General features: G+C 32.0%; 39 protein-coding genes and 3 pseudogenes (1 of these 42 cut by a window edge). 30 read left to right on the top strand and 12 right to left on the bottom strand.

Annotation, left to right across the window (positions count from 1 at the left end):
- A pseudogene (locus BB045_RS08460) lies at positions 1 to 238 on the bottom strand (ISL3 family transposase); the annotation flags it as partial.
- A 206-nt stretch (positions 239 to 444) separates the two neighbouring features.
- On the bottom strand, positions 445 to 1,359 hold the full coding sequence (locus BB045_RS08455; RefSeq protein WP_075140668.1) for a biosynthetic peptidoglycan transglycosylase: 915 nt from the start codon (positions 1,357 to 1,359) through the stop codon (positions 445 to 447).
- A gap of 383 nt (positions 1,360 to 1,742) precedes the next feature.
- Between BB045_RS08455 and tyrS the strand changes: the two genes are divergently transcribed.
- From tyrS to BB045_RS08440, 3 genes and pseudogenes are all read left to right on the top strand, one after another.
- The gene (gene tyrS / locus BB045_RS08450) at positions 1,743 to 3,005 is read left to right on the top strand and encodes a tyrosine--tRNA ligase (protein WP_011275493.1); all 1,263 of its coding nucleotides are present in this window, start codon (positions 1,743 to 1,745) and stop codon (positions 3,003 to 3,005) included.
- Positions 3,006 to 3,128: 123 nt separating this feature from the next.
- Positions 3,129 to 3,600 (top strand): annotated as a pseudogene (locus tag BB045_RS08445) (MarR family winged helix-turn-helix transcriptional regulator).
- Between the two features lie 198 nt (positions 3,601 to 3,798).
- Positions 3,799 to 5,126 (top strand): annotated as a pseudogene (locus BB045_RS08440) (DHA2 family efflux MFS transporter permease subunit).
- Between the two features lie 79 nt (positions 5,127 to 5,205).
- Here the strand turns inward: BB045_RS08440 and BB045_RS08435 are convergent.
- Positions 5,206 to 6,483 carry a S1C family serine protease gene (locus tag BB045_RS08435; RefSeq protein WP_075140667.1) on the bottom strand — a complete coding sequence of 426 codons (1,278 nt, stop codon included), beginning with the start codon at positions 6,481 to 6,483 and terminating at the stop codon, positions 5,206 to 5,208.
- Positions 6,484 to 6,650: 167 nt separating this feature from the next.
- Between BB045_RS08435 and BB045_RS08430 the strand changes: the two genes are divergently transcribed.
- The 3 genes from BB045_RS08430 to BB045_RS08420 all read left to right on the top strand — a co-directional run bounded on the left by BB045_RS08430 (position 6,651) and on the right by BB045_RS08420 (position 10,421).
- The gene (locus BB045_RS08430; RefSeq protein WP_053024789.1) at positions 6,651 to 7,274 is read left to right on the top strand and encodes a lysophospholipid acyltransferase family protein; all 624 of its coding nucleotides are present in this window, start codon (positions 6,651 to 6,653) and stop codon (positions 7,272 to 7,274) included.
- 334 nt (positions 7,275 to 7,608) lie between these two features.
- Positions 7,609 to 9,072, top strand: coding sequence for an N-acetylglucosamine-specific PTS transporter subunit IIBC (nagE, locus tag BB045_RS08425; protein ID WP_053024786.1), 1,464 nt, complete (start codon positions 7,609 to 7,611; stop codon positions 9,070 to 9,072).
- Positions 9,073 to 9,296: 224 nt separating this feature from the next.
- Complete coding sequence (locus BB045_RS08420) at positions 9,297 to 10,421, top strand: HAD family hydrolase (RefSeq protein ID WP_070580915.1); 1,125 nt, start codon at positions 9,297 to 9,299, stop codon at positions 10,419 to 10,421.
- Between the two features lie 128 nt (positions 10,422 to 10,549).
- On the opposite strand, the gene serA is transcribed toward BB045_RS08420, so the two are convergent.
- The 3 genes from serA to BB045_RS08405 all read right to left on the bottom strand — a co-directional run bounded on the left by serA (position 10,550) and on the right by BB045_RS08405 (position 13,854).
- Positions 10,550 to 12,148 carry a phosphoglycerate dehydrogenase gene (gene serA / locus BB045_RS08415; protein WP_070580913.1) on the bottom strand — a complete coding sequence of 533 codons (1,599 nt, stop codon included), beginning with the start codon at positions 12,146 to 12,148 and terminating at the stop codon, positions 10,550 to 10,552.
- Positions 12,138 to 13,298, bottom strand: coding sequence for a pyridoxal-phosphate-dependent aminotransferase family protein (locus BB045_RS08410; protein ID WP_053024781.1), 1,161 nt, complete (start codon positions 13,296 to 13,298; stop codon positions 12,138 to 12,140). Before BB045_RS08410 ends, serA begins: the two co-directional genes overlap by 11 nt.
- A gap of 115 nt (positions 13,299 to 13,413) precedes the next feature.
- Positions 13,414 to 13,854, bottom strand: coding sequence for an OsmC family protein (locus BB045_RS08405; RefSeq protein ID WP_053024777.1), 441 nt, complete (start codon positions 13,852 to 13,854; stop codon positions 13,414 to 13,416).
- 78 nt (positions 13,855 to 13,932) lie between these two features.
- Between BB045_RS08405 and BB045_RS08400 the strand changes: the two genes are divergently transcribed.
- Entirely contained in the window at positions 13,933 to 14,679 is a 747-nt protein-coding gene (locus BB045_RS08400) for a glycerophosphodiester phosphodiesterase (RefSeq protein ID WP_053024775.1), read from the top strand.
- Between the two features lie 73 nt (positions 14,680 to 14,752).
- Here the strand turns inward: BB045_RS08400 and rpsD are convergent, their stop codons facing one another.
- Positions 14,753 to 15,355 carry a 30S ribosomal protein S4 gene (rpsD, locus tag BB045_RS08395; RefSeq protein WP_011275505.1) on the bottom strand — a complete coding sequence of 201 codons (603 nt, stop codon included), beginning with the start codon at positions 15,353 to 15,355 and terminating at the stop codon, positions 14,753 to 14,755.
- Positions 15,356 to 15,579: 224 nt separating this feature from the next.
- On the bottom strand, positions 15,580 to 16,047 hold the full coding sequence (locus BB045_RS08390) for a GAF domain-containing protein (protein ID WP_053024774.1): 468 nt from the start codon (positions 16,045 to 16,047) through the stop codon (positions 15,580 to 15,582).
- 129 nt (positions 16,048 to 16,176) lie between these two features.
- On the opposite strand from BB045_RS08390, the gene ezrA reads away from it, so the two are divergent.
- The 7 genes from ezrA to BB045_RS08355 all read left to right on the top strand — a co-directional run bounded on the left by ezrA (position 16,177) and on the right by BB045_RS08355 (position 24,355).
- A complete protein-coding gene (gene ezrA / locus BB045_RS08385; RefSeq protein WP_053024773.1) occupies positions 16,177 to 17,871 on the top strand; it encodes a septation ring formation regulator EzrA in 1,695 nt (564 codons plus the stop codon).
- Between the two features lie 362 nt (positions 17,872 to 18,233).
- Entirely contained in the window at positions 18,234 to 19,370 is a 1,137-nt protein-coding gene (locus BB045_RS08380; RefSeq protein WP_070580909.1) for a cysteine desulfurase family protein, read from the top strand.
- Positions 19,371 to 20,594 (top strand): tRNA uracil 4-sulfurtransferase ThiI, encoded by a 1,224-nt coding sequence (gene thiI, locus BB045_RS08375; RefSeq protein ID WP_070580907.1) that lies wholly within the window; start codon positions 19,371 to 19,373, stop codon positions 20,592 to 20,594. It begins immediately after the preceding gene.
- 41 nt (positions 20,595 to 20,635) lie between these two features.
- A complete protein-coding gene (locus tag BB045_RS08370; RefSeq protein ID WP_070580905.1) occupies positions 20,636 to 21,406 on the top strand; it encodes a sulfite exporter TauE/SafE family protein in 771 nt (256 codons plus the stop codon).
- 96 nt (positions 21,407 to 21,502) lie between these two features.
- Entirely contained in the window at positions 21,503 to 21,997 is a 495-nt protein-coding gene (tpx, locus tag BB045_RS08365) for a thiol peroxidase (protein WP_053024767.1), read from the top strand.
- A gap of 132 nt (positions 21,998 to 22,129) precedes the next feature.
- Complete coding sequence (locus BB045_RS08360) at positions 22,130 to 23,077, top strand: class I SAM-dependent methyltransferase (protein ID WP_070580903.1); 948 nt, start codon at positions 22,130 to 22,132, stop codon at positions 23,075 to 23,077.
- 81 nt (positions 23,078 to 23,158) lie between these two features.
- On the top strand, positions 23,159 to 24,355 hold the full coding sequence (locus BB045_RS08355) for an acetate kinase (RefSeq protein ID WP_070839210.1): 1,197 nt from the start codon (positions 23,159 to 23,161) through the stop codon (positions 24,353 to 24,355).
- Positions 24,356 to 24,503: 148 nt separating this feature from the next.
- On the opposite strand, the gene BB045_RS08350 is transcribed toward BB045_RS08355, so the two are convergent.
- Positions 24,504 to 25,001 carry a universal stress protein gene (locus BB045_RS08350; protein WP_037551041.1) on the bottom strand — a complete coding sequence of 166 codons (498 nt, stop codon included), beginning with the start codon at positions 24,999 to 25,001 and terminating at the stop codon, positions 24,504 to 24,506.
- A 143-nt stretch (positions 25,002 to 25,144) separates the two neighbouring features.
- On the opposite strand from BB045_RS08350, the gene ald reads away from it, so the two are divergent.
- On the top strand, positions 25,145 to 26,266 hold the full coding sequence (ald, locus tag BB045_RS08345) for an alanine dehydrogenase (protein WP_075140666.1): 1,122 nt from the start codon (positions 25,145 to 25,147) through the stop codon (positions 26,264 to 26,266).
- Positions 26,267 to 26,338: 72 nt separating this feature from the next.
- On the opposite strand, the gene BB045_RS08340 is transcribed toward ald, so the two are convergent.
- Positions 26,339 to 27,394: a M24 family metallopeptidase gene (locus BB045_RS08340; protein WP_070580897.1), complete on the bottom strand. Its 1,056-nt coding sequence runs from the start codon at positions 27,392 to 27,394 to the stop codon at positions 26,339 to 26,341.
- 154 nt (positions 27,395 to 27,548) lie between these two features.
- Here BB045_RS08340 and BB045_RS08335 point away from each other — a divergent pair, with 154 nt between their 5' ends.
- Complete coding sequence (locus BB045_RS08335) at positions 27,549 to 28,238, top strand: metal-dependent hydrolase (RefSeq protein ID WP_070580894.1); 690 nt, start codon at positions 27,549 to 27,551, stop codon at positions 28,236 to 28,238.
- Positions 28,239 to 28,359: 121 nt separating this feature from the next.
- Here BB045_RS08335 and BB045_RS08330 read toward each other — a convergent pair whose 3' ends face one another.
- Positions 28,360 to 28,773: a universal stress protein gene (locus BB045_RS08330; protein WP_037551038.1), complete on the bottom strand. Its 414-nt coding sequence runs from the start codon at positions 28,771 to 28,773 to the stop codon at positions 28,360 to 28,362.
- Positions 28,774 to 29,001: 228 nt separating this feature from the next.
- Here BB045_RS08330 and BB045_RS08325 point away from each other — a divergent pair, with 228 nt between their 5' ends.
- The 9 genes from BB045_RS08325 (at position 29,002) to BB045_RS08285 (ending at position 42,121) form a co-directional block, all read left to right on the top strand.
- Positions 29,002 to 30,306, top strand: a complete 1,305-nt coding sequence (locus tag BB045_RS08325; RefSeq protein WP_070580892.1) for a DRTGG domain-containing protein — start codon at positions 29,002 to 29,004, stop codon at positions 30,304 to 30,306.
- Positions 30,307 to 30,343: 37 nt separating this feature from the next.
- Positions 30,344 to 31,282, top strand: a complete 939-nt coding sequence (locus BB045_RS08320) for a DHH family phosphoesterase (protein ID WP_070580890.1) — start codon at positions 30,344 to 30,346, stop codon at positions 31,280 to 31,282.
- 21 nt (positions 31,283 to 31,303) lie between these two features.
- A complete protein-coding gene (locus tag BB045_RS08315) occupies positions 31,304 to 34,507 on the top strand; it encodes a DNA polymerase III subunit alpha (protein WP_070580888.1) in 3,204 nt (1,067 codons plus the stop codon).
- 156 nt (positions 34,508 to 34,663) lie between these two features.
- Positions 34,664 to 35,893 (top strand): NADP-dependent malic enzyme, encoded by a 1,230-nt coding sequence (ystJ, locus tag BB045_RS08310; RefSeq protein ID WP_070580886.1) that lies wholly within the window; start codon positions 34,664 to 34,666, stop codon positions 35,891 to 35,893.
- Between the two features lie 128 nt (positions 35,894 to 36,021).
- On the top strand, positions 36,022 to 36,888 hold the full coding sequence (accD, locus tag BB045_RS08305; RefSeq protein WP_070580884.1) for an acetyl-CoA carboxylase, carboxyltransferase subunit beta: 867 nt from the start codon (positions 36,022 to 36,024) through the stop codon (positions 36,886 to 36,888).
- Positions 36,881 to 37,828 carry an acetyl-CoA carboxylase carboxyltransferase subunit alpha gene (locus BB045_RS08300; RefSeq protein ID WP_070580882.1) on the top strand — a complete coding sequence of 316 codons (948 nt, stop codon included), beginning with the start codon at positions 36,881 to 36,883 and terminating at the stop codon, positions 37,826 to 37,828. Before accD ends, BB045_RS08300 begins: the two co-directional genes overlap by 8 nt.
- A gap of 286 nt (positions 37,829 to 38,114) precedes the next feature.
- Positions 38,115 to 39,083, top strand: a complete 969-nt coding sequence (gene pfkA / locus BB045_RS08295) for a 6-phosphofructokinase (protein ID WP_070580879.1) — start codon at positions 38,115 to 38,117, stop codon at positions 39,081 to 39,083.
- An 18-nt stretch (positions 39,084 to 39,101) separates the two neighbouring features.
- Positions 39,102 to 40,862, top strand: a complete 1,761-nt coding sequence (pyk, locus tag BB045_RS08290) for a pyruvate kinase (RefSeq protein WP_070580877.1) — start codon at positions 39,102 to 39,104, stop codon at positions 40,860 to 40,862.
- Positions 40,863 to 41,143: 281 nt separating this feature from the next.
- Positions 41,144 to 42,121 (top strand): tRNA dihydrouridine synthase, encoded by a 978-nt coding sequence (locus BB045_RS08285; protein ID WP_070441167.1) that lies wholly within the window; start codon positions 41,144 to 41,146, stop codon positions 42,119 to 42,121.
- 117 nt (positions 42,122 to 42,238) lie between these two features.
- On the opposite strand, the gene BB045_RS08280 is transcribed toward BB045_RS08285, so the two are convergent.
- Positions 42,239 to 43,600 (bottom strand): amino acid permease, encoded by a 1,362-nt coding sequence (locus BB045_RS08280; protein ID WP_037551028.1) that lies wholly within the window; start codon positions 43,598 to 43,600, stop codon positions 42,239 to 42,241.
- Between the two features lie 349 nt (positions 43,601 to 43,949).
- Between BB045_RS08280 and BB045_RS08275 the strand changes: the two genes are divergently transcribed.
- The 5 genes from BB045_RS08275 to polA form a co-directional block, all read left to right on the top strand.
- Positions 43,950 to 45,068, top strand: coding sequence for a citrate synthase (locus tag BB045_RS08275; RefSeq protein WP_070580874.1), 1,119 nt, complete (start codon positions 43,950 to 43,952; stop codon positions 45,066 to 45,068).
- 43 nt (positions 45,069 to 45,111) lie between these two features.
- The gene (gene icd, locus BB045_RS08270; RefSeq protein ID WP_070441160.1) at positions 45,112 to 46,380 is read left to right on the top strand and encodes an NADP-dependent isocitrate dehydrogenase; all 1,269 of its coding nucleotides are present in this window, start codon (positions 45,112 to 45,114) and stop codon (positions 46,378 to 46,380) included.
- 358 nt (positions 46,381 to 46,738) lie between these two features.
- The gene (locus tag BB045_RS08265; protein WP_037536805.1) at positions 46,739 to 47,449 is read left to right on the top strand and encodes a response regulator transcription factor; all 711 of its coding nucleotides are present in this window, start codon (positions 46,739 to 46,741) and stop codon (positions 47,447 to 47,449) included.
- The gene (gene pnpS, locus BB045_RS08260) at positions 47,449 to 49,146 is read left to right on the top strand and encodes a two-component system histidine kinase PnpS (RefSeq protein ID WP_070580872.1); all 1,698 of its coding nucleotides are present in this window, start codon (positions 47,449 to 47,451) and stop codon (positions 49,144 to 49,146) included. Before BB045_RS08265 ends, pnpS begins: the two co-directional genes overlap by 1 nt.
- A gap of 246 nt (positions 49,147 to 49,392) precedes the next feature.
- A protein-coding gene (gene polA / locus BB045_RS08255) for a DNA polymerase I (RefSeq protein ID WP_075140665.1) crosses the window boundary here: on the top strand, positions 49,393 to 49,543 show its 5' portion. The gene runs 2,480 nt beyond the window's last position; the window shows 151 of its 2,631 coding nt (coding positions 1–151); the start codon lies at positions 49,393 to 49,395; its stop codon lies off the right edge, out of view.

Here is a 49,543-nt window from a genome sequence, read left to right as displayed (position 1 = left end):
AATAAGCGGGCATTTCCATAATTTTAAGTAAAGTAATCGTTGAGGTTTTCTTACCATTTTTTACTATAGAGAAATTTTCATTTTTAGTTGAACAATTTTCACAATGTGTAGGTTGATAAGTGAGCTCAGCATAGTAAAATAAGCTCATTCGTCCTTTGTGCTTTTTCTCAATCACTTCATCTGAAAAATTTAGATTTTTATCTTTAATTCTTAATGTATTTAATATAGACTTACACATAGGCGCATTACCTTTCTTTTTTATTTTGTGTGGTAACTAATAATTATAGAGGTAATTGCGCCATTTTTGTATTCAAACATAAAAATTGGACTGATGGTTTTTAGTCATCAGTCCAATTTATTATAGAGCCAAACTTTGTCGCAGTTTTTTTATGAATTTGTTTTTGAAACAAAATATGAATTTAATTAAATGAGACATTTTATCAATCATGCAGATTGATTATTATTTAATTGCGGTTTTGTAAGTAAATGGTCATAGATATGATAACGTTTAGCGTGACGGTATTCCTCTTTATCGATTACACCTTCAATAAGCATTTGTTTTAATACATAGTGTTGACGATCAACACTGATTTTGACTTCTTTATAAGTTTTTAATTCACCATTTTCTTCATACGGTGTATACATATACGGGCTTTGTAATAAACCAATTAAGTAAGCAGACTGTGCAATATTTAAATCTTTCGGTGGAATACCGAATAAACTATAAGACGCAGACGCAATACCTGTAATATTGTTTCCTTCATAATCTCTACCGAAAGGTACAATATTTAAATATGTATAGATGATTTCATTTTTTGACAATAAATTTTCAAGACGCATTGCTAAAATAAGCTCATTTGCTTTTCGACTATATGTTTTTTTACTTGATAGCACTTGGTTTTTAACTAGTTGTTGAGTAATTGTACTACCACCAGTACTTTGATCAAGATTAAATACATCTTGTATCATTGCTCGTACGAGTGCTTTTGGAAGGATACCTTTATGTTTATAAAACATGGTATCCTCGGAAGAGGTAAGGGCTTTAATGACATTTGGATTGACGTGTTTAGGACCTACTATTAGAGAGTTCTCAGATTTATCATATTCACTTAAGATATCAGAATTTTCATGATTTATTAAATCGTCACCTGCAAAATGCAAGACTTTCTGTTTTAATTCACGATCGCTTATTTTAGACGATTCATGCGTTAAATGATTGAAATAAATAACTGTACCTATAAATCCTATTAAATATATAAATAACCCAACACTAAATAATCCTACAATTGCATGTTTCTTTTTTTTGTAGGACTTTTCAAATGAATTAAACTTAGTATCTCTATTAATGTTGGTTAACATCTCTTTCACCTTAAGCATCTTGAAATTTAAATATAGTATACCATAATCACTGATTTGACTTTTATATTTTTAATACTTATAATTAATTACAATTCAATATATTTTGGATAAGAGGACAAGTAATATTTTTGTGATTTCCAGAGAGTTAGTGGTAGCTGTGAACTAATAGTTGCACTTATATGAATACACCTCATTATGAATTGTCCAACGTTTATTAATGAACGTATCATTGATAGAGTGAATAGCAATATGCTATTTAAGTATGGTGGTAACGTGCTCAAGCGCCCTTACATTTAACGATGTATGGGTGCTTTTTATTTTTCATAAATAGAGTATAGATCACTAAATATTAAAAATAAAATCTTTGTTTAGGAGGAATATTGATGTCAAACGCTTTAATTGAAGAGTTACAATGGAGAGGTTTAATTTATCAACAAACAGATGAAAGTAGCATTGAAGAATTATTAAATAAGGAACAAATTTCTTTATATTGTGGTGCTGACCCTACTGCTGATAGTCTGCATATTGGTCATTTGCTTCCATTTATGACTCTAAGACGTTTCCAAGAACATGGTCATCGACCTATCGTTCTAATTGGTGGTGGAACTGGTATGATTGGTGATCCATCCGGTAAATCTGAAGAACGTATACTACAAACAGAAGACCAAGTAGAGGCTAACGTTGAGGGTATTAGTGCTCAAATGCATAAATTATTTGAATTTGGTACGGATAAAGGTGCCATTTTAGTTAATAACAAAGATTGGTTGAGTCAAATCTCATTAATTAGTTTCCTAAGAGATTATGGTAAACATGTTGGTGTGAACTACATGTTAGGTAAAGATTCTATTCAATCTCGCCTTGAGAATGGTATATCTTACACTGAATTCACTTATACTATACTTCAAGCTATCGACTTTGGTCATTTAAACCGTGAATTAAATTGTAAATTACAAGTTGGTGGTTCAGATCAATGGGGTAATATCACTAGTGGTATTGAATTAATGCGACGTATGTATGGACAAACTGAAGCATATGGTTTAACAATTCCTTTAGTTACGAAATCGGATGGTAAGAAATTTGGTAAATCAGAATCAGGTGCTGTATGGTTAGACGCTGACAAAACAAGCCCTTATGAATTTTACCAATTTTGGATTAATCAATCAGATGATGATGTCATTAAATTCTTGAAATACTTCACATTTTTAGATAAAGATGAAATTAATCGTCTCGAAGAATCTAAAAATCAAGAACCTCATTTAAGAGAAGCGCAAAAAGCCTTAGCGGAGAATGTTACAGAATTTATTCATGGTAAAGAGGCATTAGATGATGCCATTCGTATTTCTAAAGCTTTGTTTAGCGGCGATTTAAAATCATTATCAGGCAAAGAATTAAAAGAAGGTTTCAAAGATGTTCCTCAAGTTGAATTATCAACTGAAACTTCAAATATTATTGATGTCTTAATTGAAACAGGCATTGCGACGTCTAAACGCCAAGCACGTGAGGATGTTAATAACGGTGCTATTTATATTAATGGGGAAAGACAACAATCAGTAGACTATGAATTAAGCAATGAGGATAAAATAGATGATGAATTTACAATCATTCGTCGTGGTAAGAAAAAATATTTCATGGTTAACTATAAATAATAAGTTTAATTTTATTGGCAATGTAGCGAAATCTTATAGATTTTGCGCATTGCCCTTTTTATGAAAAATAAATAGAGTACGGGTATAATAAATGTGTTATAAAGATTAAAAAGAAGTGATGAAATGACTAATAATAAAGAAGAAATTTTAATGAGTAGCTTTAGAGATTTGTTTAATAAAATAGGTTGGCTAAATAAAGATAAAATGGAACAAGCACTTAAAGGGTTCAAATCATCTGAAGTTCATTGCGTTGAAGCGATTAAAGAATATCAGAATCCCAATGTACAATATTTAGCGAATAAGCTATTTATGACTAGAGGTGCAATTAGTAAATTAACAAAACGTTTGCAGCAAAAAGGTTTAATTGAAAAGTTTTAAAAGTAAAGACAATAAAAAAGAAATATATTTTAAATTAACTGCACAGGGTGAAAGCGTTTATCAAATTCACTCTGAATTACATGAATCGTTTCAAAATAGAGATCAAAGTGTTTTTGACAGCATGACAGAAGATGAATTTAATAATATGATGACCTTCATTAATAGGTATCATCAACATTTGGATCAACTAATCGAACAAGAGAAAAAATCATTATAAGAGATTAAACTTAAAAACTCGCTTACAGGTTAAGCGAGTTTATTTGTTATATATTGCTGACAAGAAAACAAAAAGAGAGTATATTTTGTTGACATGGAAACAATATATAGGAGGAACGTATGTAAAAATTAAATGATAGTCAAGTATCGAGAGATTATGATAGCTGCTTGGGCAATAGCATTAGGGGCTATAGCACCTATGTTAGATTCAACAATGATTAATATAGCAATCAAACAACTTAACAACGCATTTAATACTACTATTGAAATCACTCAGTGGGTATAACAGGATATGTCCTTGCTTTAGCGCTAGTTATTCCAATAGCAGGATGGATGGTCAATCAATTTAATGGGAAGTATATATTTATAGGAGCCTCAATTCTATTTGGAATTACATCTGTATTAGCTCGTATTAGTTGGAATGTAGAGAGTTTTATTGTGTTCAGAATTATTCAAGGATTGTCTGCGGGCATAATTACAACGTTAATGTTCACGCTATTGATTAAGACAACGGGTCAAGACGATATTGGGAAAGTCATGGCTGTCGTAAGTACACCTATGATATTCGGGCCCATCATGGGACCAGTCATTGGTGGAGTTGTAATTCATATTGTGTCTTGGCGCTGGATGTTCTTTATTAATGTCTTAGTCGTAATCATCGCCGTATTATTGCAAATAAAATATTTATCGAACTTTGACCCTTTTAATAAAAGTAAGTCTATTGACATGTTAGGAATCATATTACTAGGTCTTATCAGTATATCAACCATATACGGCTTAACAAAAGCAAGTGATTACCATAGTTTTTATAATAGAACTACTATTCTTCTTCTGATTAATGGTTGTATTATGATACTTATGTATTATATTCATAATAAAGTTAAACATGATAATACCATTATGTCGTTATCACTCTTTAGTAAAGGAAATTATACAGCATCATTTATAGACTCATTTCTCTCGAACATAGGTATCATGGGACCTATGTTCATAATTCCGTTATATTTTCAGACATTTAAGCATTACACTCCTATTGAAGCAGCTCAAGCACTTATACCACAGGGAATTGGAATGCTTATTACAAGACCATACATGGGGAAATTGATCGATCAATATGGAGAGAAATGGGTGGTTTTAGTAAGTGTTATAATATCGATGTTTAGATCAATACCTTTATTATTTATTACAGATCATACTAGTATCATTGCTCTATCTATTATCTTATTTTTAAGAGGATGTAGTGTTGGAGGCATTAATTTAGGTTTAACTACTGATGCATATATGGGCATTAAAGAAAGCGTATTAGCTGAAGCGGCTGTGGGAATTAATATGATTGAAAATATTGGTTCAAGTTTTGGAACAGCTTTTATTGCAACAATTCTTTCAGTTGTAATAAATCAATTAGGTAATTCCTTGACACACAGTATTATCGCTTATCATGCTGGATTCTTAGTATCAGTCATTACATTAATTTTAATTATTGTTCCAGCTTTATTTCTTACTAATAAGTCAAAGGCGACAATATAAGTAATAATACGGCCAGTAATTGATTTTGATTAATCATGTACTGGCCGTATTTGTGTATTATGTTCTTTTGTTAGAAAAACTATTGTATAAATTGACTGTTTCGACTATTGTCTGATTCAGAGTCAGATGATTGAGTAGGTGATATATCGGACTGGCTTTTTAGCTTAACATTAACTGTTAGCGTTTTTCCATCACGTATAACAGTTAGTTTAGCAGTCTCACCAGGCTTCTTATTTTGATACAGATAAGTTCTTAAATCAGTATCTTCTTTTACAGTTTTATCATCTATTTTAGTAATGATATCGCCTGTTTTTAATTCACTTGAGCGACTTACTTTAGCAACATAAATACCATCATCACGATCTGTGTTTAATTCTTTTTTATAAGAATCAGGAATATCACTTAAATTTAGTAAACCAATTCCTATAGAAGGGCGTTCAATTTTACCGTTTTTAACAAGTTGTTCAATAGTTACTTTAACTTCATTACTTGGAATAGCAAAACCAATACCTTCTACTTGCTCAGCGGCTATTTTCATAGAGTTGATACCAACCAAGTTACCATTAATATCTACTAATGCACCACCAGAGTTACCAGGGTTTATTGCAGCATCAGTTTGCAAGACGTTAACTTTAGTACCACCAGAAGTAGTATTTGACTCAATTGTACGCTCATTTGCTGAAATAATTCCAGAAGTAACTGAATTAGCAAATTCCAAACCTAGAGGATTACCCATAGCGAATACACTATCCCCAGTTTGCACTTTTGAAGAATTAGCAAATTTAATTGATTTGATACCCTTAGTATTATCTATTTTTAAGACAGCTATATCTGATACAGTATCCTTCCCAATTAACTTCGCTTTAACTTGTTTACCACTATGCAATTGCACTTTAATCTCGGATGCACCACTTATTACATGGGTGTTTGTCACAATGTAAGCAGAATTATTATTAATTCGATATATTACACCTGAACCAATACCTGCTTCTTCAGATTCGGATGACGATTTACCTTGTAAAAAATCTTCTAGACCATTAGCTTTTTGCATATTAATGACACCAACTATCGCAGGTGATACATCTTTAATCATTGCATTAACAGATTTATATTTATCACTTTTTCCGTCTAATACATTTCCACCTTTACTATTATTGGCTTCTTGAACTTGGGCACCACTATTATCTATACCAACTAATCCCATTATTTTACTTGCACCTAAGACAAGTAAAGCACCTATCACACCAGCAATTAATGCAACGATAATTGTTTTAAACCATGGGAATTTAGGTTTTCCAGGTTGAGGTTGCTGATAGTTGTTATAATTTGATTGATTCTCTTGATTAAATTCAGACATTTTTAACCTCCATTATAATATTAACCCTTTATTTAATTATGAAAGGTTTAATCAAATATTGCTAGTAATCCACTATCAGACTTTAGATGTATCTTTTGATAAGTTGTTCATATATAAGGATAATGATAAAATCAATAAAGTATAAAAATCAATAAGCAGGTGACATAATGTATCAATTTATAAGTAGACTATTAGATTTTATATTAGTTAAAATGGCTAAATCATTATATGTTATTGGAAAGGAGAATATTCCTAAAGATAACAAATACGTAGTAACATGTACTCATGAAAGTTATAATGAAGTGATCATGTTAGGTATGGCATTAGTTCCTAATGAAATTCATTACATGGCTAAAAAAGAATTATTTAATAATAAATGGTTTGGTCAATTTTTAACTTCATTGAATGCTTTTCCTGTTGACCGTGAAAATCCAGGACCAAGTACATTGAAAAGACCAGTTAATTTGTTAAAAGAAAATAAAACTGTTGGTATCTTCCCAACGGGACATCGTACATCAGCTGAAGGGGCTCCATTAAAAAGAGGCGCTTCAACTATTGCAATGTTAGGCAAAGCGCCAATTTTACCAGCAGCCTATGTTGGACCTAAAAAATTACTTGGTTTAATTACAGGTCAGGCACTTATTAAATTTGGTGAGCCAATTTATCAATCAGATATTCCTAAAGATTTAAAAAGAAATGAAAAAATAGATTATTTAACACATGAAATTGAAAGACGTACAGCACAATTACAAAAAGAACTACACTTAATTCAAGATAGTCTAGATAAATAAATTATAGTAACTAATTAACAATAAACACTCTATTTAATGACTCAAATAGTTATTTTAATAGGGTGTTTTTGTTTTTAAGTATACACTTAATTAATCTCAGTGAATTTAATACGAGACTTTTATTTTTATAAATTTATTTAAAATTAAAATTCTACATTTATAGGTTGAAGAGCTTTAGCGTGTTAGATACCTGTATGCTTATTATATTTTTAAAATGATTTAAAATTGACACATCAAAAGCGCTTACATTTATGGTAAATTAATTAAGGAACTATATACATATCTTAGTTATATATAAATTATTTGAATAATATGTGTTTTGGGAGTGAGTGACATGTTTAAGTTTTTTCAAAATTTAGGGAGATCCTTAATGCTACCAGTAGCTGTTTTACCCGCTGGCGCAATAATCGTTGGAATTGGTAATTTGCTTAAAGCATTAAATATATTACCAACAGTGTCATTATTCTTCAGTACGGTAGGGATTGCAATACTAGGCCAACTAGGGCTTATCTTTGCAATTGGCGTTGCGATTGGTATGGCAAAGAAAAATGATGGTGCAGTCGCATTAGCGGGTGCTTTGGGATTTGCACTGGTCGTTAAAGTATTATCTCCTGAGTTCGTAGCACCATTATTTAATATAAAAGAGAGTGCTGTAAACGACGGATTTAGTAAGATGGATAATTCAAATGTGTTTATTGGTATTATAATAGGACTAATTTCAGCATACTGTTATAACAAATTCAGTGATGTGGAATTACCTACAGCGTTATCATTCTTTAGTGGTAAACGATTAGTTCCAATTATGACAGTATTCTATTGTACTTTTTTAATTATGATTTTATTATTCGCATGGCCATTTATATATTCAGCTATAGTGGCATTTGGTGAATGGTTAGTTGGTTTTGGACCATTCGGTGCATTCCTATACGGCTTCTTTAACCGACTATTAATTCCTACTGGGCTTCACCATGCATTAAATGCTGTGTTCTGGTTTGATACAGCAGGAATTAACGATATCGGTAAATTCCAAACTGGACAAGATGCAATCAAAGGTATTACTGGTCGATATCAAGCAGGGTTCTTCCCAATTATGATGTTTGGTATGCCAGCTGCAGCGTTGGCGATGTATCACACCGCTGAATCTGCTCAGAAAAAACAAGTATATGGTTGGTTTATAGCAAGTTCCATTTCTGCATTTATGGTTGGTGTAACTGAACCGATTGAATTTGCATTTATGTTTGTTGCACCCGTATTATTTGTAATCCATGCATTATTAACCGGTTTGTCATTATTTATAGCTGCACTATTTCATTGGACAGCAGGATTCTCATTTAGTGCAGGTTTAATTGATTACGCATTATCACTAATCAATCCAGTGGCTAATCATCCGTTAATGATTTTAGTTCAAGGCATTGTATTCTTCGTTTTATATTACTTTATCTTTAGGTTTGTCATTAAAATCTTTAACCTCAACACAATTGGTCGTGGTGACAATTTATTAGCTGATCCAACTGCTAATACAACTAAGAAAGATGGGGCTGAAACTACAAGTAAAAGCAAATATCATCACACAGCAAGTCAAATCTTAGAAGGATTAGGTGGTAGTGAAAATATTACTACATTGACCAATTGTGCTACTAGATTAAGAATGGAATTAAAGGATAATTCTATTATTGACGAACAAAAAATTAGAAATGCAGGAGCGGTTGGGGTAACCAAAAATGGTCAACACTCAGCACAAGTTATAATTGGCACTCATGTACAGCAAGTCGCAGATGAAATTGAAAAGCAAATGTAAAATTTATAGTTTCATTTTTTAAAAGTATTAAGACAGACAAAATATGTCTTACTGATTTGATAAGATATAACCATATTGATAAATATGTGTTGTTCAATTAGCTGATGAATTTTAGGAGGCCACCTAGAATTCATCAGTTTTTTATTATAGTTTTATTGACATTGAGATATAAGGCGTTAAGATTATAAGTATCAGAATATTCAAAAATAATGGAGCGAAAAGTCATGAAATCAATTTTATTTGATGTAGATGGTGTATTCTTAAGTGAGGAACGTTGTTTCGATACGTCAGCTTTAACTATAGAGGCGTTACTTAAAAGTGAACATTTTTTAGGTTTAGATAAATCATTTAAATTAAATACATTAAGTGACGAAACTATAAATAATATTCGCAGTAAAGTATTTAATAATGATATAATTCTTAATCGATTAAAATCAATAGGATTAAATTCAAATTGGGATATGTTATTTGTCGTTTTTTGCATACATTTTATCCATTTAATGAAGCAATTTACCTTTCAACAAATTAAATACATTATAGAAGATAATCAATTTTCAGCTAGAAGTATTCAAGACATTCAGTCATTGATCAATAAAGATTTTAAAATCGATTATGAACTTCCTATGAATTTTATTAATCATAGTCAAGGTGGTAAAAATAATATTTATGCTGAGTTAGAACAATATGCTAAGAAAGAATTAAATGTTAATGATGCGCGTTTGTTTAAACTTAAAGGACCTCTATGGTTTGTTGCAAGAGATTTATACCAAGAATTATACTTGGGTTCTGAATTATTTGAACAAGTTGAAGAAAAGCCTTCTATTCTTGATGGCATTAATGGTTTTATTTATCACGAAACTGTTCTTAGACCTATTGAAGAGATAAAGTCATTACTTAAATCTCTTAAAGAGAGAGGTTATCATCTTGCAATAGCTACAGGTAGACCTAGAACTGAGACATTAGTTCCATTTGAATCTTTAGGTTTAAAAGCGTTCTTTTCAGATAATCACATTGTTACTGCAAGTGATGTTATGGAAGCTGAAAATGAATATCCTGAATTTATACCTCTAGGTAAGCCTAATCCTTTTTGCTACATAGCTACTCTATATGGAAATAACAAGGAGAATTATAAACAATTCATTACTCAGCAAGATCAAATTGTAAATAAAGAAGATGTAATCATTGTTGGTGACTCATTGGCTGATTTATTCAGTGCTAAACAAATAGGTGCTACTTTTATAGGTACATTAACAGGGTTAAAAGGGCAAGAGGCTCGTAAAGAATTGGAGCGTCATGAAGCGGATTATATTGTTGATCATATAGGTTTAATTAAAAATATTTTATTGTAAGGTTAATTCACCATAAATTGATATTAAATCATTAGTATTAATACGCCCCTCAATGATGAAGTAAAATTCATCATTGAGGGGCATTATTATTTCAAGTAGTTATAGTAGTGAATCTTTAAAAAGATTAGTTATTTGACTGAAAGTGTAGTTCCATATATTTTATCGAAACCACCCACATCATATAGTTCATTGATAATATCCTCAGTAACAGGTTGATCAATTGATAATACCATCATCGCTTGGCCTCCTTGTACATTTCTGCCAAGTGACATTGATGCAATATTAATATTATGTTTACCTAGTAGCTGACCAGTTAAACCGACCATACCAGGCTTGTCACCATGATAAGAAACAAGTTGGTAGGCATTAGGTTTAAAGTCTACAGAGTAATCATTAATACGTACAATACGAGCACCAAAGCCAGCTATGACAGTGGCACCAATTTTTATTTCTTCCGTATCACTAACTAAATGAACTTGAATATAATTACTAAAAGTACCTTGTGATGCCCTTTTTTCAACGTTACGTGTTACACCTTGTTCATTTAAAAGTGCAAAAGCATTAATGATATTAACACGATCTCCTAAATCCTGTTGCAAAATTTGTTTTACAATTGAGCGTGTAATTAAGTCAGTTTCCTGTTTAGCGACATCACCATTAAAAGTCACCTTGATTTCTCTCGGTGCACCTTCAATTAATTGAATTGCTAATTCACCAGATAACTCACCTATTTCAATCCATTGTTGTGTTATTTCGTCTATATCATTGAAACTAATTTTTGGGGCATTGACTGCGTGTGTTACATTCCCGTTTTCCAGTATATCTATAATTTCTTCTGACACTGATACTGCAACTTTCTCTTGAGCCTCAATAGTTGATGCACCTAAGTGTGGCGTAACAATGATTTTATCATGCTCAATTAATGGTGAATTGGTAGGAGGTTCATGTTCAAATACGTCTAACGCAGCACGTGCGATCTGATTGTTATTTAGTGCATTTAATAAATCATCTTCATTGATGATACCGCCTCTTGCGACGTTAATAATTTGCAATGTTGGCTTTGCTTTTGAAAAGAAATCAGAATTCACAATACCTCTTGTTTTAGGTGTTAATGGCGTATGAACTGTTATAAAATCAGCTTGTCTAGCTATTTCATCTATAGTAGCAAGTTTAACGCCTAATTGCTGTGCTTTATCTTCCGTAAGATAAGGGTCATAAGCTAATACTTTCATACCGAAACTTTGAAGTCGTTGTGCTACACCAATACCTATTCGTCCTGCACCTATGACACCTAATATTTTGTGGTAAAGTTCGACACCCTTAAATGCTTTTCTATTCCATTCCTTATTTTTTAAAGATGCATGCGCTTGAGGAATATTTCTAGCCATCGCTAAAATCATAGCTACTGAATGTTCAGTTGCAGAAATAGTATTACCATCAGGTGCATTAATAACTAAAATACCTTGGAGAGTAGCAGCATCAATATCAATATTGTCAACGCCAACACCAGCACGAGCGATAACTTTCAATTTATTAGCCTTTTCAATGATTTGTTGAGTCACTTGCGTCTGACTACGAACAATTAAACCCTCGTAATTATCTATAATATCTAATAATGATTGTTCATCCAAATTAGTTTTAATATCGACGTTAAAATCAGAATGGTTTAATAAACTTTGTAATCCATCTGTTGAAATAGGGTCTGACACTAGAATATTATGCTTCACTATGAATCACCTCTGAAAATTTTGTTAAGCCTTTCCCAATATAATTCGTTTGACGGTAATCTGTAAGTATAATCTCTAAAGCACTTATAACTGAGAGCATATCGAAAGGTGAGACTTTACCCATATGTCCGATACGTAAAATCTTTCCTTTCAATTTACCTTGACCACCAGCAATTGTAATATTAAATCTTGTTTTTAAAGTTGATTTAATATGAGTTAATTCATCTTTGGATGTTGGTATAAACGATGTTACCGTTGGGGAAGCGAAATCATCTTCTACTAGAAGTTCTAAATCTAATGCATTTAAAGCTGATCTTAGACCGTCTCTAATAATATAGTGACGTTTGATGGTATTTTCAAACCCTTCAGAATGAATTAATTCGGCATAAGCGTTTACAGCTCTAAATAACCCGACATTTGGTGTAAAAGGAGTAGAATCTTGTTTAAGTGAGTCAAAGTATTTATTTAAATTTAAGTAAAAGCGTGGTGTAGTAACTTCTTTAAAACGTTTCAACGCACGATCATTAAAAGCAACGAATGCTAGTCCAGGTGGCAACATAATTGCTTTTTGACTTCCAGAAACTAACACATCTATGTTGTCACGTTCTAAATTAACATCTACAGCACCAATACAACTCACACCGTCTACAACAAAGTAGATATCTTGATCGAATGTTTTCAATGCTTTACCAAGTTCACCTACAGGATGTAGGACAGCTGTTGACGTTTCGCAGAATTGAGTAAATACAGCACTGATTTGATGATTTAAATTGTTAAGATATGTTATGAATTCTTTAACATCAAGGGGTTGTCCCCATTCCACATTATATATGTATACATTTTCATAGTATGTTTCAGCAATTTGTTTAAAGCGATTGCCAAAGGCGCCTGACACTATAACGACAAAATGATCATCAGGATTAACTATATTTAACATACTTGCTTCTAAGACACTAGTGCCACTTGATGTTAAAATCATAACTTCATTTTCTGTACCAAAAATGGGTTTTAAATTGTTAAATGCTTTTTTAGCTATAGATTCAAAATCTGGTGAACGGTGACCAACCATAGGTAAACCTAAAGCATGATTGATTTCCTTTGGAACTGGAGTAGGTCCTGGTGTTAATAAAAGTGGTTCATAATAATTCATTAAATTTCCTCCCACGGTATAAGATTTAATCATTTTACCAAATATTCTGATAATTTAAAAGAGCAATCACCATGTTTATATGAGATTCATGGTGAAACTAGCGCAATTTTAACAATTATTGAATTGACGCTTGAATTTTAATTTCTACATTATTACGTATAGAATTCGAAATCATACAATTACTATCAGCTATTTCTAATAATTTAGGAAGTCGTTTCTCAAGACTTTCTTTGTGTTCTGCAGTCACTGAAATTTTAGGATAATGTGTTATTGTTGCCATTTTAAACTTACCATTCTCGAATATGGCAGTACCCACTGAATCATTTATCAGATCGATGTCGGTAAATTTTGCTCTTTCTAATGTTGCTGCCAATGAGATGATATAACAAGACGATGCTGCTGATACTAATAATTCATCAGGATTTGTACCTACTCCATTACCACCAAGCGGTGCAGGTATAGAAATTTGTTCAGAAATAATGTCTCCATTAACAGTTCCAACTTCTTCTCTTCCACCACGCCATTTTGTTTGTACCTTAAAATCATGCTTAACCATTTATGTTTAACCTCCACTTATAATATGGTAATTTAAGTGTAGTTTAAACTGTGACATAATTAAAGAAAGGTGACTTTTATGAAAATTAATAAACCTAATCAAGCATTTCAAATAGTTGCTCATCGTGGTTTATCGAATCAATTTCCAGAAAATACTCTTGTTGGTTTTAAGGCGGCTTTAATGCAACATGTTGATATGTTAGAAATAGATGTACATTTCAGCAAAGACAATCATCTAGTTGTTATACATGATGACACTATTAATCGAACTTCAAATGGTGAAGGAAAAGTAAAAGACTATACACTTGAAGAATTGTTAACATTTGATTTTGGAGTAAAACATGATAAATCCTTTCAAAATACTAAGATTTCGACATTTGAAGAGGTGTTATCCTTAATTAAAAATTTTTCAAAAAAGTTACTTATTGAGATTAAAGTTCCACATCAATATCCCGGAATAGAAAAAGCTGTATTGAATGCTTTAGAAATATATAAAGTTCCTAAACATAAGGCAATCATTCAATCTTTTGATGAAGATTGTGTGAAACGTTTAAACTCATTGGATAGTGAGTATCAATTGGGTTTGCTTATTAGTAGAAAGAAATATTGGTATAAATCTCCAAACTTTGAAGAAATATCTGATTATGCAAATTTTATTAATCCTAATTACAAATTAGTTAATTCTAAATTTATAAAAAATGCACATAGTCAATCATTGAAGGTTATTCCATATACTGTGAATAAACCGAAAGATGTTAAAAAACTTATCAATCTTGGCGTAGATGGCATTATTTCTGATTTACCAGAGGATATCTTTAGAATATAAAATCACTTTGATCATCTATGAATAAAAAAACCACCCATTCCATAAGGAAGGGTGGTTGTTCATTATCATGAACTTATCTTGAGTAGTACTCAACGATTAATTGTTCATTAATTTCAGCTGGTAATTCGCTACGTTCAGGGAAGCGTACGAAAGTCCCTTTTAAGCTATCTGCATCAAAGTCTAAGTATTCTGGTACGAAATTATTAATTTCAACAGATTCTTTGATGATGTCTAAATTTTGTGATTTTTCACGTACAGTGATAACTTGACCAGGTTTTAATGAATATGATGGAATATCAACACGACGACCATCAACTTCAACGTGACCGTGACCAACTAATTGACGTGCTTGACGACGAGTACGAGCTAAACCTAATGAATAAACAACTGCGTCTAAACGACTAGCTAATAAAATCATGAAGTTTTCACCATGTACACCGTGTTGTTTACCAGCGATGTCAAATGTGTTACGGAATTGTCTTTCAGTCATTCCATATAAATAACGTAATTTTTGTTTTTCACGTAATTGTAAACCATATTCTGATAATTTTTTACGTTGGTTTGGACCGTGTTGTCCTGGTGCGTAAGGACGTTTTTCTAATTCTTTACCAGTACCGCTTAATGAGATACCTAAACGACGAGATTTTTTCCAGTTTGAACCTCTGAATCGAGCCATATTAAGACTCCTCCTTTTTCTTTTTTGTTGTTATGAATAAACAAAAAAGAGTGTTGCATGCCCAATAGGATATGTTGTTTTATGTGTCTTCACCTTATAGCGTCAGTTACGCGACACGTCCTCACCGGGAACAACATAGAGCTCATTGATATGCAACTGCTATTTTCGTTAATTCACACAAAGTTCATTGTAACAGTATTTTACAAAGTGTCAATACTTTTTAGTTATTTAGTTAGCTGTTTTTCAAGAACTTTGACAATAACTTCTAAACCTTCCTTGTCTTCATTAGTAAATCGATCTGTGATAGGTGCATCAATATCTAGAACCCCAATTATTTCATCATTGACATGAATTGGAATAACTATTTCTGATTTACTGTTTGCATCGCAAGCAATGTGTCCTGGGAACGCGTGTACATCTTTAACTAACTGAGTTTTATCTTCTGCAACTGCAGTACCACAGACACCTTTGCCAATTGCAATATGAACGCAAGCTGGATGACCTTGAAAGGGTCCAAGAATAAGTTCTTCATTTTCAATAAGATAAAAACCAACCCAATTAATTTGATCTAAATTATCATTTAATATAGCTGATGTATTGCTTAGAATTGCGATAAGGTTCTGTTCGTCTTCGATTAAACTTTGAAGCTGTTTAGTTAATAAATTATAATTTGTTTCTTTTATTATTGGCATATGCTTACCTCATTTTGTTATTTTTAATAAATTATAAATGGAAAAATTTATTCTATCAATTCATTCATTTACTAGTTTAATGAAAGCGGTATTTGCGTTATAATAATGATAACATAGGAGGAGAATGAGATGGTTTTATACACAATATTAGCAATAATTATCATTGTTTTAATCATTGTAGGAATCATGTTTTATTTACGTTCTAACAAACGAAAAATTGTTGAAGAAGCTGAAGAACGTAAGTTAAAAGTTCAAAGATTACCTTTTGAAGAAAATTTAAAACAACTTTCTGAATTAAATTTAAAAGGGGAAACTAGAACAAAATATGATGCCTTTAAGAGAGACACCTTAGACTATACAAATAACTATTTAGCACCCGTAGAGGAAAAAATCCACGATGCTGAAATTCAACTTGATAAGTTTCAATTTTCTGGAGCTCAAAGTGACATTGACGATGCACATGAATTAATGGATAAATATGAAACTGGGTATCAACAACAAGTTGAAGATGTTAATGAAATTGTTTCTTTACATAAGGAAAATGAACAAGTTTATGAAAAGTGCAAGACTAATTATCGAGAAATGAAGCGTGATGTGTTAGCTAACAGACATCAGTTCGGCGATGCAGCTTCACCACTTGAAAAAAGAATTGAATCATTTGAGCCAGAACTTGTACAGTATGAAGAACTAAAAGAAGAAGGTAATTACGTTCAAGCACACAACCACATTATGGGTCTAAATGAATCTATGAATGAAGTCCAAAAGTATATGGATGAAATTCCAGAATTAATTAGAGAAGCTCAAAAAGAACTACCTGGACAATTTCAAGATTTGAAATATGGATGTCGTGACTTAAAGATGAACGGTTATGATCTAGATCACGTTAAAATCGATGGTACACTACAAAGCTTAAAGACAGAGTTGAATTTTGTAGAACCTATGATCAGTCGTCTTGAGTTAGATAATGCAAACGATAAACTTGAACAAATTAATGATAAGCTTGATGAAATGTATGATTTGATTGAGCATGAAGTTAAAGCTAAAAATGAAGTGGAAGAAACTAAAGAACAAATTACTGATGAATTGTTCAAAGCACGTGAGATGAATTACACATTACGTACAGAAATTGACTATATTCGTGAAAATTATTTCATTAATGAAAGTGATGTTCATAGCATTAGACAACATGAGAACGAAATTCAAAATTTAGTAGCAGTATATGATGAAATTCTTAAAGAAATGGCTAAATCTGCTGTACGTTACAGCGAAGTTAAAGACAACTTAGAATATTTAGACGATCACGTTAAAGTAATTAATGAGAATCAAGAAAAATTACAAAATCATCTTATTCAATTGAGAGAGGATGAAGCTGAGGCAGAAGATAATCTTTTAAGAATTCAATCTAAAAAAGAAGAAGTTTATCGCCGGCTTTTAGCTTCAAATTTAACAAGTGTACCTGAAAGATTCATTATTATGAAAAATGAAATTGACCATGAAGTTCGTGAAACTAATGATCAATTTAGTGAACGTCCAATTCACGTTAAACAACTTAAAGATAAAGTTGCCAAAATTGTTATTCAAATGAACACTTTTGAAGATGAAGCAAATGATGTATTGGTGAATGCCGTATACGCAGAACGTTTAATTCAATATGGTAACCGTTATCGTAAAGATCATAATAATGTAGATAAGAGTTTAAACGAAGCAGAACGCTTGTTTAAAAATAATCGTTACAAACGATCAATTGAAATTTCAGAACAAGCACTTGAAAGTGTAGAACCTGGAATTACTAAATATATTGAAGATGAGGTAGCCAAAGGTTAATTTCGCTTGTCATATTGACAATAAACATTTATAACTTTGGTAAGTAATAAATGTTAGGTTGAAGCAAATAAATAGTAGTCTATTTTGAGGTGGGACAATGAATTTTGTCTCATCTTTTTTGATTTATTTAAATTCATATAAAGTTATTGAATTCAAGGGGGGGACTCAAATTCAGAACGCTTAATAAATAATGCTAAATAAGTTTTCAACTCAAAATCATTTAATTTGAGTCCGACGCCTTTTATTTTTATTTAAAAATAGTATAATGCTTTAGTATCTATTTTTGAATAATATGTCTATAAAAGATAAATTTACAAAGGGTAAATAAATAATTTAATAGTGAATGAAAGAGAGTGTTTTAAGTGATCTATTTTGATAATGCAGCCACTACTAAGCCTCATAAAGATGTACTCGATTCATTTAATAAAGTAAATGAAACTGTTTATTTCAATCCAAATAGTCCTCACAAGTGGGGGTTGCAAGCGGAGAAGGTGCTTCTACAAGCAAAAGAACGTATATCTTCAATGTTATCTATAGGACAAAATACAGATGTTATTTTCACAAGTGGTGCCACTGAATCGAATAATATAGCTTTAAAAGGTATTGCTTATCGTAAAAAGCAATTTGCAAATGAAATTATTACTTCCGTTTTAGAACATCCATCTGTCTTAGAAGTTATGAGAAACTTAGAAGAAGATGGGTTTGTATTAAAATATGTTGATGTTAATGCGGATGGCCGTGTTGATATTGAACATTTAGCTTCATTGATGAATGATAAGGTCGGCCTTGTTTCTTGTATGTATGTGAATAATATTATGGGACAAATTCAACCTATTAATGAAATAGTGAACATATTAAAAGAATATCCTAAAGCACATTTACATGTTGATGCAGTTCAAGCTTTGGGAAAGGTAACAATGAACCTTGAAGGTGTTAATAGTGTAAGCTTTAGTGGCCATAAATTTAATGGACTTAAAGGACAAGGTCTCCTATTAATTGACAATAAAGATAAATTAGAGCCTATTGTTCATGGCGGAGGACAAGAATACGGCGTAAGAAGTGGAACAGTGAACTTGCCAATGAATGTGTCACTAGTGAAAGCAATAACTTTAGCAATGGATAGTTTAAATGAACGTAATCAACGATTAAGTGATTATAACCATGAATTACGTGAATTTTTAAAAGAGTTTAGAGGGGTATATATCAATTCTCCTATGGATTGTGCACCGCAAATATTAAATATTGCGTTTCCAGGTGTGAAAGGTGAGGTCTTAGTTAATGCATTTTCTAAATTGGATATCATGGTTTCAACTACAAGCGCTTGCTCATCTAAAAGAGGGAAACTAAATGAAGTTTTAATGTCAATGGGACTTCCGGATAATAAAATTGAAGGAAGTATTAGGTTATCCTTAGGAGATATGACTACTCAAGAAGATATCGATCAATTTAAAGTGAAATTTGGAACAATATACAAAGAAATTAAGGAGTTGTTAAAGTAAATGGAGTTTGATCATTTATTAGTTAGATATGGTGAACTGACTTTAAAAGGAGCAAATCGGAAAAAGTTTGTAAATGCTTTGAAAGATAACGTTATTAAGTCTTTACAAACTATAGAAGGAACCCATGTTAAAGGAAAGAGAGATAGAATGTATATCTCGTTATCTGAAGAAGCGGATGCACAAGAGGTAATCAATCGCTTAACTAAAATATTTGGTATTAAATCTATTAGTCCTGTTCATAAAACATCTCAAGAATTAGATGAAATAAAAAAATTATGTGTTGATTTAGCTCAAGATTTTAAACCGGGAGAGACATTCAAAATTGATGTTAAACGTGTAGATAAGTCATTTCCAATGGACACATATGCTTTACAACGTGAACTTGGAGGTGCGATTTTACAAGCAACTGAAGATATATCGGTTGATGTGAAACAACCGGATCATAACGTAAGAGTTGAAGTAAGAATGGATGGTGTGTATGTATTCACACAGATTTATGAAGGTGCTGGTGGTTTACCAGTTGGCACTGGCGGTAAAACACTCTTAATGTTGTCAGGAGGCATAGACTCTCCAGTAGCTGGAATGGAGATTATGAAACGTGGTGTTTATATAGAAGCGATTCATTTCCATAGTCCACCTTTCACTAGTGAAAAAGCTAAAGACAAAGTGATTGAACTTACACGTATCCTCTCTGAAAGAGTGGGGCCAATAAAATTGCATATAGTGCCATTTACAGAATTACAAAAACAAATAAATAAAGTAGTTCATCCTAGATACACAATGACATCTACACGTCGCATGATGTTACGTGTAGCGGATATTGTATTAGAAAAAGTTGGGGCTAATGCGATTGTTAACGGTGAAAATTTAGGACAAGTGGCAAGTCAAACATTAAAGAGCATGTACGCAATTAATGATGTGACTTCTACTCCGATTTTAAGACCACTTGTTTCGCTTGATAAGGAAGATATTGTCAAGAAAGCACGAGAGATTGGTACATTTGATGTTTCGATTCAACCTTATGAAGACTGTTGTACTATTTTTACTCCTAAAAATCCTGTAACTGAACCAGATTTTGATAAAGTAATTAAATATGAAAGTGTATTTAACTTCGATGAAATGGTTCAACGTGCAGCAGATAATATTGAAACATTAACGATTAACAAAGATTATAAAAGCGAAAAAGACCAAAACACTGATGCATTAATTGATGAGTTATTTTAAAATAGAGTAATCAAGTATTAAAAACAAAGGGGATATGCATCATGGAGATAACGCTAAATATTATATTGATTATTATAGCATTTGGATTTTTAGCTGCTTTTATCGATGCAGTAGTAGGTGGTGGGGGCCTAATTTCAACACCAGCTCTATTAGCTATAGGAATGCCACCTTCATTGGCCCTTGGTACTAACAAATTAGCCAGTTCATTTGGATCGCTTACAAGTGCAATTAAGTTTATACGTTCAGGCAAAGTAGATTTAAATATTGTACTTAAGTTATTTCCATTTGTGTTTATATATGCAGCAGGCGGTGCTAGTTTAGCTACTATGTTGCCTGCACAAGTTTTAATGCCTTTGATTATCATTATATTGAGCCTTGTACTGATATATACAATTACGAAAAAAGATTGGGGAAATGTGCGCACATTTTCTAAGCTAACAATTGGTAAAGCTGTCATTTTTGTATCTTTAATGTTAATGATTGGCTTTTATGATGGTTTCTTAGGTGGAGGCACTGGCTCTTTTATGTTATTTGTTTTGCTTATGTTTGGATTTGATTTTTTAAGTGCAGCAGGTAATGCGAAAGTCTTAAACTTTGCTTCTAATTTAGGTGCATTAGTTCTGTTTATTATCTTAGGTCAGGTTGATTTTGTGTATGGCTTAATTATGGCTGTAAGTATGATAATTGGTTCATATGTAGGTGCACAATTTGCCATAAGTAATGGTGTTGGTTATGTAAAGATACTTTTTATCATCGTTACAACAGTTCTAATATTGAAAAACACATATGACTACATTTTACAACTACTTTAACATTAGATATGATTTAGTTTTAAATGATTGATTTAAGTTTTACGACTGTCGTATGATAGCAATATAATGATAAATACTATAGGAGGTCATTTCATCATGACACAAATTACTTTTAAAAATAATCCAATTCATTTAGCTGGTTCTGAAGTATCAGAAGGGCAACATGCTCCTGACTTTAAAGTATTAGATAACGATTTAAATGAAGTTAGTTTAGAAAATTATAAAGGTCAAAAGAAATTAATCAGCGTTGTACCTTCTATTGATACAGGTGTGTGTGACCAACAAACTCGTAAATTTAATGAAGAAGCGGCGCAAGAAGACGGTGTTGTTTTAACGATTTCTGCAGATTTACCATTTGCTCAAAAAAGATGGTGTGCATCTAATGGTTTAGATAACGTTATTACTTTAAGTGACCATAAAGACTTATCATTTGGTCAACAATATGGTGTCGTTATGGAAGAGTTAAGATTATTAGCTCGTTCTGTTTTTGTATTAGATAGTAATGACAAAGTTGTATATAAAGAATTAGTTAGTGAAGGTACTGATTTCCCTAAATTTGATGCTGCATTAGAAGCATATCGCAACATTTAATATCAATTTTTAGAAGATAGATATAACGTAAAAGTGTCCATATTTATTTCAGAAATGCTACTTTAAATTAGCGTTGATTATTTTTAAGAAATAAACCGAATGGACACTTTTTTAATGGAGAGGATTAAGTTTATGAGTGAAGAACAAACAATCATGGAAAAGCTTTTCAAAACATTAGATGAAAAAGCTAAAGCTTTAAATGAACAAAACGGTCAAAGTTTTATTGAGAATTTAGGATTAGCGATGGAAGATGTTTATAGTAATAAACGTGAATTATTGGAACAAGCCACATTACAAGATCGTAGAAAAGCATTTCAGTTCGCTTATTTAAGTTTAATGCAAGAAGAAACGATTCAAGCCAATCACCAAATAACACCTGATTCTATTGGTTTAATTCTCGGATTTTTAGTTCAAAAATTTACTGAAAAGAACGAAGAATTACATGTTGTAGATATCGCTAGTGGTGCAGGCCATTTAAGTGCATCTGTTAATGAAGTGCTTAAGGATACTACAATTATGCATCATCTTATTGAAGTTGATCCGGTACTTTCAAGAGTTAGTGTACATTTAGCAAATTTCTTGGAGATACCGTTTGATGTTTATCCTCAGGATGCAATTATGCCGTTACCATTAGAAGAAGCGGATATTGTTATTGGTGATTTACCGATAGGATATTATCCTCTAGATGAACGAAGTCATGAAATGCAATTAGGTTTTAAAGAAGGGCATAGCTATTCTCACTATTTACTAATTGAACAAGCAATTACTGCCTTGAAACAATCTGGTTTCGCATTTTTAGTAGTTCCAAGTAATATTTTTGAAGATGACAATGTAAAACAGTTGGAAAATTTCATTGCTACAGAAACAGAAATGCAAGCATTTCTAAATTTACCTAAGACGTTATTTAAGAACGAAAATGCGCGTAAATCAATATTGATTTTACAAAAGAAAAAATCGAATGAGACTAAGCCAGTTGAAGTGTTATTAGCAAATATTCCTGATTTTAAAAATCCTAATCAATTCCAAGGATTTATTGGTGAATTAAATACTTGGATGAAAGACAATCATCCTCAAAAATAAACTGTGATATTCTTGAATTATGGCTGTATTAATGGTTAAATAAATATGGATATTAATTAATAAATTGGAGGACAATAATATATGTCTAGTTTAGTTTTAGCGATTAACGCGGGTAGTTCTTCTTTAAAATTCCAACTAATAAGAATGCCTGAAGAAACTCTAGTAACAAAAGGTTTAATCGAACGTATCGGTATTAAAGATTCAATCTTCACAATTGAAGTGAATGGTGAAAAAATTAAAGATGTTAAAGATATCAAGGATCATGAGGAAGCAATTAACATCATGTTAGACAGTTTCAAACAACATGGCATCATTGATGACATTAATGATATTGCTGGTACAGGACATCGTGTCGTGCACGGTGGTGAGTTATTCCCAACGTCTGCATTAGTTACAGATAAAGTGGAAGAACAAATTGAGTCATTAAGTGAATTAGCACCATTACATAACCCTGCTAACTTAATGGGTATCCGTGCATTCAGAAAATTATTACCAAACATTCCTCATGTAGCAGTGTTTGATACTTCATTCCACCAATCAATGCCAGAACAATCATATTTATATAGCTTACCTTACCAATACTATAAAGATTATGGTATTCGCAAATATGGTTTCCACGGTACAAGTCACAAATATGTATCACAACGTGCTGCTGAAATCATGAATAAACCAATTGAAGAGTTACGTATTATCTCTTGTCATATTGGTAATGGTGCATCAATTGCTGCCATCGATAGTGGTGAATCAATCGATACATCAATGGGATTCACTCCATTAGCGGGTGTTACAATGGGTACACGTTCAGGTAATATCGACCCTGCATTAATTCCTTTCATTATGCAAAAGACTGGTCAAAACGCCGAAGAAGTTCTTAATGTATTAAACAAAGAATCAGGTCTACTTGGTATTTCAGGTACATCAAGTGACTTACGTGACCTTGAAAGTGATGCAGAAGAAGGTAAAGAACGTGCACAATTAGCACTAGACGTATTTGCTTCAAGAATTCATAAATATATTGGTTCTTATGCTACAAGAATGCATGGCGTGGATGTCATTGTATTTACAGCTGGTGTAGGAGAAAACTCTTCAACAGTTCGTGCTAAAGTATTAGAAGGCTTAGAATTCATGGGCATCTATTGGGATCCTAAGAAAAATGAAGCAATGCGTGGTGAAGAAGGATTTATCAATTACCCACACTCACCAGTTAAAGTTATTGTTATTCCAACAAATGAAGAAGTTATGATTGCTAGAGATACAGTTAAATTTGGCGAATTATAATTTATTAATACTGATAACATGCATTGTCATTAGACAATGTATGTTATTTTTTTTAATAAAATTGTGACAAATAAATAATGACGATAAAGTCAAAGACCTTATCGCCATATTAAACTCACTTTGTAAATGAATAGATTAGATATAACTTTTATGAATATTGTTTTCTAAATTCTGGAGTTGCAACTTCAGGTTGGAAATCTTCAGGGATTTCTTCTGTACGTACTACTAATACATCACATGGTGCGTGACGTACAATTGCTTCAGATACAGAACCGACAATAAATCTTTCAACGGCATTTAAACCTGAAGTACCACACATAATTAAATCTACACCTAATTCACTTGCTAACCTTTTAGGGATAATTGCTTTAGGAGAACCAAATTCTAAACGAGTTTCAACGTTAGTAACTCCAGCACGTGTTGCAACTTCTTGATAACCTTTTAACAATTCTTCAGAGAAACTTCTAGACTTCTCAGTAAATTGTGCATCATATACTTCATAAGAAGAATACGTTCTTGAATCGATAATGTTCACTATAGTTAATTTAGCGTCATTACGTTTAGCTACGTCTACTGCTTTGTTGAAAGCCCACTCAGCTTCGTGTGAACCATCAACTGCGATTAAAATGTTTTTGTATGTTAACATCTTAATAACCCCCTTAGCTTTTCTTACTTATATATTACCACAAATTTCAGAATTTTTACTCTTTATATTTTAACAATAATGTGTACTTTTTCTGATTGCGCTTTCATTGGTTTAGCGTTACGATAGTAATGGAGGTGGATGGAATGAAAATTGGTATTCCAAAAGAGATAAAAAATAACGAAAACAGAGTTGGTTTATCACCAAGTGGTGTACATGCATTAGTTGAGCAAGGACATACAGTACTTGTTGAGAAAGATGCTGGTTTAGGTTCATTCTTTGAAGATAAAGATTACAAAGATGCAGGTGCTGACATTGTATCTGAACAGTCATCTGTATGGGATGTAGAAATGGTTATTAAAGTTAAAGAACCATTGGAAGAAGAGTATAAATATTTCAAAGAAGGACTCATCTTATTTACATACCTACATCTTGCAAATGAAGAAAAATTAACTCAAGCGTTAGTTGAAAATAAAGTCGTAGGTATTGCCTATGAAACGGTTCAATTACCTGACCGTTCATTACCATTATTAACACCAATGAGTGAAGTTGCAGGACGCATGTCTGCTCAAGTTGGCTCACAATTCCTACAAAAATTCAACGGTGGAATGGGTATTTTACTTGGAGCCGTTCCTGGAGTACCAAAAGGTAAAGTATCTATCATCGGTGGCGGTCAAGCTGGTACAAATGCGGCTAAAATCGCACTAGGTTTAGGTGCTAATGTTACAATCTTAGATGTAAACCCTAAACGATTAGCTGAATTAGATGATTTATTTGATGGCCGTGTGAACACAATTATGTCTAACCCATTAAATATTGAAAATGCAGTAAAAGAAAGTGATTTAGTTATTGGTGCCGTATTAATCCCTGGTGCAAAAGCACCTAGCTTGGTAACTGAAGATATGATTAAACAAATGGAAGATGGTTCAGTGATTGTTGATATTGCTATTGACCAAGGTGGTATTTTTGAGACTACAGATAAAATTACGACACACGATGATCCAACATATGTAAAACATGGTGTTGTTCACTATGCAGTTGCGAATATGCCAGGTGCAGTACCTCGTACATCTACAATTGCATTAAATAATGCAACATTACCTTATGCGCAATTATTAGCTAGTAAGGGTTACCGTGAAGCATTTAAAGCTAACCACGCATTATCTTTAGGTTTAAATACGTACAAAGGTCATGTAACTCACAAAGGAGTAGCTGAAGCGTTCGGTTTAGAATATACGTCTGTTGAAGATGCATTAAAAGAAGATTAATAATTGATTTAATATAAATAATCCAGTTGAGTACATAGTTTTTTACTATTAACTCAACTGGATTTTTAATTTTTATTTATCATAGTTTGTTAGTATTTCATAACCATTTTCAGTTACTAAAATATCATCTTCAATACGTACGCCAGCAACATTAGGTACATATATACCAGGTTCTATCGTAATAACCATTCCTGCTTCAAGTAGGTTTGAATTTGTACTTGAAACATCTTGATATTCATGCTCTTCTAAACCAAGACCATGTCCTAATCTGTGAGGGAAATAATCACCATATCCAGCATCACTTATAATGTCTCTAGCGATTTTATCAATATCTTGTAAAGGAACGCCCGCTTTAATTGCCTCAATAGCATTGGTTTCTGCTTCTAAAACAATATTATAAATTGTTTGAGCTTCTTCAGAAGGTGTTCCGAATTTTACTGTACGTGTCATATCGCTACAATAATGATTATATATAACCCCTAAATCAAATAATACATATTCATCTTTAACAAGTTTTCTTTCTCCTGGAGTTCCGTGAGGTGATGCAGCGTGATCTCCAAATAATACCATTGTGTCAAAACTCATCTCACTAACACCAAATTTTTTGATTTCATTTTCAATATGATTGACTACTTCACGTTCTGTTACACCGACTTTAAGGAATTCGGTACCAATTTCGATGCATTTGTCAGCGAGCTTTGCCGCTTCGCGAATATTTTCAATTTCGGATTCATTTTTAATATTACGTAATTCTTTAATTGTTTGATCAATATCGCCATAGTGTTGAACACCAAAGTTTTGAGTTAACTCGCGTTGACGTTTTACTGTTAAGTGTTCGCTTTCAATCAATAACTTATTAAAAGATGAAGGGTCAATTTCAAATGGATTCTCAGTATCTAAGTAACCAATGATTTTTCCTTCAAATGGAGAATTCTTAACTTCTTCAACTTCCATCTTTGGACAATATAAGGTTTGATCTCCATTTGCTGTAATTAATAGTGCAAATAATCTCTCGTGAGGTTCGCTTCTATACCCAGTGAAGTAGAATACATTGAGAGGAGTTGTTATCCATGCAGCGTCAGCTTGTTCATGTTGTAATTGTTTAGTTATTTTTTCGATTTTACTCATTCAATCATCTCCATTAAGTATTTATGTTAATTTTACGTCTAATCAGCTTAAAATTCAAAATTATTTAATACGATAAGCGATTATTTTAGTTTCATGTTATATCTTTTATGGCTAGGGTATAATTATAGTAATCAAGCAATAGGAGGCTATAATTATGAAACTTTCTTTTCATGGGCAATCAACGATTTATTTTGAGGGTAATGGTAAAAAAGTAATTGTAGATCCATTTATTTCCGGTAATGACAAATGTGATTTAGATGAACAAACATTAGATGTAGATTATATTATTTTAACTCATGGTCATGCCGATCACTTTGGCGATGTAGTTGAGTTAGCAAATCGTAATCACGCAACTGTTATAGGTTCTGCTGAATTACAAGGGTATTTAAGTACTTATCACGGTGTAGAAGATGTTCATGGTATGAATATCGGTGGCAAAGCTAAATTTGATTTTGGTAGCGTTAAATATGTTCAAGCTTTCCATAGTTCAAGTTTCACACATGAAGATGGTATCCCTATTTACTTAGGCATGCCAATGGGACTTATATTAGAAGTTGAAGGTAAAACGATTTATCACATGGGTGATACAGGATTGTTTAGTGATATGAAATTAATTGCTGAAAGACACCCTGTTGATGTATGTTTTGTTCCAATTGGTGATAACTTTACTATGGGTATTGATGATGCAAGTTATGCAATTAATGAATTTGTTAAACCTAAGATTTCTGTTCCAGTTCATTACAATACTTTCCCTTTAATTGAACAAGATCCACAACAATTTAAGAATGCAGTGCATGAAGGTGAAGTACAAATATTAGAACCTGGTGAGTCTGTATCATTTTAATAAATGTAAATATAAATGGAGTAATTGATTAGTTTAATGAAATTAATAAGCACAAAGGTGATTTATACATGAACAATCATCTTTGTGCTTATATTTTGACGCATCTTTTGAATTTTACTAACTATTTTACAATCAATACAGGGATGGTAGCACGTTTAGCTACTTTGTGACTTACGCTACCTAATACGAATTTTTTCTGAGATTCAGCTTTACGGTTACTTAATACGACGATTTCATATTTACCACTATTAGCGTGTTTCACTAATTCGTCCTTAGGGTTACCACGCACAATGATTTGATCATAATCAATTCCGTAGTCTTCTAGAGTAGTTCGTGTTTTTTCTAGCAAATGACTACGTTTTTCAGTTAATTCATTAATATGCGTACCAGCTTTAATTGATGCTTGTGCATCCTGTTCACCAATCGCATTTAAAATAGTTACTACGGTATCTGGACCTGCTAATTTTGATACTTCCTTCAACGCTTTCTCATTTTTCAATTGAGTATCTACACCTAATAAAATATTTTTATACATAGGTCATCCCTCCTCATAAACAATTATATATAAAATATTTTAATTTTACCAATGTATATAATTAAAATAATTAAAGATTTAATTAACATAACTTGATTTATTAATTAATAAAAAATCAAACTGATGAAGCGTTTTTAAAACTAATTGGTTTACATTTTCTAAATCGATTTTTTATGATTAAAAAGTTATAATAAATAAAACACTGTACATTATAAAGAGGTATTATCAATGACTAAACATGAACAAATCATAGCATACATAGAATCGTTAAATGTTGGCCAAAAAATTTCTGTTAGGAAAGTTGCCAAAGTAATGAAAGTATCTGAGGGGACGGCATATAGAGCTATAAAAGATGCCGGACAACTTGGGTTAGTAACTACCATTGATAGAGTAGGTACAGTACGTATTGATAAAAAGAATCGTGAGGAGATTGAGAACCTTACGTTTAAAGAAATTTTAAAAATCATTGATGGAGATATCATTGGTGGCAAAAATGGATTAACAAAAAGTGTTTCAAAATTTGCGATAGGTGCAATGGAACTAAAAGATGTGGTTAAATATTTAAGTCATCATACATTGTTAATCGTAGGTAATAGGCCTGATGTTCAGTTAGAAGCGCTAAAAAGAGGTAGTGGCGTACTTATTACTGGGGGTTTTAAAACAACACAAAAAATTATTGATTATGCTAATAATCATGAATTACCAATCCTGTCTTCAAATTATGATACATTTCTTGTAGCCAATATTATTAATAGAGCAATGTATAATCAAATGATTAGAAAAGAAATTTTAATAGTTGAAGATATAGTGAAACCAATTAATGATATGACGGTTATTTTTGATGAAATGGGTATTGAAGATTATAAATCACGTGCCAAAGTTACAGGTCATTCGAGGTTTCCAGTCGTAGATAAAGATTGGCGATTAGTTGGAATAGTTACGAGTAAGGAAGTCATTCAAATGAACTCGGATGATACCATTGCTAAAGTAATGACGAAACGTCCTATCAATGTTGAATTAAATACAACGGTAGCGAGTTGTGCTCACATTATGATTTGGGAAGGAATTGAGATATTACCCGTAACTCAGAATAAAAGAGCAATAGGTGTAATAACGAGAGATGACGTATTAAAAGCGATGCAACTTATTGGCAGACAACCTCAAATAGGTGAGACGATTAATGATCAAATAGCGAAACACATTACGATTTCACAAAGTGATATTTCGGTTGAGGTTTCTCCGTTATTAACCAATCAATATGGCACATTAAGTAAGGCTGTATTTGTCGCTATTATTGAAGAAACAATAAAGCATGAATTGCGAAAATATAAAAAGGTAGATGTTATGATTGAAAGTTTAAATATCATCTATATTAAAACTGTGCCAATTGAAGCATCAATTAGAGTTCAATATGACATGCTCGATGTTGGAAGGAACTTTGCTAAATTGGAAGTCGCGATGGTAAGTGGTAATGAAAAAGTCGCAAATGCAATGATAATTTGTCAGATGTTTGAGGATATACAAAGTATTTAATTTTAAAGTAATAAATCTAATTTAAGGAGATATAACAATGGTAGAAATTTTTAATGAAATCATGCAAAGAGTTAAAGAGGCAGAAACAATTATTATTCATAGACATGTGAGACCTGATCCAGATGCTTATGGCTCACAACTTGGATTAAAGTTATATCTTGAACGAAAATTCCCTAAAAAAAATGTCTATGCTGCAGGTGAAGCTGAACCATCATTATCATTTATAGGAGACTTAGATGAAATTGATGACAGTGTATATGGTGATGCACTTGTAATTGTATGTGATACTGCAAATGCACCACGTATTGATGATCAAAGATATCTAAATGGACAGTCATTAATTAAAATAGATCATCATCCTGCTACTGATCAATACGGTGATGTAAATTTTGTTAATACTGAAGCATCTTCTACAAGTGAAATTATATTTGATTTCATCGCACATTTTAATGATCTAAGTATAATTGATGAACATGTAGCTCGAGTATTGTACTTAGGTATTGTTGGAGACACAGGGCGATTCTTATTTAGTAATACATCACCCCATACAATGGAAGTTGCTAGTCAATTATTGGCATATCCATTCAATCATAATGTTGAATTAAATAAAATGTCCGAAAAAGATCCTAAGTTAATGCCTTTCCAAGGATATATTTTACAAAATTTTGAACTATCAGATTCACATGAATATTGTCAAATTAAAATAACTAATGATGTTTTAAAGCAGTTTGACATTCAGCCTAATGAAGCTTCTCAATTTGTAAATACAGTTGCGGATATTAGCGGTTTAAAAATATGGATGTTTGGTGTAGATGAGGGAGATCAAATTAGATGTCGTATTCGATCTAAAGGAATCACTATTAATGATGTCGCTAATCAATTTGGTGGGGGAGGCCACCCAAATGCATCAGGTGTGTCAGTCTATAGTTGGGATGAATTTGAAGAATTAGCACAAGCTTTACGTCAGAAATTATAAATTTAAGAAAGGAAGTCATTCATGGTTGCTCATTTAAATCTTCATACAGCATATGATTTATTAAATTCTAGTTTGAGAATCGATGATGTAGTTAAAAAAGCACAACATAATCATTATGATACATTAGCGATTACTGATACTAATGTCTTATATGGCTTCCCTAAATTTTATGATGCTTGTATTAAAGCCAATATTAAACCAATTTTTGGAATGACAGTTAACGTTACGGATGGTTTGTATACAATTGAGACTGTGATTTTAGCTATAAATAATGATGGCTTAAGATCACTATTTCAACTCTCTTCTGCAATTAAAATGAAGCAAAAAGACGTTATATCAGTTGAGTGGTTAAAAAAGTATTCAACAAATATTGCAATCATATTTAAGCAAGCAAATCAATCTCATTATTCTATAGTTGAACAATTTCAAAACCATCAAAATATATTTATAAATCATTCAAGCAACTTAGCATTTTATAATAATATAAAAGTGGTTTGGTTTGAAAATGCACGATACTTAAATCAAGAAGATGTTGAGACGATTCCAGCACTTGAAGCAATTAAAAATAATACTAAGATAGATTTGGTTAATGATATTGAAGATATTGGGGAACATTTTCCTAATCAAAATGAATTAGAAACATTAAATATAGACAGAGACGTATGGAATAATACGCTTGAACTAGCTAATTTATGTAGTGCAAGCATAGAATATCATCAAAATTTACTACCTAAATTCGATGCACCATCAGGTAGTTCCTCAAAAGAGTATTTATGGTCACAACTCCAATCAAGTTTAAAGAAGATGAAATTAAATCATGATGAACGCTATACAAAAAGATTAGAACATGAATATCGAGTTATAACTGAAATGGGTTTTGAAGACTACTTTTTAATTGTGAGTGATTTAATTCACTACGCTAAAACACATGATGTTATGGTTGGTCCTGGGCGGGGATCCTCAGCTGGTTCATTAGTTAGCTTCCTACTAGGCATTACTACAATAGATCCAATTAGATTTAATCTATTATTTGAACGTTTTTTAAATCCTGAACGTGTAACAATGCCAGATATAGATATTGATTTTGAAGACACGCGTAGGGAAAGAGTCATTCAATACGTTCAAGACAAATATGGAAAACATCGTGTTTCGGGTATTGTCACATTCGGACATTTATTGGCTAGGGCCGTTGCAAGAGATGTTGGTCGCATAATTGGATTTGATGATAAAACTTTAAATGAGATTTCTAAGTTAATACCTCATCAACTTGGCATAACTTTAGATAAGGCATATGAGGATGAGCGATTTAAGCAATTTGTACATAGAAATCATCGACATGAAAAGTGGTTTGAATTAAGTAAGAAATTAGAAGGCTTACCTAGACATACTTCAACACATGCAGCAGGTATTATTATTAACGATCAACCTCTATATAATTATGCACCACTAACATTGGGCGATACTGGTTTATTGACGCAATGGACGATGACAGAAGCAGAGCGAATTGGTCTACTTAAGATTGACTTTTTGGGGTTAAGAAATTTATCTATCATACATCAAATTATCACTCAAGTAAAAAAAGATTTAAATATTACTATAGAGATTGAAGAGATACCGTTTAATGATGTAGATGTATTTAAGTTATTATCTAGGGGAGATACAACTGGAATCTTCCAACTTGAATCCGAAGGTGTAAGAAAAGTATTAAAACGACTTCAGCCTGAACATTTTGAAGATATCGTTGCGGTTACGTCTTTATATAGACCAGGACCTATGGAAGAAATTCCAACTTATATTTCACGAAGACATAACGAAAGTGAAATTAAATACGTACATCCTGATTTAGAACCCATACTTAAAAATACGTATGGTGTAATAATCTATCAAGAACAAATTATGCAAATCGCTAGTCAATTTGCTAGCTTTAATTATGGACAAGCAGATATTCTACGTCGTGCCATGAGTAAAAAGAATAGAGCAGTTTTAGAAAGTGAAAGACAACATTTTGTCGAAGGTGCGATAAAAAATAAATATGATGAGAAGATAAGTAAACAAATATTTGATTTAATTCTAAAGTTTGCTGATTATGGATTTCCTAGAGCACATGCGGTAAGTTATTCAAAAATTGCATATATCATGGCATATTTGAAGGTTCACTATCCTAATTATTTTTATGCTAATATTTTAAGTAATGTCGTTGGTAATGAATCTAAAACAGCGGCCATAATTGATGAAGCTAAAAATCAAAAATTGAAAATTTTGCCTCCTAATATTAATGAAAGCCATTGGTATTATAGAGCAACTAAATCAAATATTTATTTATCCTTAGGTGCTATTAAAGGTGTTGGTTATCAGAGCGTTAAATCAATTGTTGATGAAAGGTATCAAAATGGTAAGTATAAAGATTTCTTTGATTTTACTAGACGAATATCAAATCGCGTAAAGACTAGAAAATTACTTGAATCATTAATTTTGGTAGGCGCTTTTGATACTTTTGGAAAAACACGTTCAACTTTATTAAGTTCTATTGATCAAGTTTTAGATGAAGTATCAAATGTAGAACAAAACGATTTATTAATGAATATTTTGACACCTAAACAATCTTACACTGATAAAGATGAATTTAGTGATCAAATGATTAGTAGTTACGAAATGGAATACTTGGGATTTTATGTTTCTAATCATCCAGTCGAAAAGCAATTTAATAAAAAGCAATATTTAGGTATCTATACACTAAGTAATGTTGTAAATCACAAACCTATTTTGGTTCAAGTAGATCAAATCAAACAAATAAGGACCAAGAATGGTCAAAATATGGCATTTTTAGTTCTAAATGATGGGCGACATACGATGGATGCAGTTTTATTTCCAGATAAATTCAAACGGTATGAAACTCAATTAAATGAGAGAGAAATGTATATTGTTTGGGGGAAATTTGAAAAGAGAAAACAACAATTGCAGCTCATTTTAAATCAAATGGATTCAGTTGAACATTTTGAAGTAACTAAAATGAATGGGGCATCTCAAATTATTTTAAGAAACATTCATAACTTAGATGAAATTAAACAAATTCTTAGTGATCATAAAAACAACCATATGATTAAAGTGAACATATATAATGAACAAACTGGAGAACTTGATTATTTAGGTAGTATGGATAAAACATCGAATGAAATTAAAACCTTTGTTGAGGCTTTTGATCCAAAAGATATAAGAATTTTATAACTTTTATGTATAAAAAAATTATGATATAGTAAATTGATGATTTATAAAATAAAGTCATCGGTTTATTTTATCTTAAAAAATTTTAAATGCAGAGAATATATATTCATTATACTGATGAACTTTCGATATTTTAGTAAATAAACAGGGGTTGATTTAATGTCTTTAAGAGATGATGCATTACAAATGCATAAAGAAAATCAAGGTAAGTTGGAAATTACACCTAATATCAAAGTTACTAATAAAGAAGAATTAAGTTTAGCCTATTCACCAGGCGTAGCAGAACCATGTAAAGAAATACATGAAGATCCAAGAACTGTATATGATTACACGATTAAAAGAAATACTGTGGCTGTTGTTACTGATGGCACTGCAGTTTTAGGTTTAGGTAATATTGGTGCCCCAGCTAGTATTCCTGTTATGGAAGGTAAAGCTGTTCTTTTTAAAAGTTTTGCAGGTATAAACGGTGTACCTATCGCTTTAGATACTAAAGATACAGAAGAAATTATTAGAACAGCTAAATTAATTTCACCTAATTATGGAGGAATTAATCTAGAAGATATTTCAGCACCAAGATGTTTTGAAATAGAAGATCGTCTTAAAAAAGAAACTAATATTCCAGTTTTCCATGATGATCAACATGGTACAGCGATTGTTACTATGGCTGGTTTAATCAATGCACTAAGAATTGTTGATAAAGATTTATCTGAAATTAAAGTTGTGTTAAATGGTGCAGGGGCAGCAGGTATTGCAATTGTTAAATTATTAGATTCTTACGGTGTCAGAAATATGATAATGTGCGATTCAAGAGGTGCTATTTTTGAAGGTCGACCTTATGGTATGAATGACACTAAGGATTATGTAGCTAAATTCACAAACAAAGACAAAATTGAAGGTTCATTACAAGATGTAATTAAAGATGCTGATGTATTTATAGGTGTTTCAGTTGCTAACTTACTATCAAAAGACATGGTTAAATCAATGGCGGATGATGCAATCATCTTTGCAATGGCTAACCCAGATCCAGAAATCAAGCCCAATGATGCTAAAGAAGCAGGCGCTAAAGTTGTAGGAACAGGTCGTTCAGATTTTCCGAACCAAATTAATAATGTACTTGCGTTCCCAGGTATTTTTAGAGGTGCATTAGACACTGAATCAACACATATAAATGAAGATATGAAGAAAGCGGCGGTTGAAGCGATTGCTAATCTTATAGATGAAGATGAGTTGAATCCGGATTATTGTATTCCTGGTCCTTTCGATAAAAGGGTAGCTCCTTCAGTTGCACGTGAAGTTGCAAAAGTAGCAATGGAAACTGGCGTGGCAAGAATTGAAGTGGATCCTCAAAAAGTTTATGACAAAACAATGCAATTAACAGACTTGAAATAACCTAGAATTGCAACAATTTTAATAAAAAACAAAGACATGTATTATTTCTAACTCATATTTTATGTTCGATCATATATTAAATTGAGATGTAATAAATTAAGGTTGTATGATTAGGTGGAGGTTTACGAATGTTTAAAGACTTTTTTAATCGTAGTAGTAAAAAACGAAAATATTTAACAGTTCAAGATTCAAAACAAAATGAAGTACCAGCAGGTATTATGACTAAATGTCCAAAATGCAAAAAAATAATGTATACAAAAGAATTAAATGAGAATTTAAATGTATGTTTTAATTGTGATCACCATATTGCATTACCTGCATATAAGAGAATTGAAGCAATCACTGATGAAAATAGTTTCGTTGAATTTGATAAAGGAGTGACATCAGCAAATCCTTTAGACTTTCCTGGATATCAAGAAAAAATTGAAAAAGACCAACAAAAAACTGATTTAAGCGAAGCGGTTGTAACCGGTACTGCCAAACTAGATGGTGTTCAATTTGGTGTAGCTGTTATGGATGCTAGATTTAGAATGGGAAGTATGGGTTCAGTTGTTGGTGAGAAAATATGTCGAATTATTGATTATGCAACAGAACATAGACTACCATTCATATTATTTTCTGCAAGTGGTGGTGCTAGGATGCAAGAAGGTATTATTTCATTGATGCAAATGGGTAAAACGAGTGTTTCACTGAAACGTCACTCAGATGCCGGATTATTATATATTTCTTATCTTACGCATCCAACAACTGGTGGTGTTTCTGCTAGTTTTGCATCTGTTGGGGATATCAATTTAAGTGAACCTAAAGCCTTAATTGGATTTGCTGGTCGACGTGTTATTGAGCAAACTATTAATGAGAAACTTCCAGATGATTTCCAAACTGCAGAGTTTCTTCTTGAGCATGGTCAACTTGATAAAGTTGTTCACCGTAAAGAGATGAAAGAAACACTTGCTCAATTATTAAAATTGCACCAAGAGGTGAATAAAGATGCTTGATTTTGAAAAACCACTTTTTGAAATAAAAAATAAAATTGAATCTCTTAAGCAATCTCAAGAAAAAAATGATGTAGATTTACAAGATGAAATTGATTTACTTGAAGCATCACTTGAAAGGGAAACCAAAAAAATATATACCAATCTTAAGCCTTGGGATAGAGTGCAAATTGCTCGTCTCCAAGAACGACCTACGACATTAGACTATATTCCATATATCTTCGATTCATTTATTGAATTACATGGAGATCGTAATTTTAGAGATGACCCTGCAATGATTGGTGGAATTGGGTATTTAAACGGTACCCCTGTTACAGTTATAGGCCAACAAAGAGGTAAAGATACTAAGGATAATATATATCGAAACTTTGGTATGGCGCATCCTGAAGGTTATCGTAAAGCATTGAGATTAATGAAACAAGCTGAGAAATTTAATAGACCTATTTTTACTTTCATTGATACTAAAGGTGCTTATCCAGGTAAAGCTGCTGAAGAACGCGGACAAAGTGAATCTATTGCTAGAAACTTAGTTGAGATGGCATCTCTAACAGTGCCAGTGATAGCTATCGTTATCGGCGAAGGTGGTAGTGGTGGTGCACTAGGAATTGGGATAGCCAATCGAATTATGATGCTTGAAAACAGTACGTATTCTGTCATTTCCCCAGAGGGAGCAGCGGCACTGTTATGGAAAGATAGCTCATTAGCAAAAATGGCTGCCGAAACTATGAAAATTACTGCAAAAGATTTACATCATTTAAACGTTATTGATAGTGTTATTGATGAACCTTTAGGTGGTGCACACAATAATATAGAACAACAAGCTATTGATATTAAGCAAGCATTCGTAAATCATTTAGAACAACTTCAACAACAAAGTGCTGATGAATTAGTTGAAGATAGATTTAATAAGTTTAGAAATATCGGTGCTTTTATTGAAAAATAGCTGGGCTGGTACACATACAAATTAATATTTAAAATTACTTTGAAAAACACAGTTGCAAATTAAGTTGTGAAGGAACCTTTATTATATTTTCCTAGCTGTAGTTTTCCTTATAAGGGTGAAACAATTGATTCTTGGTGAATATTGTTCACCCCTTTTTTATTGCAAAATGAAAAATTGTTTGTAAAACGTTTACATGTATTTTGTGCACCTATATTGATGGAACACTAAAAAAAATTATGGTAATTTATTATTAAAGAGAAATATAGTTAGGAAAGGGAATGTCGTCATGAAGAAAATTGCGGTTTTAACTAGTGGTGGAGATTCACCAGGAATGAATGCTGCTGTTAGAGCAGTTGTGCGTAAGGCGATTTATAACAACATTGAAGTTTATGGAATTTATCAAGGTTATCAAGGATTACTTGATGACAATATTCATAAACTTGAATTGGGTTCAGTAGGGGATACAATTCAACGTGGAGGAACTTTCCTTTACTCTGCAAGATGTCCACAATTCAAAGAGGCGAGTGTAAGACAAAAAGGTATAGAGAATTTACACAAACGTGGTATTGAGGGACTAGTAGTAGTTGGGGGAGATGGCAGTTACCGAGGTGCCCAACGTATTAGTGAAGAGACGAAAGATATTAAAACAATAGGAATTCCAGGTACTATTGATAATGATATTAATGGTACTGACTTCACTATTGGGTTTGACACAGCGTTGAACACAATTATTGATAGTGTAGACAAGATTAGAGACACTGCTTCAAGTCATGCTAGAACCTTTATTGTAGAAGTTATGGGACGTGATTGCGGTGATTTAGCATTATGGGCTGGCTTATCAGTCGGTGCTGAAACAATATTAGTTCCTGAAGTCAATACAGATATTAAAGATATTGCCGAAAAAATAGAAAAAGGTATCAAACGAGGTAAAAAACACTCAATCGTCATGGTAGCTGAGGGCAGTATGAGTGGCCAAGAATGCGCGGATCAATTAATGAAATATATTAATGTTGATGCACGTGTGTCTGTACTGGGCCATATCCAACGTGGTGGTAGCCCATCAGGTACTGACAGAGTATTAGCTTCACGCTTAGGTGGTTACGCCGTTGATTTATTAATACAAGGTCATTCTGGACATGGAGTAGGTATTATGAATAACAAATTGACTGCCACACCATTTGATGAAATTTTCAATGGTAACGACCATAAATTCAATACTGATATTTATGAATTAGCGAAAGAGTTATCTATTTAATTTAGGAGGCTTTTTAAAATGAGAAAGACTAAAATTGTATGTACAATTGGACCTGCATCAGAGTCTGAGGAAATGTTAGAAAAATTAATGAAAGCTGGTATGAACGTAGCGCGTTTGAATTTCTCTCATGGTAGTCATGAAGAGCATAAAGCACGTATTGATACGATTCGTAAAGTAGCTGATAAATTAGGTAAAACAATTGGTATCCTATTAGATACTAAAGGACCTGAAATTCGTACTCATGACATGAAAGATGGCTTAATTATGCTTGAAAAAGGCAAAGAAGTTATTGTTAGTATGTCTCAAGTTGAAGGTACACCTGAAAAATTCTCAGTAACTTATGAAGATTTAATCAACGATGTTCAAGTAGGTTCTTACATTTTACTTGATGATGGTTTAGTTGAACTACAAGTAAAAGACATCGATAAAACAAAAGGCGAAGTTAAATGTGATATCTTAAATACTGGTGAATTAAAAAATAAAAAAGGCGTAAATTTACCAGGTGTAAAAGTTAATTTACCAGGTATTACTGATAAAGATGCTGATGATATCTTATTTGGTATCAAAGAAGATGTTGATTATATCGCAGCAAGCTTTGTACGACGTCCAAGTGATGTCTTAGATATTCGTGAAATTCTTGAAAGAGAAAATAATCATAATATCACTATTTTCCCTAAAATTGAAAACCAAGAAGGTATTGATAATATAGAAGAAATATTAGAAGTGTCTGATGGTTTAATGGTAGCTCGTGGTGACATGGGTGTTGAAATTCCACCAGAATCTGTACCAATTGTACAAAAAGATTTAATCAGAAAATGTAATAAACTAGGTAAACCAGTTATCACAGCTACTCAAATGTTAGATTCAATGCAACGAAATCCTCGTGCGACAAGAGCGGAAGCTAGTGACGTTGCTAACGCAATTTATGATGGTACTGACGCAGTTATGCTTTCTGGTGAAACTGCTGCTGGTTTATATCCAGAAGAGGCTGTTAAAACAATGAGAAATATTGCGATTTCTGCTGAAGCGGCACAAGATTATAAAAAATTATTATCAGACCGTACTAAACTAGTAGAAACTTCATTAGTGAATGCTATTGGTGTTTCAGTTGCACATACTGCTTTAAATTTAAAAGTTAAAGCTATTGTTGCAGCAACTGAAAGTGGTTCAACTGCAGTAACTATTTCTAAATATCGTCCACATTCTGATATCATTGCGGTTACCCCTAGCGAGCACACTGCACGTCAACTTGCTTTAGTTTGGGGTGCATATCCTGTAATTAAAAAAGGTCGTAAAACTACTGATGACCTATTAAATAATGCAGTTGCTACAGCAGTAGAAACTGGAAGAGTTACAAATGGTGATTTAATTATTATTACTGCCGGTGTACCTACTGGTGAAAAAGGTACAACTAATATGATGAAATTACATTTAGTTGGAGATGAAATTGCAAAAGGACAAGGTGTCGGTCGTGGATCAGTAGTTGGTAAAACTGTAGTTGCTAACAGTGCTAGTGATTTAGAAGGCGTAGATTTAAGTGAATCAGTTATTGTTACTAATTCTGTAGATGAGACATTAGTGCCTTATATTGAGCAAGCAGTTGGATTAATTACAGAAGAAAATGGTATCACGTCACCAAGTGCGATTATTGGACTTGAAAAAGGTATTCCAACAATTATAGGTGTTGAAAATGCTACTAAAGAATTAAAAGATGGTATTTTAGTAACAGTAGATGCTGCTCAAGGTAAAATATTTGAAGGGTATGCTAACGTACTTTAATTCATTATTATAAATGATGGCTAACTTAATAAGATAAGAGAGCCAGAACAGATAATATTTCAAAGCGATATTGCAAATTCGCAATAGTTGATTAAACTGGGAATAAGCTCGTGAAGAGTTTTTCTCAGTTTTTTCATTTCACTAGAAAGAAATTCATTAAATGAGAATTTCAAATAGGAAAGTTAATTGAGTTATAAAATTTCATTTTGAATAAGGTTATAATTTGTGGTAATATAACATGGATTAATTGAGATATACTATTATAAGAAGGTTTAATTATTATGAAAGAAAATTTTTGGAGTGAATTACCACGTCCTTTTTTTATTTTAGCACCTATGGAGGACGTTACTGATACCGTTTTTCGACATGTTGTAAGTGAGGCTGCTAGACCTGATGTTTTTTTCACTGAATTTACAAACACTGAGAGTTATTGCCATCCGGAAGGTATTCATAGCGTTCGTGGAAGATTGACATTCAGTGAAGATGAACAGCCTATGGTAGCACATATATGGGGCGATAAACCCGAACAGTTTAGAGAAATGAGTTTTGGTTTAGCTGAAATGGGTTTTAAAGGTATAGATTTAAATATGGGATGTCCAGTAGCTAATGTCGCAAAGAAAGGTAAAGGTTCTGGTTTAATATTGAGACCTGAAACAGCTGCTGAGATTATTCAAGCTACTAAAGCTGGTGGATTACCTGTTAGTGTCAAAACCCGTTTAGGTTATTATGATATTGAAGAGTGGAAAGATTGGTTAAAACACGTTTTTAAACAAGATATCGCAAATTTATCTATACATCTTCGAACACGCAAAGAGATGAGTAAAGTAGATGCGCATTGGGAATTAATCGCAGCAATTAAACAATTAAGAGATGATATCGCACCTAATACATTACTAACGATTAATGGAGATATTCCAGATAGACAAACTGGACTTGAACTTGCCATGAAATATGGTGTTGACGGCGTGATGATAGGTAGAGGGATCTTTAATAATCCGTTTGCTTTTGAAAAAGAACCCCGTGAACATACTAGTAAAGAACTATTGAATTTGTTTAGATTGCATTTATCATTGTTTGAGAAATATTCAAATGATGAAAGTCAACAATACAAAAGTTTAAGAAGATTTTTTAAGATTTATGTGAAGGGGATTAAAGGAGCTAGTCAATTACGTCATCAATTAATGAGTACAGAATCGGTTGATGAAGCACGCGATTTATTAGATGAATTTGAGTCTAAAATTGAAGAAGATATAAATTAATTTTCTAAAACATTAGATATAGTTATTAGATAATAGGTTTATTATAAAAACAAGCCAGTAAATGAATTTTTATGTTAATTCATTTACTGGCTATTATAATCATTTAAGAATTTTAAATTATTTATTATTCTTAGCAACTTGTCTATATCTCAAATACATTAAACCTAGTAATATAAACCATATTGGAGTTAAGAAAATAGCATTTCTAGTTGTTTCATTTACAAATAATAAACAAAATACTAAGAAGAAGAATACTAATATTGCGTAACCCATATATTTACCACCAGGAAGTTTATAAGATACAGTTTTATGTAGCTCAGGATTTTTTCTGTGATAATTAATATAAGCAATAATAATTAATGCCCATACGATAATAAATAATACAGTCGAAATTGTTGTTACATAAGTAAACACTAACGTAGCATCCGGGAAGATGTAGTTTAATAATGCTGTTACTAATAATAATGCAGATGAACCAATAATAGCAAAATGAGGAACACCATTTTTATTAGTACTTCTAAAGATAGGTGGTGCTTGATCTTGTTCTGATAAACCAAATAACATACGACTGTTTGAGAATATACCACTATTACAAGATGATGCTGCAGCAGTTAATACTACAAAGTTGATCAATCCAGCAGCGAAAGGAATACCAATTAATGAGAATAATCTAACAAATGGACTTTCACTAGGGTCAACTTTATCCCAAGGAATAATAGACATAATTACCGCTAATGCACCAACGTAGAATACTAAAATTCTTAACGGTACAGCATTGATAGCTTTTGGAATTGTTTTCTGAGGATCTTTAGTTTCTCCTGCAGTTACACCAATCATTTCAATACCAACAAATGAGAACAATGCCATTTGGAATGACATAAAGAACCCAGATGCTCCGTGAGTAAAGATGCCATGTTTATATAAATTTGTAAAACTCGCATGTCCAAATTGTGTTTTATATGCCATTAAAATCATGACTAAACCTACAACGATTAAAGCGATGATAGTTATAATTTTAATAATAGCGAACCAGAATTCTAATTCACCAAATAATTTAGCACTAAGCAAATTAAATAGCATTAATATAAGCACACAGAATAGTGCACTAATCCAGTTTGGAATTGCAGGGAACCAGAAACTAACATATTTAGCAACAGCAGTTACTTCAGCCATACCTGTTATAATCCAGCACAACCAATAAGTCCAACCAGTTACAAAACCAGCAAACGGTCCTATGTATTCATTTGTCACATCGGCGAAAGATTTGAAGCGAGTATTTTGAATTATAATCTCACCTAAGCCTCTCATAAACATGAACAACATGAAACCTATAATAATATAAGTTAATAGAATAGATGGACCAGTCATTGCTATTGTTTGACCTGCTCCCAAGAATAATCCGGTACCTATAGCGCCACCAATAGCAATCAATTGCACATGACGATTACTCAATCCTCTTTGTAATTTTTCTTCAGCCATAAGACAACTCCCTTACATTTAATTAATATTATTATGCACTTATAAATTCAATTCGACAATTATTTTTCGAATTTTTTCTAAAAATCCCTCTAAATTTAGATTAAATAATTGTAATCAAGCTTGATAATTAAATTGAAATTTTCAATATTTTCTCATTAATTACATAATTTAAATTGGAATGAAAGCTTATATAATGGCGTTTATTGGGCGTTTAAGTAAAGATAAGTTTAAAAATTTAAAGTTAAATAGCATTTATTGAACGATATATAATCGTTCACAAAAGTTATCACATTGGCTATAATAGTATTTGAAAGCCATTACATTATGTATAAGAAAAGGGGAATTACTTATGGCAGAATTACAAAAAGGTTTAGAAGGGGTAATTGCAGCTGAAACTAAAATCAGTTCAATTATTGATAGTCAATTAACGTATGCGGGATACGATATTGATGATTTAGCAGAAAATGCATTGTTCGAAGAAATAGTGTTTTTATTATGGAATTATAGATTGCCTACTCAAGATGAATTAGATGCATTAAGAGAAAAATTTAATCATTATATGACTTTAAACCCAAGAGTTTATAAGCATTTTGAAGAATACGCAACTGATAATGTGCACCCTATGACGGCACTACGTACATCTGTATCATATATTGCTCATTTTGATCCTGATGCTGAAAATGAAACAGAAGAAAATAGAAAAGAAAGAGCAATACGTATTCAAGCGAAAATTGCATCTTTAGTTACAGCATTTGCGCGTGTTCGTGAAGGTAAAGAACCTGTTAAACCTAATCCTGATTTAAGTTATGCAGCTAACTTCTTATATATGTTAAGAGGAGAATTACCAACAGATACTGAAGCTGAAGCATTTAATAAAGCATTAGTGTTACATGCTGACCATGAACTTAATGCTTCTGCATTTACTGCACGTTGTGCCGTATCGTCTTTATCTGATATGTACTCTGGTATTGTAGCTGCAGTAGGTTCATTAAAGGGACCTTTACATGGTGGAGCAAATGAACAAGTAATGAGCATGCTTGCTGATGTTAAATCAGTTGATGAGGTTGATGCTTATTTAGATGAAAAATTCAAAAATAAAGAAAAAATCATGGGATTCGGTCATAGAGTATACAAAGACGGAGATCCAAGAGCCAAATATTTACGTGAGATGAGCCGAAAAATCACTTCTGAAACTGGTAGAAGTGAATTATATGATATTTCAATAGCTATTGAGAAACGTATGAAAGAAGAAAAAGGACTTATTCCTAATGTCGATTTCTTTAGTGCTACTGTATATCATAGTATGGATATTCCACACGATTTATTCACGCCAATTTTCGCGGTAAGTCGTACATCTGGTTGGACAGCACATATTCTAGAACAATATCGTGATAATAGAATAATGCGTCCTAGAGCTAATTACGTCGGTGAAACAAATCGTAAGTATTTACCAATTGAAGAAAGATAAATTATAAACTTTAATAGATTTCACAATATTTGGAGGTAAAATTATGTCAACTGAAAAAATTACTAGAATTAACGATGGATTAAATGTACCTAATGAACCAATTATTCCTTTTATTATTGGTGATGGTATTGGCCCAGATATTTGGAAAGCAGCGAGTCGCGTTATTGATGCGGCTGTTGAAAAAGCATATAACGGCGAAAAACGTATTGAATGGAAAGAAGTATTAGCAGGTCAAAAAGCTTTTGATAAAACTGGTGAATGGTTACCTCAAGAAACGCTTGATACGATTAAAGAATATTTAATCGCTATTAAGGGACCTTTAACTACACCAATTGGTGGTGGTATTCGTTCATTAAATGTTGCATTACGTCAAGAATTAGACCTATTTACATGCTTACGTCCAGTTCGTTGGTTCAAAGGTGTTCCTTCACCAGTTAAACGTCCACAAGATGTTGATATGGTTATCTTCCGTGAAAATACTGAAGATATTTATGCAGGTATCGAATTTAAAGAAGGTACTGATGAAGTTAAAAAAATCATTGATTTCTTACAAAATGAAATGGGTGCTACTAACATTCGCTTCCCAGAAACTTCAGGTATTGGTGTGAAACCAGTTTCTAAAGAAGGTACTGAACGTTTAGTTAGAGCTGCAATTCAGTATGCAATCGATAATAACCGTAAAACTGTTACGCTTGTTCATAAAGGTAATATTATGAAATTCACCGAAGGCGCATTTAAGCAATGGGGCTATGATGTAGCTCATAATGAATTTGCTGATAAGGTATTTACTTGGCAACAATACGATGAAATTGTTGAAAAAGATGGTAAAGATGCAGCAAATCAAGCTCAAGAAAAAGCTGAACAAGATGGAAAGATCATTATTAAAGATTCTATCGCTGACATTTTCTTACAACAAATTTTAACTCGTCCAGCAGAACATGATGTAGTTGCTACAATGAATTTAAATGGTGACTATATTTCGGATGCTTTAGCAGCTCAAGTGGGCGGAATTGGAATTGCACCTGGTGCAAACATTAACTATGAGTCAGGACACGCTATTTTCGAAGCAACACATGGTACTGCACCTAAGTATGCTGGTTTAAACAAAGTTAACCCATCTTCTGAATTATTAAGTTCAGTTCTAATGTTAGAACATTTAGGTTGGCAAGAAGCCGCTGATAAGATTACTGATGCAATTGAAGCTACTATTGCTTCTAAAGTTGTAACTTATGATTTTGCTCGTTTAATGGATGGTGCTACTGAAGTATCAACTTCAGAATTCGCTGATGAGTTAATTAAAAACTTAAAGTAATTTATTTACACATTAATAATTTAAAACTTTAAAAAATTAATAGATTGATGATGCATGGCACTAATGTAGTAGTTAACACAATAACGCAAGTTTTAAGGGATTCTCAATCTTAACAATTTTTAATAAAAGTGGAACAGTGAATTTAAATTAAATTCTGTTCCGCTTTTTTATTATAAAGTAAAGCAAATAACTATAATTTGTTAATAATTTTTTAAAAATAAATAAATAAATACTCAATATTTGGAAAATAATCATATGATTGTTAAGATTATGTAAATTTAATATGTTGTATGTTATTTTTGTTTTAACTTCCGTTATAATGAAATTGAAATGTTATATTAATTCAGGGAGGCACATTATGTCACAAAAAGTATTAGTGGTTGACGATGAGCAATCAATTGTAACTTTACTTAAATATAATCTTGAAACGGCTGGTTACATCGTTGAGGTAGCTTACGATGGTGAAGAGGCTTTGGAAAAGGTGAATGAAATTCAACCAGAACTTGTCGTTTTAGATGTAATGTTACCTAAGAAAGATGGTATTGAAGTATGTAAAACAATACGTTCTGATAAAAATTTAGTACCTATTTTAATGTTAACTGCAAAAGATGATGAGTTTGATCGTGTATTAGGATTAGAATTAGGTGCCGATGATTATATGACAAAACCTTTTTCTCCTAGAGAAGTAGTGGCGAGAGTTAAAGCTATCTTGAGAAGATCGAAATTTGCTAGTGAAATTGAAAAAGAAGATGTTGATGATGAGGATATATTGATTGAAAATATTAGAATCAGACCTGAATTCTTTGAGGTATATAAAGATGATGAATTATTAGAACTCACTCCTAAAGAATTTGAACTATTGTTGTATCTAATAGAAAGACAAGGGCGAGTAATCACTCGAGAGCACATGTTAAATTCAGTATGGAATTATGAATTCGCAGGCGATTCTCGAATTGTTGATGTTCATATAAGTCATTTAAGAGACAAACTCGAAGAGAATCCGAAACAACCTAAATTAATTAAAACTGTTCGTGGACTCGGTTATAAATTAGAGAGACCTAAAGCTTAATGCTTAAATTTCATCATAGATTATTATTGCTATTAAGCACAATTACTATAATCAGTTTTATTGGTTTAGGCGTCATTATTCATCATACAATTTATCAAATATTATCAACAGCTCAGGTTAGGGAACTCAAACATGTATCTGAAAATTTTTTGAAATTAAACAAGCAAAATGAGAATAATGAAATTAAAAATATTTCAGCTAATCAAAATTTAATTGTTAGAATTTCTGAAAATGGTAAAGTGATATACCAAATTGGTAACCAAAATAAAATAAATGATAACATTGATAATGAAGCTAATCCATCAAATATCATTTATAAAAGAGAAAATGGTCAGGTTAGATACACATTTAAAACAACTGTCAATGACAAAACGATATACATAAGTGGGATGAATACTGAGATTCTTGAATTACAAAAAAGTATGTGGAAGTATTTATCTTTAATAGGAATTATTGTTCTTTTAGCGATTTATTTAGCTGTTAGAAGTATCAATCGTACATATATTAGACCGATTAATGAAGTGACTTATGCTACCTCGTTAATTGCAGATGGATATTATCATGTTAGAGTACCTGAAAGCAATGTTAAGGAGACAAAAGCGCTATTTATCACAACTAACGATCTTGCAAGACGTTTACAGAAGCTTAATAATAAACAAAAAATGCAATCAAATCGATTAAAAACAACATTAGAAAATATACCAAGTTCAGTATTAATGATTGACAAACATGGTGAAATTGTGGTGGCCAATCATGCGTACTATGAGTTGTTTAGGCCAAACGGTAAGGTTGAAAATAAAAACTATACATCATATTTAGATCCTAAAATTCAACAATTAATTCTAGAAAGTTTTAAAACTGAAAAGCCATTATATGATCAGATAGAAATTTTATTAAATAATGTTCATCATAAATATTTCGATTTGTCATGTGTTCCAATACTAAGTAAATCTAAGAAAAAGTTACAAGGTATGGTTGTAGTAATGCATGACATTACAAATTTGAAAAAATTGGAAAACTTGCGTCGGGAGTTTGTTGCAAATGTATCTCATGAGCTTAAAACACCTATTACATCTATTAAAGGCTTCGCTGAAACACTCATCGAAGGTGCGAAAAATGATGAAGAATCACTTGATATGTTCTTAAATATTATTTTAAAAGAATCTAATCGTATTGAGTCTCTCGTTATGGATTTATTGGATTTATCACATATCGAACAACAAACAGAGATAGAAACAGCATTTATGAATTTATCAGAGCTTGCTTACACAACTATTGATAATTTACAAAACCAGGCAAGATATAAAAATATTAAAATAGTATCCGAAATAGAAAAAGATGTCATTATAGAAGCACATGAAAACAAAATTGCACAAGTCATTACTAATTTACTATCAAATGCAATTAATTATTCACTTGAGAATAATGAGGTTATTGTAAGAGTGTATAGAGAAGGACATGAAGTAAATTTAGAAATACAAGACTTTGGTATTGGAATAGATAAAAGTGATCAAAAGCATATTTTTGAAAGATTTTATCGGGTGGATAAAGCAAGAAGTAGAGATTCAGGTGGTACAGGTTTAGGTTTATCTATAACAAAACATATAGTAGAGGCACACCATGGAACGATTAATGTCGAAAGCAATATTGGTGAGGGCTCGCTATTTAAAGTTTCATTTTTAGATGAACAAGAATAATATCATTCAATTAAGAATGACTATAATATCGAGGTACAAGAACTTTTATTTTGATTAATAATTAATACTATTATTTTAAGGCCTTTCGTATACTTGAACCAAAAATTTGGTTGAGGATATGAAAGTGCCTTTTTTATTTAAATAATAAGTAATGTAGAGTGTGAAAAGTTATTGTATAAACCATACATTCGTTATGGCACAGGTTATATGCTAAAATATAATAAAATCACACTGGAGGTATACGCTTTGAATAAATTAGTTTTAATTGATGGTAATAGTTTAAGTTTTAGAGCATTTTATGCATTACCACTACTTTCTAACAAAGCAGGAATACATACGAATGCAGTATACGGTTTTGCTATGTTATTGGAAAAGATTATAAGAAAAGAACAACCAA

This window comes from Staphylococcus sp. MB377 (assembly GCF_001922505.1).
Classification (GTDB): domain Bacteria; phylum Bacillota; class Bacilli; order Staphylococcales; family Staphylococcaceae; genus Staphylococcus; species Staphylococcus haemolyticus.
This window is presented reverse-complemented; position numbering and strand designations above follow the sequence as displayed.

Excerpts from the sequence above, each read along its gene's own strand:
- rpsD (WP_011275505.1), bottom strand. The coding sequence starts at position 15,355 with ATGGCTCGATTCAGAGGTTCAAACTGGAAAAAATCTCGTCGTTTAGGT.
- BB045_RS08405 (WP_053024777.1), bottom strand. The coding sequence starts at position 13,854 with ATGGTTAAGCATGATTTTAAGGTACAAACAAAATGGCGTGGTGGAAGA.
- BB045_RS08360 (WP_070580903.1), top strand. The coding sequence starts at position 22,130 with ATGAGTGAAGAACAAACAATCATGGAAAAGCTTTTCAAAACATTAGAT.
- BB045_RS08315 (WP_070580888.1), top strand. The coding sequence starts at position 31,304 with ATGGTTGCTCATTTAAATCTTCATACAGCATATGATTTATTAAATTCT.
- BB045_RS08320 (WP_070580890.1), top strand. The coding sequence starts at position 30,344 with ATGGTAGAAATTTTTAATGAAATCATGCAAAGAGTTAAAGAGGCAGAA.
- pnpS (WP_070580872.1), top strand. The coding sequence starts at position 47,449 with ATGCTTAAATTTCATCATAGATTATTATTGCTATTAAGCACAATTACT.
- BB045_RS08335 (WP_070580894.1), top strand. The coding sequence starts at position 27,549 with ATGAAACTTTCTTTTCATGGGCAATCAACGATTTATTTTGAGGGTAAT.
- accD (WP_070580884.1), top strand. The coding sequence starts at position 36,022 with ATGTTTAAAGACTTTTTTAATCGTAGTAGTAAAAAACGAAAATATTTA.
- BB045_RS08420 (WP_070580915.1), top strand. The coding sequence starts at position 9,297 with ATGAAATCAATTTTATTTGATGTAGATGGTGTATTCTTAAGTGAGGAA.
- BB045_RS08330 (WP_037551038.1), bottom strand. The coding sequence starts at position 28,773 with ATGTATAAAAATATTTTATTAGGTGTAGATACTCAATTGAAAAATGAG.
- BB045_RS08340 (WP_070580897.1), bottom strand. The coding sequence starts at position 27,394 with ATGAGTAAAATCGAAAAAATAACTAAACAATTACAACATGAACAAGCT.
- icd (WP_070441160.1), top strand. The coding sequence starts at position 45,112 with ATGTCAACTGAAAAAATTACTAGAATTAACGATGGATTAAATGTACCT.
- BB045_RS08435 (WP_075140667.1), bottom strand. The coding sequence starts at position 6,483 with ATGTCTGAATTTAATCAAGAGAATCAATCAAATTATAACAACTATCAG.
- BB045_RS08430 (WP_053024789.1), top strand. The coding sequence starts at position 6,651 with ATGTATCAATTTATAAGTAGACTATTAGATTTTATATTAGTTAAAATG.
- BB045_RS08300 (WP_070580882.1), top strand. The coding sequence starts at position 36,881 with ATGCTTGATTTTGAAAAACCACTTTTTGAAATAAAAAATAAAATTGAA.
- BB045_RS08355 (WP_070839210.1), top strand. The coding sequence starts at position 23,159 with ATGTCTAGTTTAGTTTTAGCGATTAACGCGGGTAGTTCTTCTTTAAAA.
- pfkA (WP_070580879.1), top strand. The coding sequence starts at position 38,115 with ATGAAGAAAATTGCGGTTTTAACTAGTGGTGGAGATTCACCAGGAATG.
- ald (WP_075140666.1), top strand. The coding sequence starts at position 25,145 with ATGAAAATTGGTATTCCAAAAGAGATAAAAAATAACGAAAACAGAGTT.
- BB045_RS08400 (WP_053024775.1), top strand. The coding sequence starts at position 13,933 with ATGAAAATTAATAAACCTAATCAAGCATTTCAAATAGTTGCTCATCGT.
- BB045_RS08325 (WP_070580892.1), top strand. The coding sequence starts at position 29,002 with ATGACTAAACATGAACAAATCATAGCATACATAGAATCGTTAAATGTT.
- BB045_RS08275 (WP_070580874.1), top strand. The coding sequence starts at position 43,950 with ATGGCAGAATTACAAAAAGGTTTAGAAGGGGTAATTGCAGCTGAAACT.
- ystJ (WP_070580886.1), top strand. The coding sequence starts at position 34,664 with ATGTCTTTAAGAGATGATGCATTACAAATGCATAAAGAAAATCAAGGT.
- nagE (WP_053024786.1), top strand. The coding sequence starts at position 7,609 with ATGTTTAAGTTTTTTCAAAATTTAGGGAGATCCTTAATGCTACCAGTA.
- tpx (WP_053024767.1), top strand. The coding sequence starts at position 21,503 with ATGACACAAATTACTTTTAAAAATAATCCAATTCATTTAGCTGGTTCT.
- pyk (WP_070580877.1), top strand. The coding sequence starts at position 39,102 with ATGAGAAAGACTAAAATTGTATGTACAATTGGACCTGCATCAGAGTCT.
- BB045_RS08280 (WP_037551028.1), bottom strand. The coding sequence starts at position 43,600 with ATGGCTGAAGAAAAATTACAAAGAGGATTGAGTAATCGTCATGTGCAA.
- BB045_RS08350 (WP_037551041.1), bottom strand. The coding sequence starts at position 25,001 with ATGTTAACATACAAAAACATTTTAATCGCAGTTGATGGTTCACACGAA.
- BB045_RS08410 (WP_053024781.1), bottom strand. The coding sequence starts at position 13,298 with ATGAATTATTATGAACCACTTTTATTAACACCAGGACCTACTCCAGTT.
- thiI (WP_070580907.1), top strand. The coding sequence starts at position 19,371 with ATGGAGTTTGATCATTTATTAGTTAGATATGGTGAACTGACTTTAAAA.
- BB045_RS08265 (WP_037536805.1), top strand. The coding sequence starts at position 46,739 with ATGTCACAAAAAGTATTAGTGGTTGACGATGAGCAATCAATTGTAACT.
- tyrS (WP_011275493.1), top strand. The coding sequence starts at position 1,743 with ATGTCAAACGCTTTAATTGAAGAGTTACAATGGAGAGGTTTAATTTAT.
- BB045_RS08390 (WP_053024774.1), bottom strand. The coding sequence starts at position 16,047 with ATGCCAATAATAAAAGAAACAAATTATAATTTATTAACTAAACAGCTT.
- ezrA (WP_053024773.1), top strand. The coding sequence starts at position 16,177 with ATGGTTTTATACACAATATTAGCAATAATTATCATTGTTTTAATCATT.
- BB045_RS08455 (WP_075140668.1), bottom strand. The coding sequence starts at position 1,359 with ATGTTAACCAACATTAATAGAGATACTAAGTTTAATTCATTTGAAAAG.
- BB045_RS08285 (WP_070441167.1), top strand. The coding sequence starts at position 41,144 with ATGAAAGAAAATTTTTGGAGTGAATTACCACGTCCTTTTTTTATTTTA.
- BB045_RS08370 (WP_070580905.1), top strand. The coding sequence starts at position 20,636 with ATGGAGATAACGCTAAATATTATATTGATTATTATAGCATTTGGATTT.